Source organism: Streptomyces sp. NPDC012794, assembly GCF_042901085.1.
Classification (GTDB): domain Bacteria; phylum Actinomycetota; class Actinomycetes; order Streptomycetales; family Streptomycetaceae; genus Streptomyces.
Genome location: NZ_JBIBCI010000001.1, coordinates 111,854 through 167,130, shown reverse-complemented (window position 1 = coordinate 167,130; position 55,277 = coordinate 111,854). Strand labels below are relative to the sequence as shown.

The 55,277-nt window shown below is 72.0% G+C and carries 55 protein-coding genes, 1 tRNA gene and 1 riboswitch (2 of these 57 running past the window's edge); of the genes, 22 read left to right on the top strand and 34 right to left on the bottom strand.

What is annotated here, in order from left to right; all coding sequences use genetic code 11:
• The 4 genes in view from ACFY7H_RS00800 to ACFY7H_RS00785 are tightly spaced (at most 15 nt apart) and all read right to left on the bottom strand, a layout consistent with a single transcriptional unit that may run on beyond the window.
• Positions 1–272 carry the 5' portion of a hypothetical protein gene (locus tag ACFY7H_RS00800; protein ID WP_388931106.1) on the bottom strand. 199 nt of this gene lie to the left of the window's left edge, so 272 of the gene's 471 nt are visible here — the first part of the coding sequence; its start codon is at positions 270–272; its stop codon lies off the left edge, out of view.
• A gap of 10 nt (positions 273–282) precedes the next feature.
• On the bottom strand, positions 283–792 hold the full coding sequence (locus tag ACFY7H_RS00795) for a GNAT family N-acetyltransferase (protein WP_388931103.1): 510 nt from the start codon (positions 790–792) through the stop codon (positions 283–285).
• 12 nt (positions 793–804) lie between these two features.
• Positions 805–1,233, bottom strand: coding sequence for a prealbumin-like fold domain-containing protein (locus ACFY7H_RS00790; RefSeq protein ID WP_388932221.1), 429 nt, complete (start codon positions 1,231–1,233; stop codon positions 805–807).
• Positions 1,234–1,248: 15 nt separating this feature from the next.
• Complete coding sequence (locus tag ACFY7H_RS00785; protein ID WP_388931100.1) at positions 1,249–1,734, bottom strand: collagen binding domain-containing protein; 486 nt, start codon at positions 1,732–1,734, stop codon at positions 1,249–1,251.
• Position 1,735: 1 nt separating this feature from the next.
• Here ACFY7H_RS00785 and ACFY7H_RS00780 point away from each other — a divergent pair, with 1 nt between their 5' ends.
• The 8 genes from ACFY7H_RS00780 (at position 1,736) to ACFY7H_RS00745 (ending at position 12,732) form a co-directional block, all read left to right on the top strand.
• Entirely contained in the window at positions 1,736–1,984 is a 249-nt protein-coding gene (locus ACFY7H_RS00780) for a hypothetical protein (protein ID WP_388931098.1), read from the top strand.
• Positions 1,985–2,294: 310 nt separating this feature from the next.
• Positions 2,295–2,726: an NfeD family protein gene (locus ACFY7H_RS00775; RefSeq protein ID WP_388931095.1), complete on the top strand. Its 432-nt coding sequence runs from the start codon at positions 2,295–2,297 to the stop codon at positions 2,724–2,726.
• Between the two features lie 3 nt (positions 2,727–2,729).
• A complete protein-coding gene (locus ACFY7H_RS00770; protein WP_388931092.1) occupies positions 2,730–3,812 on the top strand; it encodes an SPFH domain-containing protein in 1,083 nt (360 codons plus the stop codon).
• 8 nt (positions 3,813–3,820) lie between these two features.
• Positions 3,821–4,132, top strand: a complete 312-nt coding sequence (locus ACFY7H_RS00765) for a transcriptional regulator (protein WP_388931089.1) — start codon at positions 3,821–3,823, stop codon at positions 4,130–4,132.
• Positions 4,133–4,308: 176 nt separating this feature from the next.
• Positions 4,309–4,923: a hypothetical protein gene (locus ACFY7H_RS00760; RefSeq protein WP_388931087.1), complete on the top strand. Its 615-nt coding sequence runs from the start codon at positions 4,309–4,311 to the stop codon at positions 4,921–4,923.
• Between the two features lie 60 nt (positions 4,924–4,983).
• The gene (locus ACFY7H_RS00755; RefSeq protein WP_388931084.1) at positions 4,984–7,044 is read left to right on the top strand and encodes a flotillin family protein; all 2,061 of its coding nucleotides are present in this window, start codon (positions 4,984–4,986) and stop codon (positions 7,042–7,044) included.
• Between the two features lie 97 nt (positions 7,045–7,141).
• On the top strand, positions 7,142–12,010 hold the full coding sequence (locus ACFY7H_RS00750; RefSeq protein WP_388931081.1) for a DNA repair ATPase: 4,869 nt from the start codon (positions 7,142–7,144) through the stop codon (positions 12,008–12,010).
• Between the two features lie 239 nt (positions 12,011–12,249).
• Complete coding sequence (locus ACFY7H_RS00745) at positions 12,250–12,732, top strand: hypothetical protein (RefSeq protein ID WP_388931079.1); 483 nt, start codon at positions 12,250–12,252, stop codon at positions 12,730–12,732.
• A 283-nt stretch (positions 12,733–13,015) separates the two neighbouring features.
• Here the strand turns inward: ACFY7H_RS00745 and ACFY7H_RS00740 are convergent, their stop codons facing one another.
• Both ACFY7H_RS00740 and ACFY7H_RS00735 read right to left on the bottom strand, forming a co-directional pair.
• Positions 13,016–14,980 carry a potassium channel family protein gene (locus ACFY7H_RS00740; RefSeq protein WP_388931076.1) on the bottom strand — a complete coding sequence of 655 codons (1,965 nt, stop codon included), beginning with the start codon at positions 14,978–14,980 and terminating at the stop codon, positions 13,016–13,018.
• Between the two features lie 42 nt (positions 14,981–15,022).
• On the bottom strand, positions 15,023–15,304 hold the full coding sequence (locus tag ACFY7H_RS00735; RefSeq protein WP_388931073.1) for a hypothetical protein: 282 nt from the start codon (positions 15,302–15,304) through the stop codon (positions 15,023–15,025).
• 604 nt (positions 15,305–15,908) lie between these two features.
• On the opposite strand from ACFY7H_RS00735, the gene ACFY7H_RS00730 reads away from it, so the two are divergent.
• From ACFY7H_RS00730 to ACFY7H_RS00720, 3 genes are all read left to right on the top strand, one after another.
• Positions 15,909–17,450 carry an alanine/glycine:cation symporter family protein gene (locus ACFY7H_RS00730; protein WP_388931070.1) on the top strand — a complete coding sequence of 514 codons (1,542 nt, stop codon included), beginning with the start codon at positions 15,909–15,911 and terminating at the stop codon, positions 17,448–17,450.
• Positions 17,451–17,706: 256 nt separating this feature from the next.
• Complete coding sequence (gene nhaA / locus ACFY7H_RS00725; RefSeq protein ID WP_388931067.1) at positions 17,707–19,014, top strand: Na+/H+ antiporter NhaA; 1,308 nt, start codon at positions 17,707–17,709, stop codon at positions 19,012–19,014.
• A 16-nt stretch (positions 19,015–19,030) separates the two neighbouring features.
• The gene (locus ACFY7H_RS00720) at positions 19,031–19,294 is read left to right on the top strand and encodes a hypothetical protein (RefSeq protein ID WP_388931065.1); all 264 of its coding nucleotides are present in this window, start codon (positions 19,031–19,033) and stop codon (positions 19,292–19,294) included.
• Positions 19,295–19,446: 152 nt separating this feature from the next.
• Here the strand turns inward: ACFY7H_RS00720 and ACFY7H_RS00715 are convergent, their stop codons facing one another.
• From ACFY7H_RS00715 to ACFY7H_RS00705, 3 genes are all read right to left on the bottom strand, one after another.
• Positions 19,447–20,511, bottom strand: a complete 1,065-nt coding sequence (locus ACFY7H_RS00715; RefSeq protein ID WP_388931063.1) for a PucR family transcriptional regulator — start codon at positions 20,509–20,511, stop codon at positions 19,447–19,449.
• A gap of 235 nt (positions 20,512–20,746) precedes the next feature.
• Positions 20,747–20,956: a hypothetical protein gene (locus ACFY7H_RS00710; RefSeq protein WP_388931061.1), complete on the bottom strand. Its 210-nt coding sequence runs from the start codon at positions 20,954–20,956 to the stop codon at positions 20,747–20,749.
• Positions 20,957–20,959: 3 nt separating this feature from the next.
• Positions 20,960–21,280 (bottom strand): hypothetical protein, encoded by a 321-nt coding sequence (locus ACFY7H_RS00705; RefSeq protein ID WP_388931058.1) that lies wholly within the window; start codon positions 21,278–21,280, stop codon positions 20,960–20,962.
• A 204-nt stretch (positions 21,281–21,484) separates the two neighbouring features.
• Here ACFY7H_RS00705 and ACFY7H_RS00700 point away from each other — a divergent pair, with 204 nt between their 5' ends.
• The 3 genes from ACFY7H_RS00700 (at position 21,485) to ACFY7H_RS00690 (ending at position 24,042) form a co-directional block, all read left to right on the top strand.
• Positions 21,485–22,738: a cation:proton antiporter gene (locus tag ACFY7H_RS00700; protein WP_388931056.1), complete on the top strand. Its 1,254-nt coding sequence runs from the start codon at positions 21,485–21,487 to the stop codon at positions 22,736–22,738.
• Between the two features lie 105 nt (positions 22,739–22,843).
• Positions 22,844–23,470 carry a hypothetical protein gene (locus ACFY7H_RS00695; RefSeq protein ID WP_388931053.1) on the top strand — a complete coding sequence of 209 codons (627 nt, stop codon included), beginning with the start codon at positions 22,844–22,846 and terminating at the stop codon, positions 23,468–23,470.
• A gap of 275 nt (positions 23,471–23,745) precedes the next feature.
• Positions 23,746–24,042 (top strand): hypothetical protein, encoded by a 297-nt coding sequence (locus ACFY7H_RS00690; RefSeq protein ID WP_388931050.1) that lies wholly within the window; start codon positions 23,746–23,748, stop codon positions 24,040–24,042.
• 349 nt (positions 24,043–24,391) lie between these two features.
• On the opposite strand, the gene ACFY7H_RS00685 is transcribed toward ACFY7H_RS00690, so the two are convergent.
• A tRNA-Pro gene (locus tag ACFY7H_RS00685) sits at positions 24,392–24,465 on the bottom strand.
• 157 nt (positions 24,466–24,622) lie between these two features.
• Between ACFY7H_RS00685 and ACFY7H_RS00680 the strand changes: the two genes are divergently transcribed.
• Complete coding sequence (locus ACFY7H_RS00680; RefSeq protein WP_388931047.1) at positions 24,623–25,324, top strand: transketolase; 702 nt, start codon at positions 24,623–24,625, stop codon at positions 25,322–25,324.
• 12 nt (positions 25,325–25,336) lie between these two features.
• Entirely contained in the window at positions 25,337–26,233 is an 897-nt protein-coding gene (locus ACFY7H_RS00675) for a transketolase family protein (protein WP_388931045.1), read from the top strand.
• A 24-nt stretch (positions 26,234–26,257) separates the two neighbouring features.
• On the opposite strand, the gene ACFY7H_RS00670 is transcribed toward ACFY7H_RS00675, so the two are convergent.
• The 6 genes from ACFY7H_RS00670 to ACFY7H_RS00645 form a co-directional block, all read right to left on the bottom strand.
• Positions 26,258–26,803, bottom strand: a complete 546-nt coding sequence (locus ACFY7H_RS00670; RefSeq protein ID WP_388931042.1) for a GAF domain-containing protein — start codon at positions 26,801–26,803, stop codon at positions 26,258–26,260.
• Positions 26,800–27,420 (bottom strand): ATP/GTP-binding protein, encoded by a 621-nt coding sequence (locus ACFY7H_RS00665; RefSeq protein WP_388931039.1) that lies wholly within the window; start codon positions 27,418–27,420, stop codon positions 26,800–26,802. The genes ACFY7H_RS00670 and ACFY7H_RS00665 overlap by 4 nt, the downstream gene beginning before the upstream one ends.
• Positions 27,398–27,739: a DUF742 domain-containing protein gene (locus ACFY7H_RS00660; RefSeq protein WP_388931036.1), complete on the bottom strand. Its 342-nt coding sequence runs from the start codon at positions 27,737–27,739 to the stop codon at positions 27,398–27,400. Before ACFY7H_RS00660 ends, ACFY7H_RS00665 begins: the two co-directional genes overlap by 23 nt.
• A 92-nt stretch (positions 27,740–27,831) precedes the next feature.
• The gene (locus ACFY7H_RS00655) at positions 27,832–28,263 is read right to left on the bottom strand and encodes a roadblock/LC7 domain-containing protein (protein WP_388932219.1); all 432 of its coding nucleotides are present in this window, start codon (positions 28,261–28,263) and stop codon (positions 27,832–27,834) included.
• Positions 28,264–28,286: 23 nt separating this feature from the next.
• Positions 28,287–30,485, bottom strand: a complete 2,199-nt coding sequence (locus tag ACFY7H_RS00650) for an ATP-binding protein (RefSeq protein WP_388931033.1) — start codon at positions 30,483–30,485, stop codon at positions 28,287–28,289.
• Positions 30,486–31,052: 567 nt separating this feature from the next.
• Entirely contained in the window at positions 31,053–31,427 is a 375-nt protein-coding gene (locus ACFY7H_RS00645) for a hypothetical protein (protein ID WP_388931030.1), read from the bottom strand.
• Positions 31,428–31,543: 116 nt separating this feature from the next.
• Between ACFY7H_RS00645 and ACFY7H_RS00640 the strand changes: the two genes are divergently transcribed.
• Positions 31,544–32,677 carry an amidinotransferase gene (locus tag ACFY7H_RS00640; protein WP_388931028.1) on the top strand — a complete coding sequence of 378 codons (1,134 nt, stop codon included), beginning with the start codon at positions 31,544–31,546 and terminating at the stop codon, positions 32,675–32,677.
• Between the two features lie 62 nt (positions 32,678–32,739).
• On the opposite strand, the gene ACFY7H_RS00635 is transcribed toward ACFY7H_RS00640, so the two are convergent.
• The gene (locus tag ACFY7H_RS00635; RefSeq protein ID WP_388931025.1) at positions 32,740–33,363 is read right to left on the bottom strand and encodes a flavodoxin family protein; all 624 of its coding nucleotides are present in this window, start codon (positions 33,361–33,363) and stop codon (positions 32,740–32,742) included.
• A 55-nt stretch (positions 33,364–33,418) separates the two neighbouring features.
• Here ACFY7H_RS00635 and ACFY7H_RS00630 point away from each other — a divergent pair, with 55 nt between their 5' ends.
• From ACFY7H_RS00630 to ACFY7H_RS00615, 4 genes are all read left to right on the top strand, one after another.
• Positions 33,419–34,333, top strand: coding sequence for an oxygenase MpaB family protein (locus ACFY7H_RS00630; protein WP_388931023.1), 915 nt, complete (start codon positions 33,419–33,421; stop codon positions 34,331–34,333).
• A 136-nt stretch (positions 34,334–34,469) separates the two neighbouring features.
• Positions 34,470–35,330 carry an alpha/beta fold hydrolase gene (locus ACFY7H_RS00625; protein WP_388931021.1) on the top strand — a complete coding sequence of 287 codons (861 nt, stop codon included), beginning with the start codon at positions 34,470–34,472 and terminating at the stop codon, positions 35,328–35,330.
• A gap of 92 nt (positions 35,331–35,422) precedes the next feature.
• Positions 35,423–35,875, top strand: a complete 453-nt coding sequence (locus ACFY7H_RS00620) for a hypothetical protein (protein WP_388931018.1) — start codon at positions 35,423–35,425, stop codon at positions 35,873–35,875.
• The gene (locus tag ACFY7H_RS00615) at positions 35,875–36,177 is read left to right on the top strand and encodes a winged helix-turn-helix domain-containing protein (RefSeq protein ID WP_388931016.1); all 303 of its coding nucleotides are present in this window, start codon (positions 35,875–35,877) and stop codon (positions 36,175–36,177) included. The genes ACFY7H_RS00620 and ACFY7H_RS00615 overlap by 1 nt, the downstream gene beginning before the upstream one ends.
• Positions 36,178–36,192: 15 nt before the next feature.
• Here the strand turns inward: ACFY7H_RS00615 and ACFY7H_RS00610 are convergent, their stop codons facing one another.
• From ACFY7H_RS00610 to ACFY7H_RS00600, 3 genes are all read right to left on the bottom strand, one after another.
• Positions 36,193–37,428 carry an MBL fold metallo-hydrolase gene (locus ACFY7H_RS00610; protein ID WP_388931013.1) on the bottom strand — a complete coding sequence of 412 codons (1,236 nt, stop codon included), beginning with the start codon at positions 37,426–37,428 and terminating at the stop codon, positions 36,193–36,195.
• A 137-nt stretch (positions 37,429–37,565) separates the two neighbouring features.
• Complete coding sequence (locus ACFY7H_RS00605) at positions 37,566–38,351, bottom strand: SGNH/GDSL hydrolase family protein (RefSeq protein ID WP_388931011.1); 786 nt, start codon at positions 38,349–38,351, stop codon at positions 37,566–37,568.
• 163 nt (positions 38,352–38,514) lie between these two features.
• Complete coding sequence (locus ACFY7H_RS00600) at positions 38,515–39,519, bottom strand: peptidoglycan DD-metalloendopeptidase family protein (protein WP_388931009.1); 1,005 nt, start codon at positions 39,517–39,519, stop codon at positions 38,515–38,517.
• A 4-nt stretch (positions 39,520–39,523) separates the two neighbouring features.
• Positions 39,524–39,726: riboswitch (cyclic di-AMP (ydaO/yuaA leader) on the bottom strand.
• 278 nt (positions 39,727–40,004) lie between these two features.
• On the opposite strand from ACFY7H_RS00600, the gene ACFY7H_RS00595 reads away from it, so the two are divergent.
• Positions 40,005–40,823, top strand: a complete 819-nt coding sequence (locus ACFY7H_RS00595; protein ID WP_388931006.1) for a tyrosine-protein phosphatase — start codon at positions 40,005–40,007, stop codon at positions 40,821–40,823.
• Positions 40,824–40,939: 116 nt separating this feature from the next.
• Here the strand turns inward: ACFY7H_RS00595 and ACFY7H_RS00590 are convergent, their stop codons facing one another.
• The 14 genes from ACFY7H_RS00590 to ACFY7H_RS00525 form a co-directional block, all read right to left on the bottom strand.
• Positions 40,940–42,343, bottom strand: coding sequence for an aspartate aminotransferase family protein (locus tag ACFY7H_RS00590; protein WP_388931004.1), 1,404 nt, complete (start codon positions 42,341–42,343; stop codon positions 40,940–40,942).
• The gene (hpnH, locus tag ACFY7H_RS00585; RefSeq protein WP_388931001.1) at positions 42,340–43,371 is read right to left on the bottom strand and encodes an adenosyl-hopene transferase HpnH; all 1,032 of its coding nucleotides are present in this window, start codon (positions 43,369–43,371) and stop codon (positions 42,340–42,342) included. The genes ACFY7H_RS00590 and hpnH overlap by 4 nt, the downstream gene beginning before the upstream one ends.
• A 6-nt stretch (positions 43,372–43,377) precedes the next feature.
• Positions 43,378–44,013 (bottom strand): 1-hydroxy-2-methyl-2-butenyl 4-diphosphate reductase, encoded by a 636-nt coding sequence (locus tag ACFY7H_RS00580; protein WP_388930998.1) that lies wholly within the window; start codon positions 44,011–44,013, stop codon positions 43,378–43,380.
• Positions 44,013–46,049: a squalene--hopene cyclase gene (gene shc, locus ACFY7H_RS00575; protein WP_388930996.1), complete on the bottom strand. Its 2,037-nt coding sequence runs from the start codon at positions 46,047–46,049 to the stop codon at positions 44,013–44,015. Before shc ends, ACFY7H_RS00580 begins: the two co-directional genes overlap by 1 nt.
• Before the next feature lie 115 nt (positions 46,050–46,164).
• Positions 46,165–47,265, bottom strand: coding sequence for a polyprenyl synthetase family protein (locus ACFY7H_RS00570; protein WP_388930993.1), 1,101 nt, complete (start codon positions 47,263–47,265; stop codon positions 46,165–46,167).
• A gap of 47 nt (positions 47,266–47,312) precedes the next feature.
• Positions 47,313–48,692: a hydroxysqualene dehydroxylase HpnE gene (hpnE, locus tag ACFY7H_RS00565; protein ID WP_388930991.1), complete on the bottom strand. Its 1,380-nt coding sequence runs from the start codon at positions 48,690–48,692 to the stop codon at positions 47,313–47,315.
• Positions 48,689–49,036 carry a hypothetical protein gene (locus ACFY7H_RS00560; RefSeq protein WP_388930989.1) on the bottom strand — a complete coding sequence of 116 codons (348 nt, stop codon included), beginning with the start codon at positions 49,034–49,036 and terminating at the stop codon, positions 48,689–48,691. Before ACFY7H_RS00560 ends, hpnE begins: the two co-directional genes overlap by 4 nt.
• Positions 49,036–49,986, bottom strand: coding sequence for a presqualene diphosphate synthase HpnD (gene hpnD / locus ACFY7H_RS00555; RefSeq protein WP_388930986.1), 951 nt, complete (start codon positions 49,984–49,986; stop codon positions 49,036–49,038). The genes ACFY7H_RS00560 and hpnD overlap by 1 nt, the downstream gene beginning before the upstream one ends.
• Positions 49,983–50,876: a squalene synthase HpnC gene (gene hpnC / locus ACFY7H_RS00550; RefSeq protein WP_388932216.1), complete on the bottom strand. Its 894-nt coding sequence runs from the start codon at positions 50,874–50,876 to the stop codon at positions 49,983–49,985. The genes hpnD and hpnC overlap by 4 nt, the downstream gene beginning before the upstream one ends.
• 497 nt (positions 50,877–51,373) lie before the next feature.
• Positions 51,374–52,156 (bottom strand): ABC transporter ATP-binding protein, encoded by a 783-nt coding sequence (locus tag ACFY7H_RS00545; protein WP_388930983.1) that lies wholly within the window; start codon positions 52,154–52,156, stop codon positions 51,374–51,376.
• Entirely contained in the window at positions 52,149–53,078 is a 930-nt protein-coding gene (locus ACFY7H_RS00540; protein WP_388930980.1) for an ABC transporter permease, read from the bottom strand. The genes ACFY7H_RS00545 and ACFY7H_RS00540 overlap by 8 nt, the downstream gene beginning before the upstream one ends.
• A gap of 97 nt (positions 53,079–53,175) precedes the next feature.
• On the bottom strand, positions 53,176–54,048 hold the full coding sequence (locus tag ACFY7H_RS00535) for a glycosyltransferase family 2 protein (RefSeq protein WP_388932214.1): 873 nt from the start codon (positions 54,046–54,048) through the stop codon (positions 53,176–53,178).
• A gap of 8 nt (positions 54,049–54,056) precedes the next feature.
• Complete coding sequence (locus ACFY7H_RS00530; protein ID WP_388930978.1) at positions 54,057–54,836, bottom strand: CDP-alcohol phosphatidyltransferase family protein; 780 nt, start codon at positions 54,834–54,836, stop codon at positions 54,057–54,059.
• Positions 54,814–55,277 carry the 3' portion of an iron-containing alcohol dehydrogenase family protein gene (locus ACFY7H_RS00525; RefSeq protein WP_388930976.1) on the bottom strand. It continues 598 nt past the right edge of the window, so only the last 464 of its 1,062 coding nucleotides appear in the window; its start codon lies off the right edge, out of view; it ends in the stop codon at positions 54,814–54,816. Before ACFY7H_RS00525 ends, ACFY7H_RS00530 begins: the two co-directional genes overlap by 23 nt.

Genomic DNA, 55,277 nt, shown 5'->3' with positions numbered 1-55,277 from the left:
ACATCCGAAGCGGTACTGTTCCAGTCTTCGTCATCGTCCCAAGCCTCGGGACGGCTGTAGGCCGCCCGTTCGGCATCCTGGGCGCAGGCGATGAAGTCCTTGATCGCCTGCATCTGCTCTGCCCGGCGCGCCTCGCTGGTGGCCGCTGCCTGGCGGCGTTCCTCCAGCCGCTCGGCGGAGCGCTGAGTGGCGCGCTGGGACAGCGCCGTCAGGCCGCCGCCGAGGGCGACGCCTGCGAGTGAAAAGATCGATGCCCACACTTCCATCGCCACGCGGCGCCCCCTACGACAAGTCCTTGTGCATCAGCGTGCACATGGTCTCGTACCGGAGCAGTGAGCCGTCCGGCGCCTGTACGTCCCAGGCGTCAGGTCGACGACCGTGGGCCAGGTAGCCCAGTCGCTCGTACAGGGCCCTGGCCCGTGGATTGCTCTCCTCCACCGCGAGCTCGGCCCTGTGCAGGCCGCGTGACCTGATGCGATCCTCCGCGGCCCGGATGAGCATGGTGCCCAGACCACACGACTGCAGGGCCGGGAGTACCGCGAGCTGCCAGAGTGTGCCTACGCTGGCCGTGACCTGGTAGTCGATACCTCCGATCGCCACCGGCACTTCGGCCGGAGTGCACAGCGCCAGATAGTCCACATCCCCCGCTGCCGCGCGCACCAACTCCCGTTCCACCTGCATCAGATGGACGGTCGTGCCGGACCACGCACAAGCCGGCAGGTCAGTGGGCGTCAGGTCACGGACGAGGACTGGCACGACAACCTCGGCCACCCCGGTACGAGGAAGACTCATGCGCCTATCCGATCACCCCAAGGAGCCTACAGACCAGAGGATTTCGCGTGCAGGCCGCTGCCACGTGGTGAAGTTGGTGCTGTCGGCGCCGGTGTGGGCGAGGGAGCCTTCGGGCTTGGCGTCGGGTGTGGTGGGGGTCGAGGTGGCGGTGCCGATGTCCGGGCTGCTGGAGGATGATGCGGTAGCGGTGGGCTTGGCCGTGGCCGTGTAAGTCAGGGCCGCGGTGGTCTCGGCGCCAGGCTTGGCCGTGATCTCCACCGGGGTGGTGTCCAGCCGGTAGCCGTCCGGGGCCTTGGTCTCGGTGGCGGTGTAGGCCCTGCCGGTCTTCTTGCCCACGGGGAGCGGGGCCTTGGCGGTGCCGTCCGGGCCGGTGGTGAGGGTGAAGGCGCCCTTGTCGTCCTTGGCTTGCTTCGGGGCGATGGTGACGATGGCTCCGGCCAGGCCCTTGCCGGTGGCCTAGTCGGTGACCTCGAGGGTGAGGCCTGCGGACTTGTACGGGTCGGTGATCGCCAGGACCTTGCGCTCGCCGGGGGCGACGACGACATCCTGGTCGGGGACGGTGCCCGGCAGCGGGCTGCCGGAGGCCGTCTCCTTGAGGCGTACGACGCCGGGGGCCAGGTCGGAGAAGGTCAGGGTGCCGTCGCCGCCGGTCTTGCCCTCGGCAAGCGTCTTACCTGCGGGGTCGAGCAGCTGGAAGGCAGCTCCGGCGGCGGGCCGGCCTTCGGGGTCCGTCTTGACGATGCGCAGTCCGGCCTTGTCGGCCGGGGCGGGGCCGCCCTGGTCCTTGGTGGCTTCGGCGGACGGTGAGGGTGCTGCCGTGGCGGTAGTGGCCGGGCTGGTCAGGGCGGCGACGGTCAGAGCGAGCGCGGTGAAGAGGAGGGGGCGGTGCTTCCTGAAAGGGTGCTCCGGACGGGATCGCGCGGTGTTCGCGGCGATGCGCACGGTGTCCCCGCCTGCGCCCGAGGTCCACCGCACCAGCCCGGTGTGGCCGAACCAGCTCCTCCACGCCGCCCAGCCCCAGGCCCGAGCCCTGACGGCCTCCTACCCGCACACCCTCATCAGCGTCTGCCCCACCGACGCCCACGCCCCTGCTTACGCGCAGATGGTCCGTTCCGGGCACGCCCGCCGGGTTCTGCGCCGGCATGCCGGTCTCCTCGCCCAGTCCGCCCGCACCCCGGGGCCCGGGTTCTGAGATGTGACAGTAGCGGGCGCCCCGCGGTCAGTGCTGGGGTCAGCATCACTCTTCGCCCTCCTACGCCGCCCGAATCGTTCCGACAGCGACGGATGGCTACGGGCAGCCCCGTCGCTCTACTCGCCGGTAAACGCTGGTGCATCCCCACGCCGACCAACCCCAGACCGTCGCGACTGTTGCGCTTCCCATGGCGCGAAGCACCCACACATGACCGCACGTCGCAGCAGACGGATCCGGTTCCACCTGGTAATAACGGGTAAAAGTATGAAAAGGCCAAATATCTTCGCTCATCGGGAGGAGGGCGCAAGTGATGGACCCTTGGCTCGTCTGGCTGATCACCGCGCTGGTCCTCGGCGCGGCAGAGATCATCACTCTCACCGCCGCACTCGGGTTGCTGGGTGGCGCGGCACTGGTCACCGCCGCATTCGCAGCCGTGGGTCTGCCCCTCCCCTGGCAGTTCCTGGTGTTCGCGGTCGTGGCGACGGTCGGGCTGGTCTTCGTACGCCCTGTCGCCCTCGGTCGCCTGTCCTCACGGACGGAAGAGCGCTTCGGCGTGGATGCCCTACTCGGCGGGGCCGCCTATGTCACGTCGGAGGTGTCGAAGGTGGCCGGGAGAGTCCGTATCGGCGGCGAGGAATGGACGGCGCGCGCCTACGACGAGACGCTGGTGATCCCTCCCGGCACGACCGTCGACGTCATCGAGATCAAGGGCACCACCGCGCTCGTCTACCCCCGGGAGTGAACCATGGAAGTTTCCGCCTTTCTCCTCGTGGGCTTGCTGGTCGCGGTGCTGGCGGTGTTCACCGTGATGCGGGCGGTACGCATCGTCCCCCAGGCCCGGGCGAGGAACGTCGAACGGCTCGGCCGCTACCACCGCACCCTGAAGCCAGGACTCAACGTCGTCATCCCCTACATCGACCGCGTCTATCCCGTGATCGATCTCCGCGAGCAGGTCGTCTCCTTCAAACCGCAGCCGGTCATCACAGAGGACAACCTGGTCGTCGAGATCGACACCGTCCTGTACTTCCAGGTCACCGACCCGCGCGCGGCCGCCTACGAGATCGCCAACTTCCTGCAGGCGGTGGAACAGCTGACCGTGACCACCCTGCGCAACGTCGTCGGGTCCATGGACCTGGAGAAGACCCTGACCTCACGGGACACCATCAACAACCAGCTTCGCGGCGTCCTCGACGAGGCCACCGGCAAGTGGGGACTGCGGGTCAACCGGGTTGAGATCAAGGCCATCGACCCGCCGCAGTCGATCAAGGACGCCATGGAGAAGCAGATGCGGGCCGAGCGGGACAAGCGGGCCGCCATCCTCGGAGCGGAAGGGCAACGCCAGTCGCAGATCCTCACCGCGGAAGGGGACAAGCAGTCCGCCGTCCTCCGCGCGGAAGGCAACCGGACGGCAGAGATCCTTAAGGCGGAGGGCCAGTCACGGGCCATCGACGAGGTGTTCCAGGCGGTCCACCGCAACGACCCCGATCCGAAGCTGCTCGCCTACCAGTACCTCCAGATGCTCCCCGAGATCGCGCAAGGCCCAGGAAACACCTTCTGGGTGATACCGGGCGAGTTCACATCCGCCCTCCAGAACGTCGCCCGCGCCTTCTCCGAAACCCTCCCCCCGTCCGCGGCCACCCGCGAAGCCTCCTCGGACGACTTGGCTGTCCAGGCCGCGAACGACGCGGCGAGAGCGGCGGAGGCCGCCGCGGAGGCACTCGCCGACGCGGCAGAGGCCGACGCCACCGCCGCAGCCCCTCTCAGCCACGCCACCGCAGAGCCCGGCGATCGCCCGCCGGCCGCAGAGCCTCCCGGTCCACCGTCCTAGGTCTGGATGTGCGGTTGGGGGCGACTGCAACTGCCACGCATACGGCTGGGCCATGCTCCGCACGTGGGCGGTATGCGGCCACCGACTCCGCATTGTCGAAACAGGTCCCGCGCCTGGAGGAAGCGGGCTGGGTGACAGTCGAGAAGGGACAGGTCAGCCGCCCGGCGCGGACCTGGCTGCCCCTGACCGAGGCCGGAACCGCCGCATACCGGCGTCACATCGCCGCGCTCACGGCAATCGCGGGCTCCGCACTGATACACGCAGAACGAATGGAACGTCACTGGCATGGACCCTGCACTCGTGCTTCGGCCACGCCATGACAGGGCGCGACATGCGGAATCCCCCATGCCAGTCATCCGCACCTTCCGGTCGGCGTTAAAGAGGCGTAAAGACTGCCGGTGACCGGCAATGTGGGACGGGCCGCCGCCAGGACAGGATGGGCCGAGGCCGGAGGGGCCGACGCACCTGTGCCGGGTGACGGAAGGGAGGGGGACGCGTGGACGAGTTCATCGATACCGCTCTCGGCTTTCCCACTGTGCTGTTCAGCGCGGCCCTGGTCGTCGTCCTCGGCTTCTGGCTGCTCGTGCTGTGTGGGGCCGCGGACCATCAGGACATCGGCTCTGATCTCGACAACGGTGCTCTGGGGCTCGGCGGTGTTCCCGTCACCGTGTCAGCCTCGCTGCTGATCGCCGTGGCCTGGTTCGCGAGTCTGTCCGGGTCGGTGCTTCTTGCCCGTACGGGTTGGCCGGGAGCCGTGGTCCATTTCCTCGGCGCCGTGCTGCTGTGCGCCGCACCGGTCTTGTCGTGGCGCGTGACGCGCGTGCTCGTACGGCCCCTGGCCAAACTCTTCCCCGACGAACCCGGGCCGTCCCGGCTGGACTTCGTGGGCCTGACCTGTGTCATCCGCACGGGGTGGGTGGACGCGGTCTTCGGCCAGGCCGAGGTCGCGGCCGAGGACGGCTCCACGGCGCTCGTCCAGGTCCGCCAGCACGGTAGTGATCCGCTCACGCTCGGCAGTACCGCGTTGCTCTACGCGTACGACGACGCAGGCGAGTTCTTCTGGGTCGGGCCCTTCAGCGCTCTCGATGGGCTGCTCGACCCACGCGGCTGATCCGCCGCTCCTTTCCGCCTCCGGGCTTCTCGGCCTCGACTTCTCACGTGGGGATTCCTCATGGATGCCATCTCATTGGGCCTCGGCACGCTCGTCATCGTCGTTCTCGTCCTGGTGGTCGCCGCACTGCTCGTGGTGACCCGGTTGTTCCGCAAGGTCGAGCAGGGCAAGGCCCTGATCGTCTCCAAGATGCGGAAGGTCGATGTGACCTTCACCGGGCAGGTCGTTCTGCCCGTGCTGCACAAGGCCGAGGTCATGGACATCTCGGTGAAGACCATCGAGATCTCCCGGACCGGCCGCGACGGTCTGATCTGTAAGGACAACATCCGCGCCGACATCCGCATCTCGTTCTTCGTCCGCGTCAACAAGACCGTCGAGGACGTCATCAAGGTCGCCCAGGCCATCGGCACCCAGCGGGCCTCGGACAAGGAGACGCTGCAGGAACTGTTCAACGCCAAGTTCTCCGAGGCGCTCAAGACGGTCGGCAAGCAGCTCGACTTCATCGACCTCTACACGATGCGCGATGAACTGCGCGACCGGATCATCCACATCATCGGCACCGATCTGAACGGCTACAGCCTGGAGGACGCGGCGATCGACTACTTGGAGCAGACCCCGCTCTCCCAGCTGGACGCCGGCAACATCCTCGACGCCCAGGGCATCCGCAAGATCACCGAGCTGACGGCCGTCGAGAGCGTGCGCACCAACGAGTTCCGCCAGCACGAGCAGAAGGAGCTCACCCGGCAGAACGTCGACGCCCGCGAGGCCATCCTGGAGCTGGAGCGCCGTCAGGCCGACGCGGAGATCAAGCAGCGCCGCGAGATCGAGACGGTACGGGCCCGGGAGGAGGCGGAGACCGCGCGTGTGGTGGAGGAGGAGCGGCTGCGGGCGCAGAGTGCCTTCCTGAAGACGGAGGAGCAGCTCGGCGTCCAGCGCGAGAACCAGGCCCGTGAGGTGGCCGTCGCGCAGAAGAACCGCGAGCGGGTCATCGCCATCGAGAACGAGCGGATCGAGAAGGACCGTCTGCTGGAGGTCATCGCGCGGGAGCGTGAGACCGCGCTGACCCGGATCGCCGCCGACAAGGAGGTGGAGACCGAGAAGCGGGACATCGCCGAAGTCGTACGCGAGCGGATCGCGGTGGACCGTACGGTCGCCGAGCAGGAGGAGTCCATCAAGCGGCTGCGGACGGTGGAGGAGGCGGAGCGGACGCGGCAGGCGATCGTCATCGGCGCCGAGGCCGAGGCCCAGGAAAAGCTGGTCAAGGACATCAAGGCCGCGGAGGCCGCCGAGCAGGCGGCCGTGCACCGGGCGGCGGAGGAGCTCACCCTCGCCGAGGCCCGCAACAAGACCGCCGACCTCGACGCCCGGGCCAAGATCCGCCTCGCCGAAGGCATCCAGGCGGAGGCCGCGGCCGAGGGTCTGGCCGCGGTGGCCGTGCGGGAGAAGGAGGCGGACGCCATCGAGAAGGCGGGCCGGGCCGAGGCCGGGGCCATGACGGCGCGGCTCAAGGCAGAGGCGGACGGCGCCCGGGAGATGGCGATGGCCGAGGCGGTGGCCATCGGCGAGAAGCTGAAGGCGGAGGCCGAGGGCCTGACCGAGAAGGCGGCGGCGATGGCCGCCCTCGACGAGGCCTCGCGCGGTCACGAGGAGTACCGGCTGCGTCTGGAGGCCGAGAAGGAGATCCGGCTGGCCGGCCTCGAGATGCGGCGGCGGGTCGCTGAGGCCCAGGCCGCCGTCCTGGCGACGGGGCTGGAGAGCGCCGACATCAGCATCATCGGCGGCGAGTCGGCGTTCTTCGACCGGATCGTGGGGGCGATGTCGATGGGCCGCGCGGTGGACGGCTTCATGGACAACTCGCAGACCGCCCGGAACCTGGCCGGGTCTTGGCTGGACGGCTCCGGCTCCTTCACCGACGACCTGACGAAGGTGCTGGGCTCGGTTTCGAGCGCCGACGTGCAGAACCTGACCGTCTCGGCCCTGCTCATGAAGCTGATGCCGACCGGATCCGGGGAGCTGGACGCACTGATGGCCAAGGCACGGCAGCTGGGACTGGCCGACCTGCCGGTGAGTGGACTCGCCGGGCAGAAGGGCGCCTGCCTGAACGGCGCCGCCGAGAGCTGACCGCCACGGGGGTGCGGTCAAGGGGGGCGGAGCCGCCGAGGAGGGGATGGCGGCTCCGCCCCCGTACCACGGTCTGTACACGAGGGAGCTGGACCACATGACCACGGCGACGACGACGGCGATGGACGCGGGGACGTACGAGGTGCTGCGCGACCGGCTCGCGGCACAGGCTGGAGAGCTGGCCCGGCGCGCCGAGGCGCTCAACACCGCCCGGATCGCCGAGTTCGGCGGGGCCGGTCTCACGCTCGCCGGCTCCGAGCGCCTGCGCACCGAGCACAGCCGCGTGCCCCGCGACATCGTCGCCGTCGGCGAGCTGCTGCTCTTCGGTTACAACGGCTCCACCGGCCAGGGGCCGGAGAAGTCCGTCGGGGACGTCCTCGCGCTCTACGACCGCGATCTCAACCCGCTTCCCGAGGGCGCGGCGCCCGGCCTCCTCGACGACCCCGGCTTCATCCGGGAGTTCGGGGCGCTGCACCGCTACTACCGGGGCGCGCGGCTGCTCGGGCTCCGCCGCGTCGGCGGCAGGCTGCTGGCCGTCTTCCGGACCGGTGAGCAGGCAGAGGACATCCGCGTACTGCGCTGGTCCCTCACCGCGGCCGGCGAGGCACGGTTCCTGGACGCCCAGGGCGAGCGCGACCACGTGTTCCCGCCCGCCCACGACGTCGAGTGGCGGGAGACCACCCGGGACGACCACGTCCTCGGCCGGCACCCGCACACCTCCATCGGGGGGCGGCTCTTCGTCTCGACGGTCGGCGGCGCGCTCACCGTGAAGACCGAGAACGACACGGAGACCGGTGAGGGCATTCACAGCGAGCCGGTCGACGAGCCGCTCCAGTCCCTGGCGGACGCGGAGGTCGCGTACGCCACCGTGGGCACGCTGATCCTGCTGCGGATCCGCCCCTACAAGGAGGAGACCAGGCGCCACCTCGTCTTCAACACCGTCACCAACACTGTCGTCCGCCTCGACGGCATCGGCCGGTCCTGCCGCCGGCTGCCCGACGACCAGGGCATCGTCTTCCCCGGCGGCTACTGCCTCGCCTCCGGCCCGGTGAAGACCTTCGACACGGACACCACGGACCTGGAATTCGAGACGGCCGTCCGCTCCCCCAACGGCGAGGACGTGCTGTTCGCCTTCCACGCCCGCGCCGAGGGACGCCGCCTGCTGCTCTCCTACAACCTGATCCGCAAGGAGGTCGCCGCCCCCATCCCGTGCCACGGCCACGCCCTGTTCGACGACGGCACCCTCGTCGTTCTGCGTGCCGAGGGCGCGGAGCCCGCCCGCATGCACCCGGTGCAGATCTGGCAGACCCCCTACACCTCCGACACCCACCACACCGCCCCGGGCAACGGCCCGCTCGCCCGCATCGGCAACGCCGACCTGGTCCGGGGCATCGCCGACTGCCTCTCCATCGCCCGCCAGGCCACCGAGACCGAAGCCACACCCTCCGGGGCGGTGTACGAGACGCTGCTCGCCGCCTGCGTACGGGCCGCCGACCGGTTCCCCTGGCTGGGCGACGCGGAGAGCGGGGACCTGCAGGGGCCCCTGGAAGGGATCCGGTCCACCACCGCACAGGTGCTGGAGGAGTTCGAGAGCGTCCAGCTCCTCACCCGGCAGGCTGCCGACGCCCTCGCCGAATCCGCTCAGGCGATCGCCCGGCTCGTCCGCCGAATCCGCGGCGAGGCCCCCGCCACCGCCGAGGAGTGGATCGAGCGCATCACGGAGCTGCGCCGCGCACAGGGCCGCCTGGTCACGCTGAAGGAGATGCGGTACGCGGATACCGAGGGCATCGAGGACCTGGCCGGGAAGGTGGAGGGCGACATCGCCTCCGCGGCACAGCGCGCCGTGGCCTTCCTGCGCCGCGAGGACGCCTTCGCCCCCTATCGCGCCGAGGCCGAGCAGCTCACCGCCGACGCCGAGGCCATCACCACCGTCGCCGAGGCCGCCCCCGTGGCGGAGCGGCTGGAGGAGCGGGCCTTCGGCCTCCAGACCCTCGCCGAGATCGTCGCGGGCCTGGACTCCGGTGACGCCACGGTGCGCACCGCCATCCTGGAGCGGATCGCCGAGGTCCTCGGCAGCGTGAACCGCGCCCGCGCAACCCTCGCCGCCCGCCGCCGAGAGCTGCTCGACCGCGAAGGGCGGGCCGAGTTCGCGGCCGAGTTCGCGCTCCTGGGCCAGGCCGTCACCGGCGCCCTGGCCGCTGCCGCCACGCCCGAGGACTGCGAGGCCCAGCTCGCCCGCCTGCTGCTCCAGCTGGAGAACCTGGAATCGCGCTTCGCCGAGCACGACGGCTTCCTCGCCCAGATCGCGGAGAAGCGGACCGAGGTCCACGACGTGTTCTCCTCACGCCAGCAGACCCTCCGGGACGCCCGCGCCCGGCGAGCCGAGGCCCTCGCCGACTCCGCGCGCCGAATGCTGGAGACCGTCACCCGCAGAGCGTCAGCCCTGGACGGCCTTGACGCCGTCAACGCGTACTTCGCCTCCGACCCCATGACCGCCAAGGTCCGCCGTACAGCGGACGAGCTGCGCCAACTCGGTGACTCCGTAAGGGCGGAGGAACTGGAGGGCCGGCTGGCCGCCGCCCGCCAGGAAGCCGGGCGCGCGCTGCGCGACCGTACGGAACTCTTCACAGACGGCGGAGAGACCATCCGCCTGGGCCGGCACCGGTTCGCCGTCACCCGCCAGGCCCCCGAGCTGACGCTCGTCCCGCACCAGGACGGCCTGGCGTTCGCCCTGACCGGCACCGACTACCGCCGTCCGGTCACCGATCCCGAGTTCGTCGCCACCCGGCCCTACTGGGCCCGGACGCTCGTCTCCGAGTCGCCCGAGGTGTACCGCGCCGAGTACCTGGCCGCGCGCCTGCTGGCCGAGCACGGCGCCGACGCGCTCGCCGGCGCCGATCTGGACACACTCGTACGCGAGGCCGCCGCAGCCTCGTACGACGAGGGGTACGAGCGCGGAGTCCACGACCACGACGCCACCGCGATCCTGCGCGTGCTGCTGCGGCTCCACGAGAGCGCCGGGCTGCTGCGCCACCCGCCGCACGAAAGGGCCGCGGCCGCGCTGTACTGGGCCCACGGCACGACCGAGCCGGAGCGTGACTCCTTCACGCGCCGTGCCGTGTCCCTCGCCCGGGCCCGCGACACGTTCGGGCTCGCGCCCGCCATCAGTGGCCTCCAGGAGGAACTGGCGGAAGCAATCAGCGTGTTCACGCCGACCGGCGCTGCCGACCCGGCGCGCGCCGCCCAGTACCTCTTCGAAGAGCTGACGTCGACACCGATCGGATTCGCGGTATCGACCGCCGCCCGCACCCTCCTGGACAAATTCCGGCGCAGCGTGGGTACCTCACCGTACGAAGAGGACCTCAAGCTGCTTCCGGACATGCCGGCACGGCGGCAGCTCGTCGAGGGCTGGCTCACCTCCTACGCGGCCGCATCCGGCGAGGACATCGGTGAAGGAGACATCGCCGAAGCCACCGCCGTCGAACTGTGCCCGGCACTGGAGCGCTACGAGGCCGGCGGCGCCGCCACGGCCACCGTCTCCGGTCTGCTCGGCGCCCACCCGCGGATCAGGGAGCGCTCCCTCGTCCTGCGCCTGGACGAGTTCCTCGCCCGCACCGCCGACTTCGCCGCACACGATGTCCCGGGCTTCCGCGCCTACCAGCGGCAGCGCAGCACCCTCGCCACGGCCAAGCGCATGCGACTGCGGATCGACGACCACCGGCCCCGGGTCATGTCCTCCTTCGTACGCAACCGCCTGGTCGACGAGGTCTACCTCCCCCTCATCGGCGACAACCTCGCCAGACAACTGGGGGCGGCCGGCGACGCCAAGCGCACCGACAGCAGCGGTCTGCTGCTGCTCCTCTCACCACCCGGCTACGGCAAGACGACCCTCGTGGAGTACGTCGCCGAACGCCTCGGCCTGCTCCTCGTCAAGATCGACGGCCCCTCCCTCGGGCACGACACCACCTCGCTCGACCCGGAAGCCGCCCCCAATTCCACCGCTCGCCGCGAACTGGAGAAGATCGCCTTCGCCCTGGAAGCGGGCAACAACGTCATGCTCTACCTGGACGACATCCAGCACACCGCACCGGAACTGCTCCAGAAGTTCATCCCGCTGTGCGACACGACACGCACGCTGAACGGCCACGACCTGCGCGGCAAACGCTTCGCCGTCTGCATGGCCGGCAATCCGTACACCGAGTCCGGGCAGCGCTTCCGCGTCCCCGACATGCTCGCCAACCGCGCCGACGTGTGGAACCTCGGCGACGTCCTGACCGGCAAGGAGGACGCCTTCGCCCTCAGCTTCGTCGAGAACGCCCTCACCTCGAATCCGGCTCTCGCCCCACTGGCCGGACGCGACCGCGCCGACCTGGAGCTCCTCGTACGGCTCGCCGCCGCCGACCCCACCGCCCGCCGCGACCGGCTCACCCACCCGTACCCCCCGGCCGAACTCGACCGCATCCTCGCCGTACTGCGCCACCTCATCGCCGCCCGGGAGACGGTCCTCGCCGTCAACGACGCCTACATCGCCTCCGCCGCCCAGAGCGAGGAAAGCCGCACCGAGCCGACGTTCCAGCTCCAGGGCTCCTACCGCAACATGAACAAGATCGCCGCCCGGATCTCACCGGTCACGAACGACGCCGAGCTGATCGCCATCATCGACGACCACTACACGGCAGAAGCCCAGACGCTCACCACCGGAGCCGAAGCCAACCTCCTCAAGCTGGGCGCCCTCCGTGGCACGCACAGCGCCCAGCAGGCAGCCCGCTGGACCGAGGTCACCACCTCCCACGCCCGCGCCCAGGCCCTCGGCGGCGCCGACGACGACCCGCTCAGCCGAGCGGTCGCCGCCCTCGGCCTGCTCGCCGACCGCGTCGCAGCGGTGGAGAACGCCATCACCCGCGCCACGAACCCAGGCCACCGGCCCGCCTTCCCGGCCGGACGCCATGCGGCCCGGGAGGCTTAGGAGACGACGCGAGAGGCCGGCCGCTCCGTGCTTCGCCGAAGTGGCCGGCCCTTGTGCCCTTCCGAGGGGCTCGCTGCCGACGAGGCGGGTCAGGAGGGGGCCCGTGAGGGCGAGGATCAAGACGGTCCCAGGATCCTTCTCCGCCGGACTAGAACGCCACCACGTCATTGCGACCGTCACCGAGGGCTCCTGCTGACGGCGACGAAACTCTGCACCTCCGACGACACCAGGGGAGACCATTGAGTGAGGAACCCGTGTTCACACGGAGCGAGTGGGGGACGAACCGGTACGTGTACAACCACCGCAACCCGGTTGGTCTCGCGCTCATCATCATCGCGCCGATCGTCGCCGTCGGCGCGATGACCGGCCTCCGGAACAGCTCCCGATGGAGCGAGGCCGAACTACGCACGGCCGTCCATCAGGGGACCGAGAACCTGACCGGGAGCACGCAGTACGTCAGCCCCGACATGCACCTCGGGACCCTGATCAGAGACGCCGTCGAGGACAGCGGCACTGGGCCCGGCCTGGGCCTTGACGTCTCCCGGGACGCCGTCGGGGACGCAATCGGGGACGCCGGCCACGGTTACACGATCTCGAGCGCGGACACCGAAACCGAGTACTGCATTCGCGTCACCATGACCAGGGTCGACCCGAACAGCCGCTTCACGTCAATTCGCCAAGACCACTACCTCACGGCCACCGCAACCCAAGGCGCCTGCTGAGGAGGCCCGTGACGGAGTTGTCCGTCGCCCTCGCTGCCCCGTCGGCCGCCCCCCCGTCAGTGTGAGCATGCGCGTGCCAGCGTCGGAGGTCCTGACCCACCGCGTGTGCCTGCGACCAGGGCAGAACTTCAGGGGGGGCCGGGAATCGCCGGCGCGCGGCTGAGGCCTCAGTCGGCGGCAGCCCAGACGGGACAGGTATCGACGACAACTCGGCTGTCCGTGGCCGAAGCGTCACAGGGTGAGTTCGAGCCGATCGGCAGGACTCGCTCGCCCGCTCCCCCCTTCATCTCGTCCGCCCGCCGGCCTGGGGGTCTGACGGGCGGGAACCGTGCCGGCCGGTCAGCTCGGCCAGGCCTCGGCGGGTGGTGGCGAGGACGACGCGGTCCTGCGCCTGGAGGACGTATCCGGGGTGCAGGTTCCACACCAGCCCGGCGGTCGGAGGGGATTCGTCCGGGGTGGAGGCCAGGTCGGGCCGGCGGTCCTCGGGGGCGGCGGTGTCCAGGGCGATCACCCGCCAGGCGCCCGGCCGGAAGGACTCCGCGATGGTCCGGCCTTCCAGTTGCGGATGCCCGCCCACGTCGAGGGCGGCGAACAGCAGCACCCTGCGCTCCACCGGTATGGCGCCGAGGACCTGGCGGCCCATCATCGCCCCGGCGAACGCCGGGGCGGCCAGGTGCGTGACGCTGCGGCTGCGGGTGAGGGCGGAAGGGTGTGCGGCGCGCAGGGTGCGGTACACCGCGGTGGCGAAGTCGTCCTCGTACAGGCGCATGACGACCCGGAGCTCCGGCTGGACCGCCCGGGCGTGTAGGGCGGCCTCCAGATTGGTCGTGTCGCTGCTGGTGAGTGCGAGCAGGGCGTGCGCGCGGTGGACCCGGGCCGCCTGCGGGACTCCCTCCTCCGTCACGTCGCCGAGGACCACGGGCACGCGGAGCCGTCGGGCGAGAGCCAGTCCGCGTGCCTCGGGGTCCGACTCCACGCACACCACCGGGATGTCCAGCTCCCGCAGCCGGGCGAGCACCCGGGTACCGATCTTGCCGAGGCCCAGGAGCACCACGTGGCCGGACAGCCCGCGCGGCGGCCGGCGCAGCGTCGTCGCCGTCCGGAACTCCCCGAGCCCCTCCAGGGCCGCTGCGACCAGCACCGGCAACAGGAGCAGGCCGACGGTGCCCGCCAGGATCTGGAGCGTCTTGCGCTCGGGGGGCTCCCCCAGCGCCGGGTCGTTGATGGCGAAGATGTCGAGGAGGGTGATGTACGCGGCGTGGAGCGGATGGTCCCCGGTCGTCACCCAGGACGCCACGGCCAGGGCCGCCACGGCTGCCGCGATGCCGGCCAGCGCCCAGCGCAGTCTGCGCGAGAAGAGGGAGCCGACCGGAAGGGCCGCCACCGACAGACGCGCCGCCGGGCCCACCCGCGCCGCGGCCGCGCGGGAAACGGCCTCGAGGGCCACGATCGCCCGGCCCGTCGCGGCGGCCACGGCCCGGTCGTCGGGCAGGAGTTGCGGGCCCCCGTCGCCGCTGGCCTCGGACCCTTCGGCGCCGGCCGGGTCGCCGGCCGTCGCCGACAGCAGCGCCAGCGTGCACAGGCCGGAGTCGGCGACCTGACCCCGGCCGGGCGGGGTGCGCTCCACCGCGCGCAGCAGCAGACCGTCGGCTTGGACGACCTTGCTGGTTCCGGCGACCGCGGAAGCCGCCAGGGCCGGCGCCGCGGTGTCGGCGTCCGACAGGACGGTCGTCGAGGCGTCCAGCTGCCGCAGGTCGAGACCTGGCTCGGCGACCACGGCCGCCTGATCCAGCAGCTCTTCGAGGTGCTGGCCCAGTCGGCGGTTGTACAGCCGGATGACCAGCCGGAGGCGCGGGTTCAGCCGCCTGGCCACGAGAGCGGCCCGGACGTTGGTCTCGTCGTCCTCGTACACCAGCGCCAGGGCGGCGGCCCGGGCCACCCCGGCCGCCGCCAGCACCTCCTCCTCGGGCTCGGCGGCCTCGACGAGGCGGAGGTCCCGCAGGGGTCCGTGCTCCGGGGCGGCCCGTCGGGGCCCGACGACGGGAACCCGCGCGAGCAGCCCCAAGCCCCGTCCCGTCCGTCGGCCAACGGCCGGCTGCGGCTCGCGCGTGGCGGGCACCACCAAGGTCACGGGCTCGCGGTAGACGTCCTGGAGCTCGGCAGCCAGTCGCCGGGCCAGCCCGTCATCCCCGCAGACGACCATCCGGCCTGGAGTGTGCGGGAGTTGGCGTGTCGAAGCATCGATCATCGGACCAGCATGCCGTCCCCGGGAGCCGTGGAGCCGCGCGGGTCAGGCGCCGCCCCCGGCGTGGCGGCCGTGATCGTCGGCGAAGGCCGCGAAGACCTGGCGCGCCGTGCCTCCGGCATGGAGGAAGCGTTCGTCGAGGATGGCGGCCAGGTCGTCCAGCGCCGCCCTCAGCACCGCGGCGGAGAGCCGGACGTCCGGGTGACGGGCGCCGGCCGCCTGGTCCGCCAGGTTCAGGGCCCAGGTGATCTGGCGGGCGAGGGAGGTACGGTCGTCCCCGTCGTGGAAGCAGTGGGGCTCGGCGTACTGCTGGAAGTCGACGGACACCACGGAGACGGCCCCGGCCAGGCCGTCGAGGATGGCCGCGCCCGCGTCGGCGTCGATCTGGTCTGCCGACCTGAGGCCCGCGCCGCAGCAGCCGGCGGCAGGGCAGCCGCCAGAGCGCCGTCATGGCCAGGCGACTGAGGCCGCCGTGGTGCGTGGGGTGCCAGAGGGTGTGTGGAAAAGGTCCCGCAGGACGACCGACACGATGACCGCCCTTCCCCCCTCGCGGTTCCTCAGCCCCCCGCGGGAGCCCTCACGGGCGATCACCCAGCACGCCGTGTTCGCTCAGGAAAACCTCAGATCCGGATAACGATCGCATCACCGACCCCCGGAAGCACACCTCGAGCCTTCCCTGCAGTGATCTGCATCACTAAAGATCCCGTAAAGAGCGTGCTATGAATACGCCACTCCGCTTCGGCACCACCCCTCGCCGGACCACGGACCGCCGGCTCGCACCGGCTTTGCACGGCCAGGGAGGTCACGGTCCGAGTCCGCGGATCGAGACGCCCAGGGTCGCCGATCGGACAACGGCGTTCGCTCCATGCCTGCCCGCAATCACACCGTCGCACCGCACTGCGCCGGTTCTGCGCCATCGAGGTAAAGCCTGATGTCACTCGACACCATCACCACCTCCGTAGACGAAGCCGTCAGCGGATTCTTCGAGCCCATCGCCAAGTGGCTCGGAGACATCGTCTTCTACTCCGTCCCCGTCGGGGGAACCCAGCTGCCGTTGATCGTCGCCTGGCTCGTCGTGGCCGGCCTGGTCTTCTCCGGCTGGTTCGGCCTGGTGCAGATACGCAAGTTCCGCCTCGCGGTGAACGTGGTGCGCGGCAAGTACGACGAGAAGGGTTCGACCGGTGAGGTCAACCACTTCCAGGCCCTGACCGCCGCAGTCTCCGGCACGGTCGGACTGGGCAACATCGCCGGTGTCGCCGTCGCCGTCTCCATCGGCGGGCCCGGTGCGACGTTCTGGATGATCCTCTGCGGTCTCCTGGGCATGGCCACGAAGTTCGTCGAGGTCACGCTCGGTGTGAAGTACCGCGAGGTGCACGCCGACGGCACGGTCTCCGGCGGCCCGATGCACTACCTGCCCAAGGGCCTGGCCGAGCGCTTCGGCGCCCGCGGCAAGACGCTCGGCAAGGTCCTGGCGGTCCTCGCCTCCGCGATGATCCTCTTCTTCGGCCTCTTCGGCGGCAACCTCTTCCAGGTCAACCAGTCCTACGCCCAGCTGGTCTCCGTCACCGGCGGCGAGGGCGGCATGATGGGATCCTCCGCCGGCGCCCTGTTCTTCGGCATCCTGATCGCCGCGATCGTCGGCATCGTGCTCCTCGGCGGCATCCGCTCCATCGCGTCCGTCACCAGCCGGCTCGTCCCGGCGATGGCCGGCATCTACATCGTGGCCTGCCTGGTCGTCATCCTGGTCAACGTTTCCGCGGTCCCGTCCGCGATCTCCTCGATCATCGAGGGCGCCTTCAACCCGCAGGGTGTCGCCGGTGGTGTCCTCGGCGCACTGATCGTCGGCTTCAAGCGGGCCGCCTTCTCCAACGAGGCCGGCCTCGGCTCCGCCCCGATCGCGCACTCCGCGGTCAAGACCAAGCACCCCGCCAGCGAGGGCCTGGTCGCCCTGCTGGAGCCGTTCATCGACACGGTCGTCATCTGCACCATGACCGCGCTGACCATCGTCATCGCCAACCCGGCCAGCTGGGGCGAGGCCCGCAAGGGCGAGTCCATCGGCGGCGTGACCATCACCTCCGACGCCTTCGCCACCGTCCTGCCCTGGTTCCCGTACATCCTGACCATCGCGGTCATGCTGTTCGCCATCTCCACGGTTCTGACCTGGGGCTACTACTGCATGAAGGCCTGGACCCACCTCTTCGGCCGCAGCAAGGGCAGCGAGCTCACCTTCAAGGTCATGTACACCCTGTTCGCGGTGGCCGGCTCCCTGCTCACCCTGCAGACCTTGATCGACATGGCCGACGCGGTGCTCTTCATGCTCGCCGTCATCAACATCATCGGCCTCTACCTGCTCGCCCCCGTCGTCAAGCGCGAGCTCAACTCCTTCCTCGACTTCGTCCGCCGCCGCGACGCCGGCCTGGAAAACGAAGCAGACGAGGACGAAGACCAGGAGCCGGTGAAGACCACCGTCTGACCGTCCCCCCGGCGGCCCGGCTCCTGAGCGGGTCCGTACACACCTCGCGCCTTGGTGTGTACGGACCCGCTCGTTTTCGTGTTTCAGCAGGTGAGAACCCCTCTGGTGGGATCCGGGGATCGCCGTTAGGGTGTAAAGAACGCGTCAATGAACTCGTTTCTTCTCCACGAGTGGCGCGGGGTGTGCCGGGAAGTCTGGTCGGCGAGTAGGGCCTGTGTGCCCATGTCCCGCTGACACCCCCCGGAAGGCCATCCTCATGAGCAGCCCGCGCCCGCGCATCGTGTTCGGCCTCGTCCCCTGGCCCGAACGCCAGGCCATCGCCTCGGCCCTCCGCACGGAAACCGTGGGTGGACTGGTCCTGCTCGCGGCCGCCGTCATCGCGCTGGTCTGGGCCAACACACCGTGGAGCGGTGCGTACGAGGCCATCCGCGACTTCCACTTCGGCATACCCGCGCTGGGCCTGGACCTCTCCGTCGGGCACTGGACCGCCGACGGCCTCCTCGCGGTCTTCTTCCTCGTCGCGGGCATCGAGCTCAAGCGCGAGCTCGTCGTCGGTGAGCTGCGCACCCCTGCCACCGCGGCCCTGCCCGTGATCGCCGCGGTCTGCGGCATGGCCGTGCCCGCCGCTCTGTACGCCGCAACCGCCTGGGCCGGCGGCGGCAGCCTGGACGGCTGGGCCGTGCCCATGGCCACCGACATCGCCTTCGCCCTCGCGGTGCTCGCCGTCATCTCCACGCACCTGCCGGCCGCCCTGCGCGCCTTCCTCCTCACCCTCGCCGTGGTCGACGACCTCGGCGCCATCCTGATCATCGCCATCTTCTTCACCAGTGACCTGAACCTCTGGGCGCTCGGCGGAGCCGTCGCCGGACTCGCCGTCTTCTACCTCCTCCAGCGCCTGCGGGTCCGCGGCTGGTGGTGGTACGTGCCGCTCGGCATCGCGATCTGGGCGCTGATGTACAACGGGGGCGTCCATGCCACCGTCGCCGGCGTCGCCATGGGCCTGATCCTGCGCACCACCCGCGACAAGGGCGAAGAGGTCTCCCCCGCCTCCCGGGTCTCACACCTCATGCACCCCTTCTCCGCAGGGGTCGCGGTCCCGCTCTTCGCCCTCTTCGCCGCCGGCGTCAGCATCTCCGGCCCCGCCCTGGCCGAGGTCTTCACCAGCCCCGAACCGCTCGGCGTCGTCATCGGACTCGTCATCGGCAAGGTCCTCGGCATCTTCGCCGGAACCTACCTCGCCGCCCGCTTCACCAAGGCGGAGCTCAACCCCGACCTCGCCTGGGCCGACGTCCTGGGGCTGTCCGTCCTCGCCGGGATCGGCTTCACCGTCGCCCTGCTCATCGGTGAACTCGCCTTCCCGGGCGCAGCCGCCGGCGAGCACGTCAAGGCAGCCGTCCTCATCGCGTCCGTCACCGCCGCCGCACTCGCGGCCGTACTCCTGCGCCGCCGGAACACCCTCTACCGGCGCCTGTACGAAGAAGAGAACGCCGACGACGACGCCGACGGCATCCCCGACATCTACCAGCGGACCCAGGCCGCGCCGGCCGGGGCGAACGACAACTGATCACCCCGGAGGCGGCATGGCGAACACCCTGCTCAGCATCGCGGTCGTCCTGGCCGCCTGGGTGATCAGGACTGCCGTCGCAGAGCTCCGCGTCCCCGGCGGCGGTCGCGCGCAATGGGCCTTCCTGACCGACCGGCGCGCGCTCGCCACCGGAGCCCTTGCCGCCCTGCTGCTCGGGCTCGTCGGCTGGGCCACCACTGGGCCCGCCGCCGCAGCGTGGGCCGCACTCGCAGGCCTTCTCATCGCCTCCCTCACCGGAACGGACGAGCCGAACGGTTGAAAGGACGAGGAGCACGACGCGGTCCCGGCTGGACTGGCCGGACATGCACACGAGCCGGGCGCAGCCCGCGTACCCGCATGCGGCCAAGCACGGCCTAGTGACAGCGATGCCGCAGGGCCGCGTCTCCGGGTTCATGGGTTCCCCTCCCCCACTTAGCCGGGGGTACCCGGCCAAGGGAGCAGGCGGGCGCCGATCGCGGCGGTCTGCAGTGTGTAGCGGTGCTGCGGGTCGGTCGGGTCGGCTTGGGTGAGCGTGTGGATCCGTTCCAGCCGGTAAGTGAAGGCGCGCACGCTGAGCGAAAGCCGGCGGGCTGCTTCGGTGGCCACGCAGCCGCTGTCGAAGTAGGCGTGGAGGGTGTCGATCAGGGGCTGTGCACCGCCCCTGGCCTGCTGGAGCGGGCCGAGTACGCTCTCGACCAGGTCGGCCATGGCCTGCCGGTCCCGGGTGAGGACGGGGTAGACGAGGAGGTCGGCCGCGTACAGCACCGGACTGTCGAGCTCCAGGCGTGCGGCGAGGTCGAGGGCGTTGAGGGCTTCCTCGTACGAGTGGACCACTCCGCCTGCTCCCTGGTGGGAGCGGCCGATGGCCACCTGCCCTCCGTCGGTGGCTCCGTACGCCTGCTTGGCGAAGTACGCCAGGACGTCGGGCTGGTCCCCGGGAGCCACACAGATCAGCCGGCCGTCCTTCGTCGCGAGGAGGATCCTGCGGTTGCCGAACCTCGCCAGCATGGCTTCCTCGATGCCGCGAGCAACGGGGTATCCGTCGCCGTAGGGCTCCGGGCCGGTGGCGACGGCCACCGCGTGAGCCTGCGACAGGCGCAGCCCGAACCGCTCGGCCCGTTCCACGAGCCGTCCCAGGTCGCTCCCCCCGTAGAGGAGATCGTCGATGAACTCGCGGCGCGCCGCCTCTTCCTGCCGTACTGCCTGCTGCTGGGCACGCTCATAGCCCTCGGCGAACGCGTCCACCGCCTGTTCGACAGCGGCCAGCAGGGGCTTGGCCCCGTCGGTGGGCAACTGCGCCAAGACCTCTCGGGCGACGACCAGATGCTCGCGTATGAGGCCGCGGAGCCCCACGCCTGCCACGGCGGCCCGCTCTCCCTCGGCCCGGCGCGCGTCACGCTCGGCGCGGGTGAGCAGACGTCCCGTGGCACAGGCGTCCCGCAGCATCCGGTCGTACTCCGTCAGTTCCACCGCCGCTGCTCCCGCTCCAGCCACCATTCCCCCTGATCCGGGCGCTCCCATGACGCCTTCTTGACGCGGGGACCAGGGTGTCACGGGAAGAGCGGCCCGGAGTCACCGGGCGGGCTGTACGAGCAGGCCCGCGAGAATCGCTCCGGCCCGGCCCAGAGACCAAGAGGCCGACCAAGGCGCTCTCGCGGCGGTATGGGCGAGAGAGGCAGGTCGCCGTGCCGAGCGACCGCGCGGCACCAACCCAGAGGGCAGTGTCCTGGGGTCAGCGGCGGCCGGCCCGTGAGGCCAGCATGGCCAGACCTGTGACGAGGAAGGCAAGGCCGATGACCAGCACTGGGAACCCCGGGCCCGGCAGTACGTAGAGCAATACGCCGGCCAGCGCGGTGGGGGCGCCCACGGCCACCAGAGCGACCGCGAAACGGAACTCGGTGAGATTGCGCCGTGCCCACGACAGGGGTCTCTTCCCGTGCATCAGTCAGCCTTCCTCTGCCGAACGAAAGCGGCGAGAGACCCGCTCGGCGCGGAAGAAGCATGCTGCGGCCGCGACGATGAAGGCGAAGCCGAGACCAGTGCAGGCGGTGACCACTCCCGAGGGTGCGTCCAGCATGCGCGGGACCGCGTTCAGCGGCATGACGCCGTACACGCACAGAAGGGCCCAGGCGTAGGGCCTCCTCGCGAGCCGCCTCCCCCGAAGTCCACGCGGTGTCCAGCCGTTGAGCACTGCCACAGCCAGGGGCAGCACGAGCAGTGTGCCGACCGCGAGGCCGATGCCGTGGTACAGCGGATTTCCGTTCATGGACACCTCTCTGATGCGTATGCCCACGATAGACGGCCGACATGTGACGCGTTCATGCCAGAGTCCGGCAATGTACGAGCTTCCGGACTGCCGTCAGAGGACCATCAAGACGGCGTAAGGGATACGTAAAGTGACTGGTGGAGTGCCGGGAAGCCTGGTCGGCGAATACGGAACCCATCTCTTCTCGAATCGGGGGCTTCTGCCATGGTGCTCGTCGCTGTCTTCGGTGTGGCGCTGTTGATCGCCGTACTGTTCTCCGGGCTCGCGGCCCGCACCGTGCTCTCAACCTCGTTGCTGTTCCTGGTGGGCGGGGCGCTGGTCAGCGACGGGTTCCTCGGATTGATCCACATCACCGCAGACAGCCCGATCGTGGCGGTCACCGCCGACCTGGCGCTGTTCGCGGTGCTGTTCACCGACGGCATGCACGTCTCGTTCCCGAAGCTGCGGGCGAACTGGAAGAACCCCGCCCGCGCGCTGGGGCTGGGCATGCCGCTGGCCATGGCCGGCATGGCGCTGATCACCCACTACCTCGTCGGGCTGGACTGGACCACGTCCTTCCTGGTCGGCGCCGTGCTGGCGCCGACGGACCCGGTGTTCGCCTCGGCCATCGTGGGGCGCAAGGAAGTACCAGCGAAGCTGCGCCAGCTGCTGAACGTAGAGAGCGGCATCAACGACGGTCTGGCCCTGCCGGTGGTCCTCATCCTCATCGCCGTCGCCGGACCGACCTCCAGCCACATGCAGGCATCCATTCCCAGAATCGGCATGGAGCTCGGCCTCGGACTCGTCTTCGGAATCATGCTCCCCCTGACGGTCGCCGGACTGGTGCGGCTGCGGCTCCTGGGAGCGGAGCCGAAGCTCCAGCCGCTGTTGCCGTTGGCAACGGGGATCATCCTGTACGGGCTGTGCCACCTCACGCACGCCAACCCCTACCTGGCCGCCTTTTCCGCCGGCGCCGTCCTGACCGCCGTATCCCCGGAGGCCAAGACCGTCTTCGAGCCGCTCGGCGAGGCCCTGGCGGAACTGGCGAAGTTCGCCGCACTGCTCGTCTTCGGCGCCCTGCTCACACCGCAGTTGTTCGCCGGCCTGTCGTGGGGCGGCTACGCGGCCGTGGTTCTGGCGATCGCGCTGATCCGCCCGGCCTCGTTGCTGCTGTCGCTGCTGGGGACCCGGCTGGACCGGCGGGAGAAGCTGGTCGCCGCCTGGTTCGGCCCCAAGGGCTTCGCGTCCGTCGTCTACGGCCTGCTGGTACTCCAGGCCGGCATCCCGCAGGGCCAGGAGGCGTACACCCTCATCGCGATCTGCATCGCCTTCTCGATCATCGCCCACAGCAGCACCGACGTCCCCATCGCCCGCCTCTTCCACGTCGACGACCTCGCCGGCATCCCCGCCGCCGGCGTGCCCAAGCCCTCCCACCCGCCGGTCACGACCGCCCAGGAGACGAGCCGTGTCCGCCCGTAAGACGAGTCGCCGCGAGCGCAGCCGGGCCCGCCGACGACGGCGCCTGCACGCCAAAGGTGTGCTGGCGTTCCTCGCGGCCTGGGCGGCATCGCAGCGGCATCCGTCATGTTCGCCCTGCTGCCCGGAACCGTCACGGACGAGCACGCCCACGCATCGGCCCCACCCTGCACCACGCCCCGCGCGCTCCCCGAAGAGGAATGCGTACGGTCTCTGCCGTACACCGTGGTGAAGATCCATATCCAAGGCGGGCGCGGGGCCAGCTACTGGGCCGAGCTCGAGGGCCAGGCCCACGGCAGGAGGCACGTGGATTTCGACAGCGACGAGCCGCTCCTGGGGCGACTACGCGTCGGCGACCAGGTCACCGCGCATGCCTGGCACGGTGACATCACCTCTGTCTCCGGCCGGGGATCGATCCAGACGACCGGCGACAGCCCTCAGGGGGCACCCTTGTACGTCATCGCAGTGGGGCTCATGTGCGCTGCGGTCGGGGGGCTCGGGTTGGCAGCGGCCTGGTGGTGGCTCCGCCGCACCGATGACTGTCTGCCAGGCCACCCCCGCGGCCTGCGGGTGGCGGGGTGGATCTGCACGGGCCTGGCCGTTGACGCGTTCGCCACCTTGTGGCTGCTGCTCTGGCTCGACGGGCCCTACTGGCTGCACCCGGTCATCTGGTGCGCAGCGACCCTGCCCGTGGTCGCGGCCCTCGCTGTCCGGTACCGCAAGCGGAGTGGATAAGTGTTGTGAACAGTCGCGAGACACGTTCCGAGGTCGTCTCACTCTTGGCGTGGTGGTCCGTGGTCACCCTCCTGCTCTGGGCGGTCAGTTCTATGGCCGACCAACCCGCCTCCTTGGCGGCGTGCGCGGCGAGCGCCGCTCTGCTGACCGGCATCGGCGAGGCCGGCGCGTGGCTGCGCAGGCGCTGGTCCGCGGTCCGGCGTACACGGGAGCGCCAAGAACCGTAACGTTCAGGCAGGACACCGCTCTTCCGGTGCCGGGAGCATGAAAGAGCAGTGAGTGAGGAACCCCCGGTAGGCCGCGCCCTCACCGTGATGGCACCGATCGTCACCCTGCACTCGCTCTACAGCAGCCGGCACTGGAACGAGGCCGAACTGCGTACGGCCGTCCACCAAGCCGCCGACGCCCTGAACCCCAAACCGCAGTACACAGCCTCGTCAGCCCTCCCCGCCCTCGGAAGCCGCGTCGCCAGCCAGCGCGATCAGCCGCTCCAGCTCATCGAGACCTGCGGTCTCCACCTGCACAGCATCACCGCCCGCGCCGGTAATCTCCGTGCGGACAAAGCCGTTTAGACCGAGGAGGTGGCTGCTGCGCTCGATGAGGCGCACCGGGCGGCCCACAGCGGCCAGATCACCAGTGCTGATCGCGGAGCGGTTGACTCCGAAAGCAGCCGTTCCAGCCGCTCGGCCACGAGCTTGAGCCCCATCCGCGCGTTACCGAGCAGGCAACCCAGCCAATGGCTGACCGATACACGGCTCTGAGCACCTCATGGTGCTCCGTGCACCTCGTTCGCTGCGCGTCACGGCCGTCACCACAATCTGCCCCGCACTGACCGCCGCGGTCCTCAACTGGTCCCCAAAAACGATCAAGGGGCCGCTTTGGATTGCTCCAAAACGGCCCCTGACCTGCGACTCTTTCGAGTCGGGACGACAGGATTTGAACCTGCGACCCCTTGACCCCCAGTCAAGTGCGCTACCAAGCTGCGCCACGTCCCGATGCCGCTGACCTGGGGTTTCCCCCGGCCCGACCGGCACGAGAACAATACCGCACTTCGGGGGGTGGTCGCGCGCGCCCTTCCGGTGCCGGGCAGGATGGCGTGCGGGGCGAGCCCGGGCTTGACCTCAAGTTTGCTTCAGGTCACATCGTTGCCGCATGACACGGGTATCCGCGGACACCAGGCTCCGCTATGACGATCTGGACCGGCTGATCGCGCTCATGACCGGGGCCGAGAAGCACGGGCCCGCCGCCACCTCCACGCTAGACGTGCTGTGGGTGCTGTACGACCGGGTGCTGCGCGTCGGGCCCGGCAGCGCCCAGGATGCCGGGCGGGACCGGTTCCTGCTGTCCAAGGGGCACGGGCCGATGGCCTACTACGCCGTGCTCGCCGCCAAGGGGTTCTTCCCCGTCGACTGGCTGCCCGGCTTCGGCACGTACGGCTCCCCGCTCGGCCACCACCCCGACCGCACCCTGATCCCCGGCGTGGAGATCGGCAGCGGCTCCCTCGGGCACGGGCTGCCGCTCGCCGTCGGCAGCGCCCTCGGGCTGCGGGCCCAGGGGCTGGACGAGGCCGCCGTGTGGGTGCTGATCGGGGACGCCGAGCTCGACGAGGGCAGCAACCACGAGGCCATCGCCCACGCCGGCTCGGCCGGGCTGGAGGCACTGCACACCGTGGTGATCGACAACGACTCCGCCACCCACGGCTGGCCCGGCGGGATCGCCTCCCGCTTCGAGGCGGCCGGCTGGAGCGCCGTCACCGTGGACGGGCGGGACCACGCGGCGCTGCACGCCGCCTTCACCACACCGCATCCGGGCCGGCCGCACGCGGTCGTCGCCCGCGTCGAGAAGAAGTTCTGAGGGGGAAACGGCATGGACACCATGCGGGAGCGGTTCATCTCGGTCACGTCGCGGCTGCTCGACGAGGATCCCCGGCTGGCACTGGTGCTCGCCGAGATCTCCATGGACGGGTTCCGGCCGGCTCTGGAACGGCACCCGGACCGGGTGATCAACGTCGGGATCCGCGAACAGCTGCTCGTCGGCGTGGGCGGCGGGCTGGCCCTCACGGGGATGCGTCCCGTGCTGCACACCTTCGCCAGCTTCCTCGTCGAGCGGCCGTTCGAGCAGGTCAAGCTGGACTTCGGGCACCAGGGCACGGGCGGGGTCCTGGTCAGTGCCGGTGCCAGCTACGACTGGCCGGCCGGCGGATTCACCCACATGGCACCCGGCGACGTGGCGCTGCTGGACACCCTCGACGGCTGGACCGTCCACGTGCCCGGCCACCCGGACGAGGCCGAGGCGCTGCTGCGGCACGCGTACGCCGCCGGGGACGACCGGGTGTACGTCCGGCTCTCCCAGCAGTCGAACGCCGCGCCGCGCCCCCTCGGCGACCTGAGCTTCCAGACCGTACGGGAGGGCCGCGCGGGCGTGGTGGTCGCCGTCGGCCCGCTCCTCGACAACGTCCTCGCGGCGACCGAGGGCCTCGACGTCACGGTCCTGTACGCGGCCACCGTGCGCCCCTTCGACGGCGCCGCCCTGCGCGCCGCCACCGGGCGGGCCGCGGCCGACGTGGTGCTGGTCGAGCCCTACCTCGCCGGCACCTCGGCGGCGGCCGCGGGGCGGGCCCTGGCCGAGGTCCCGCACCGCGTGCTCGCCCTGGGCGTCGGGCGGGCGGAGCTGCGCCGCTACGGGACCCTCGACGAGCACACCGCCGCCCACGGCCTGGACGCCGGCTCGCTGCGGCAGCGGATCACCGCCTTCCTGCGTTGAGGGCGGCGGGCTTGCGGGGCACCCTCACGCGCGGCGGTCCTCCCGGCCGCGCAGCAGCTCCGCCAGCTCGGCGGCGAGCGCCTTGACCGTCGTGAGGCCCTGCGTCCCCCACCGCCTCGGCACCACGTCCACGGCGCACACCGTGCCGAGGACGAAGCCGCGCCGGTCGGTGAGGGGCGCTCCGAGGTACGAGCGCACCCCGCTCTCGTCGACGACGGCGTTGCCCGCGAAGCGCGCGAAGTCGCGTACGTCCTCCAGCACCAGGGCCCTGCCCCGCACCACCACGTGCGGGCAGTAGCCGTGGTCCCGGGGCAGCACCCGGGCGGGGTAGCCGCTCGCCGCGGCGTCCGGGCCGTGGTGCAGGCCCGCGAAGAACTGCCGTTCCTCGCCGACGAAGTTGACCCCGGCGTAGGGGGCCTCCAGCGTCCGGGCGACCCGGCGCGCGAAGGCGTCGAGTTCCTCGTCTGCCCGCTCGCCCAGGTCCATCTCGCGCAGCCGCACCGCCCGTGCGGGTGCCTCCCGGTCCACCGGGGTGAGCAGCAGGTGGCCGGTCGATTCGTAGTAGGTCATGGTGGTTCCCCCGGATTCGAATGTGGTGGGCGGCCCTGTCGGGCCGTGGACAGCAGGTGGTGGACGAGGGCGGCGAGTGCCCCCGTACCGGAGCGGGTCAGACGGGCGTCGCAGCGTACGACGGGCACGTCCGGGCCCAGCCCCACGGCCTGGCGGACCTCCTCGGACGTGTAGCGGTGGCTGCCGTCGAACTCGTTGACGGCGACGACGAAGCCGATCCCCCGCCGTTCGAAGAAGTCCACGGCGGGGAAGCAGTCGGCGAGGCGGCGGGTGTCGGCGAGGACCACCGCGCCGAGCGCCCCCGCGCACAGCTCCTCCCACAGGAACCAGAAGCGTTCCTGCCCGGGCATGCCGAAGAGGTACAGGACGTGCCGGTCGTCCAGGGTGATGCGCCCGAAGTCCAGCGCGACCGTCGTGGCCGTCTTCGCGGCCGGCCCGTCGAGCGGGTCGGAGCCCTCGCCCAGCCCGCTCAGCAGTTCCTCCGTGCACAGCGGCTCGATCTCGCTCACCGCGCCCACGAAGGTGGTCTTCCCGGCCCCGAACCCGCCCGCGACCAGGATCTTCAAGGTCGGGGGCAGAGCCGGGGCCGCCGTCTCACAGCCGTCGGCGCAGGCCATCGAGCACCGCCCTCAGCAGCGACAGGTCGTCGGCGGCGAACGAGGCGCCGCCGTGGGGGAACCGGGGTGCCTGTGCCATGACGGCCCCGTACTCCATCAGGTCGGACAGCAGCACCTTCACCACCACGGCCGGGAGCCGCAGCTGGCCGGCCACCTCGGCGACCGTCACCGCCGCCGCGCCCGCGCACATGCGCAGGGCGAGGGTGTGCTCGGTGCCGAGCGGCACCCCCGGGCGGACGCCGGTCGCGGTCATCAGGGACAGCAGGTCGAGGGTGACGGAGGGGCGGGTGCGGCCCCCGCTCGCCGTGTACGGGCGCATGACGCGGCCGGCGGAATCGTCCAGCCATGGCGTGTCCCGGGCCGTGGGGAAACCGCCCGCCGGGAATCCGCTGACCCCCCTCGCCCAGGCCCTCATCGCTCCGTGTCGGCGACGGGCCGGCGCGGCGGGGCCGCGAGGTACGGCCGTACGCTCTTGACCAGCATCGCCATCTCGTAGCCCAGTACGCCGGCGTCGGCCTCCCGGTCCGCGAGCACGGCCAGGCAGGTGCCGGAGCCGGCCGCCGAGACGAAGACGAGCGCTGTGTCGAGCTCCACGACCACCTGCCGGACCTCGGCGCCGTCCCCGAAACGGGCTCCGGCGCTGCGTCCCAGGGAGTACAGGCCACAGGCGAGGGCGGCCATGTGGTCGGCGCTGTCGGAGTCCATGCCGTGGACGCAGGTGACGAGTCCGTCGGCGGTGAGCAGGACCGCGCTACGGGTGTACGGCACCCGTTGGACGAGACCGCTGAGCAGCCAGTCGAGATCGGAGAGGCTGACTGTCTTGGTCGCCAGTTCGCCGGCCATGGGGGTGTGCTCCTTGCTGGGGTTCATGCCTGTTCGTCCGACTGGGCGAGGCCGAAGCCCCGCTGGAAGGCCGCCATCAGGCCGGGGTCGTGCAGGGGTTGTTCGGTCGCGTCGGCCCGCCGGGGGGCGGGGGTGTCGCGCAGCTGGGGTGCGAGGTGCTGCTGGGCGTTGCGCCGGGGCAGGGACGGCCGGGCCTCCTCGGGGGCGGAGGTCTGCTGCGGGATGCGGCGCGGCAGGGGGGCGGGGGCCGGCCCCGGCTGCGGTTCCGTCGGCCGTGTGACCGCCGGGTCCCCTCCCGGGCCGGGGCGCTTGACCGGTTCGAGCCCCGTGGGCGGTGCCGGCTCCGGGGCTGCGGGGGCTGCCGGAGCAGCTGGGGCTGCTGCCCAGGCCGCTTCCGGATCCGTGCCGGTGTCCAGCGGCCAGGCCATGTCCGGAGCCGGGCCCGGGCCCCGGGCGGGGTCCGCGTCCAGGAGCCGGGCCGGCTCCAGGGCGCGGGTGGCATCCCAGGGGGCGTGGCCCGGGCTCCGGACGCCGCGCGCCCCCCGCGCCTCGGCCGGGCCCGCCTCCGGGTCGGGGGCGGGGGCCGGGGCGGGGCCCGCGTACGACGCCCGGGCAGGGTCCTGGGCCGGGTCCCCCGCATGGCCCCGGGCCGGGGCCCGGCCACCGTCGGGGGCCTGAGCCGAGGGCGGGTCCGCGTACCGCGACGCCCGAGGCGGCGTGGCGGCCGGGTACGCCGGGCAGGCCGGGTCCGTGGAACGGGCCGGCGCGGCGGACGGGTACGCGGCGCGGGCCGGGTCCGTGTCGGCGGCCGGCGTCCCGGCCGGGCGGGCGGGCGGTCCCGCCGGGTTCCGGGCCGGCTCCACGGCCCGGGCCTCCGGAGCCGGCAGCGGGGACCCTACCGCCGGTGCCGGGGTCTCCCGGCGGACGGCGGACTCCGGGGCGGGGACCGAAACCGGGGCCGGCCAGCAGACGGTGCCCCACGAGGTGGCGCGCGAACCGCCCGCCGCGTCGGCCTCGTTCGCGGGCTCCGCACCCAGCAGGCCCTGGGGCAGCACCAGCACGGCGAGGACCCCGCCGTAGATGTTGGACTTCAGCTCGACGGCGATCCCGTGCCGCCGGGCCAGCGCCGACACCACGAACAGGCCGATCCGGCCGTCGGCCAGCAGGTGCCGGACGCTCACCTGGTCGGGGTCGCGCAGCAGCGTGTTCATCCGGTGCTGCTCCTCCGCCGGCATGCCCAGTCCGCGGTCCTCCACCTCGACCGCGATCCCGGCGGTGACCCGCTCCGCCCGCACCACCACGTCCGTGTCGGGGGCGGAGAACACGGTGGCGTTCTCCACCAGTTCGGCCAGCAGGTGCACCACGTCGGCGACGGCGTGGCCCCGGACGGTACCGCCCGCCGGGGGCACCACCTTGACCCGTGTGTACTGCTCGACCTCGGCGACCGAGGAGCGCAGCACCTCGCTCAGGTCGATGGGCCGGGTCCACTGGCGCCGGGAGGCGGCCCCGCCGAGCACGGCGAGGTTCTCGGCGTGCCGGCGGATCCGGGTGGCGAGGTGGTCGACGTGGAAGAGCTCCTTCAGCAGGTCGGGGTCCTCGACGGTGTCCTCCAGCCCGTCGAGCAGCGAGATCTCACGGTGCACGAGCGACTGGAGCCGGCGGGCGAGGTTGACGAACACCTCCACCTTGCGGTCGCTGTCGGTCGGAGGCGCCGGCAGGGCCAGCCGTACGAGGGTCGCCTGCGCCTGCTCCCTGGCGACCCTCAACTCCTGCGCGAGCAGCCAGAACTCGTCCACTCCGGCCTGGTCGCCCTCCGGCGGGGCGCCGGCCCGGTCCCCGCGCGCGGGGCGGGCCACCGCCTCGCCGCGCTGGAGCCGCTCGCCGGCGGTCCGCAGCTCCTCGCGCCCCCGCACGCTGGAGCGGCGCAGCGCCTCGCAGCGGTCGCGGACGGCCTTGGCGGCACGCTGGGCCCCGAGGAGGGCGGCGGCGAGCGCGCCGGCGGCGAGCAGCGCGCAGCCCGCCAGCACCGGCCACAGCCGGTCGTCCCGTGCACCGGAGCCCCCGCCGAGGTGGAGGGTGAACATGACCGCGGCCGCCCCGCTGAGCCCGGCGGCGAGCGTGGGCAGCACGGCGGCGCGGACCATCTGGGGGCGTATCTGGCGGCCCGGCCCCGTCACGGCGTGTCTCGACGGGGAGTGGCGGGCGGCGCGGAGTCCGGACATCGGCGTCCTCGGTACGTGGGGCCCGGCCCCCAGCGTGTCGCGGGGCCGGTGTTGATCACCGGATACCCACGCTAGACCGCACGGTCCCGCGGAAGTCGCCCAGTTGGGGAACTTCACCGGGATGCTTCCCGCTCCCGACGGAGCGCTCGTACGACAGCCCGAATGCGCCGGTCGCGCGGACATCGGGCCGCGCCGCGCCGCATGGGCGCGGGGAGGTGCGGGCAGGGGCAGGGCCACGGGACGAACCAGGAGGGAGCAGCCATGGAGGGCACGGCGGAACGGGGTAAGGGGCCGAGGAAGGGCCGGGAGGGCCGGGAGGGCCGGGAGGAGCAGGCGCAGGACCATCCCGGTCCCGACCCGGTGCACCCGGAGGCCAGTAAGCCGGTGGCGGGAACGACACCCGAGGACCTGAGGAGGCGGCAGGAGCGGAGGATGCGCGGCGGGCACGGCGGGGACGAGCCGCACGGCGACGAGGGCGGCCGCGGATCAGGGTGACGGCCACCGGTCCGGGTGACGGCCACCGATCGGCGTGACGGCCACGGCCCGGAGCGACGGCCGCCGCGCCGCCTACGGGCCTTCGTCGTACGTACCGGCCTCGATCTCCAGCGCGAGTTCCTGGAGGACCTGCATCGAGGAGATGTCCGTCCGGCCGCTGTCGTGCGCCATCGCCAGGCTGGTGAAGGCGAGGCTGAACCCTGAGACCATCGTGTGCAGGGCCGGGCCCAGCGCCCGGGCCACCAGCGCCGCCACCTCCTGGGGGGAGGCGTCGGCCGGCACCCGGATGGAGGGCAGCATCTCGTTGAGGAGCAGGGTGGCCACTCCGGCCGTGTCCGGCGGCCCGTCGTCGTGCTCCGCGAGGTCTCCCGCCTCGGCGGCCAGGCGGAAGTCCTGGGCGTCGGTGAGGATGCCGATCACCCGCTTGAGTACCTCTGCGCGTTCCATTCCGGGGAGCGTAGTCCCGCGCCCCGCCCCCGCCCAGGTCGCGCGCGGCCGCGCGTGACGGTGACGGGCTCGCTATCGTGGGTCACCGAGCAGCTCGTCGAGCGAAGGCGGTGAGCATGGCGGCAGCCTTTCCGGAACCCTCCGCCGGGTCCACGGCGGTCGAGGGGCCCCTGGTCTCCCCGGTCGGCTCCCACAACGAGTGGGATCCCCTGGAGGAGATCGTCGTCGGGCGGCTCGACGGCGCCACCTTCCCCTCCCGGCATCCGGTCGTGGCCTGCAACATCCCTCCGTGGGCGGCGCGCCTGCAGGGACTGGCGGCCGGCCACAGGTACCCGCGCGTGCTGGTCGAGTCGGCCCGGCGGGAGCTCGAGGAATTCGTCGCCCTCCTCCAGTCGCTGGGGGTCACGGTCACCCGCCCGGACCCGGTGGACCACTCACGGCGGTTCGCCACCCCCGACTGGTCCTCGCGCGGCTTCTGCCACAGCTGCCCCCGGGACAGCCTGCTCGTCGTCGGGGACGAGATCATCGAGACCCCCATGGCCTGGCCGTGCCGGTACTTCGAGTCCCACGCCTACCGCACGGTCCTCAAGGACTACTTCCGGCGCGGCGCCCGGTGGACGGCGGCCCCGAGGCCGCAGCTCACCGAGGCCCTCTACGACGCGGACTACCGCGTCCCCGAGGACGGTGCGCCCATGCGCTACATCCTCACGGAGTTCGAGCCGGTCTTCGACGCCGCCGACTTCGTACGGGCGGGGCGCGACCTGTTCGTGACGCGCAGCAACGTCACCAACCGCATGGGGATCGAATGGCTGCGCCGCCATCTCGGACCGGGCTACCGGATCCACGAGATCGAGAGCCGCTGCCGGACGCCCATGCACATCGACACCACGTTCATGCCGCTCTCGCCCGGCCGGGTGCTGGTCAATCCCGAGTACGTCGACGTGGACCGCCTGCCCGAGGTGCTGCGTTCGTGGGAGGTCCTGGTGGCGCCGGAACCGGAGCCGGTCGACGGGGCCCTGCTCAGGATCACGTCGATGTGCGGCAAGTGGCTCAGCATGAACGTCCTGATGATCGACGAGAAGAGGGTGGTCGTGGAGCGCCGGCAGACCGGCATGCTCAGGGCGCTGGAGGCGTGGGGCTACGAGCCGATCCCGTGCGACCTGCGGCACTACGCGCCGTTCGGGGGCTCGTTCCACTGCGCGACGCTCGATGTCCGCCGCCGCGGCACGCTGGAGTCGTACTTCCCCTGAGGCCGGGGCAGGGGCCGGGGCCGCGCCGCCGCCCCGGCCCCGGGCCTCGCCGGTCAGGAGGCTCAGGAGGCGGGGTACGTGGCGTACTTGAGGCGCCGCGCGAGGTGGGCGGCGTTGGCGGCCAGGGTGGCGGTGGTCGCCGCGGTCTTCTTCGGGGTTTCGCCGAGGTCCTGGTAGTCGGTCCCCTGCATGGCCTCGCCGACCCAGTACGTGACGGCGTTCGCCGGGAGGGTGAAGCCGACGTCGTTCAGCCCCTGGAAGAGGTCGGCGCTGACCTTGTGCGCGCCGTCCTCGTTGCCGACGACGCAGACGCCGGCGACCTTGCCGTAGGTGAGGGGGCGGCCCTCCTCGTCGCTCTCCCCCAGTTCGGCGTCGAGGCGTTCCAAGACGCGCTGGGCGACGCTGGCGGGGTGGCCGAGCCAGATCGGCGTGGAGAGGATCAGGATGTCGGTGCCGAGGATCGTCTCGCGGATCTCGGGCCACGCGTCACCGTCCCCCATGTCGGTCCGCACCCCGGGGCGGACGTCGTGGTCGACGACGCGGATGGTCTTGCCCGTGACGCCGTGGTCCGCGAGGGCGGCCATGGTCTGTTCCGCCAGCAGGTGCGAGCTCGAAGGGGCGGGGGACGGCGTCAGCGTGCACACGAGCGCGACGGCGCGCAGCGGGGTGGTCTCTTTGGCTTCCATGCCGCGCGCTTACCCAGAACGCCGCGACCGACCCGGCCGGGCGCATACTGGCCCCATGACCCGGGCGACGGCCGCCGTCCGGAAGCTGAGGCGGCAAGCGGGCGAGGCGGTGTTCCTGCGCGTCGCCGGGCCCGACGGCGCCCGCAACCGCGAGCGGATCCACGGCACCCCGGGGCCCCGGTGGTTCGAGCCGGGGCGGCCGGTGCGGCAGGTGCACGGGGACGCGTCGATGTTCATCGGCGGTCTGGCGGCCCTGCTGCTCCAGTCTCTGCACCCGCTCGCGATGGCGGCCGTGGCGGCGCACTCGGGGTACCGGGGCGACCCGTGGGGGCGGCTGCAGCGCACCAGCACCTTCCTGGCGGTCACCACCTTCGGTACGGGCGCCGACGCGGCGGCGGCCGTGGAGCGCGTCCGGGAGGTGCACGCGCGGATCCGGGGCCGGACGGCCGACGGGGTGCCGTACCGGGCGGACGACCCGGAGCTGCTGACCTGGGTGCACGTCGCGGAGGCGTACTGCTTCCTGCGGGCCCACCAGCGGTACGGCCGGCACCCCTTGGACCCCTCGGGCCGCGACGGGTACCTGGCCGACATCGCGCGGGTGGCCCGGGCCCTGGGCGCGGAGCGGCCGCCGGAGGACGAGCGGGAGCTGGCGCTGCGGATGGCCGGGTACCGGCCCTCGCTGCGGCCGACGCCGGCTTCGCGGGACACCGCCCGGTTCCTGCTGACCGATCCGCCGCTGCCGGGGGCCGCCCGGCTGCCGTACGCGCTGCTGGCGGCGGCGGCCGTGGAGCTGCTGCCGCCGTGGGCGAGGTCGGCCGTCGCGTCCGCTCCGGTGCCCGTGGTCGCGCGGGTACCCGCCCCGGTGGCCCGGGCCGGCGGTCATGCCGTCACGTGGGCGCTGCGCTGGGTGCTGTACCCGCCCCCGCCGTCGGACCCGTCGGGTCCGTCGGGTCCGGACGAGGTCCGCTGAGGGCTCACGCCCGGGCCGCGCCCGGCAGCAGCCGACCAAGACAAGACGTAACGTCTCGTATTGACCAGTACACCGTGATCCGGCACACTGATCACGCAGGAATCAAGACGCAACGTCTCGTCTCCAAGGAGTGGCCGTGAAGCAGCGAACGATCCCCGTCAGCGCCGAGGTGCAGCTCTGGACACAGGAGCACGGCGACCCCCGGAACCCTGCCCTGCTGCTGGTCATGGGGGCCGGCGCCTCGGGCCTGGGGTGGCCCGACGAGCTGGTCGCGGCGCTCGCACGGCGGTACCGCGTCATCCGCTACGACCACCGCGACACCGGCCGCTCCAGCTGGTCCTTCGACGCGCACCCCTACAGCGTCCTCGACCTGGCCGAGGACATCGTCGTCGTTCTCGACGCCTACGGAGTGGACCGCGCCCACGTGGTCGGCATGTCCATGGGCGGCATGCTGACCCAGCTGCTCATGGCCGACCACCCCGAGCGGGTCATCAGCGCCACCTTGATCGGAACCTGCGCGCTGAGCAGCCGCTCCCCCGACGAGGAGCTGCCGGGCATCGACGCGGAGATCCTGGACATATGGGCGACCCCCCGGGAGGACCGCGGGCTCGAAGCGGAACTCGACCACAGGGTCGAACACTGGCGGGCGCTCAACGGCACCGGTACGCCCTTCGACCCCGAGGAGTTCCGCGCTCTGGAACGCCGGATCATCGAGCACGCGGGCCGGTACGACGCCCCCATGACCCACGGGCGCGCCGACCACTCCGGCATGGACCGCACCGAGCAGCTGGCGCGCAACGAGGTGCCCACGCTGATCACCTCCGCCGACGCCGAACCCGTGTTCCCGCCGGCGCACGCCCGCCACCTCGCCCGGTCGATCGCCGGCTCCCGGCTCGTCGAGATGCCCGGCATGGGCCACGCCCTCCCCCGAGTCCGGCTCCCGCGACTGGCCGAAGCGATCCTCACCCACGCCGCCCAGGCCGACGCGCGGGCATAGGGGCGACGAAGAAGCTTCTTTCCTCTCAGGAAAGCAGCTGCTATTTTCCTGAGAGGAAAGAACACAGCAGCACACGATCAGGGATGCCGCCCATGACTGCCCACGACGCCCAGGCCGCTCTGGACGCCATTCACCACCGCCGACAGCAGACGTTCGACGCCTACCTCCGTCACGCCTACTCCCGCCCCTACCTGATCGCCTCGGCGCTGGGCCTGTTCGCCGTGTGCTCGTCCTTCGACCTGCCGAGCCCCTGGAACACCGCCGCGGTCCTGGCGGGCAACGCCCTGACCCTGGGCGGGCTGTTCGCGCACCAGCGCCGGGCCCCCGTCCGCCGCGGGTCCTCAGGCCCGGAGGCCCTGACCTACGCGGTCTTCGGCGTCCTGCTCCTCGTGTTCTTCTGGGCGGTGGCCATCGCCGCGTACTTCACCGGCCTGCCGGCACGGCACACGTTCGCCGCCGCCGTCACCGCGCTGACGGCCGTGGGCGCCTCGTACGCGCTCCGCCCGGCCCTGGAGGCCATGATCCGCGGGAACGGCCGGGGCTGATGGACCCCGACTTCGACGAGTTCCTGCACGTACCGGCACGGCTCTCGGTCGTCGCACTGCTGGCCCCGGCCGACTGGGTCGAGTTCGGCTTCGTCCGGGACACCGTGGGCACCAGCGACTCGGCCCTGTCCAAGCAGATCACCGCCCTCACCGACGCCGGCTACGTCGAGGTGCGCAAGACGCGCAGCCGCACGGGCCGGAACACCCACCTCCGCCTCACCCCGCACGGGCGGCAGGCGTTCCAGCGGCACGCCTCTGCCCTGGAGAGGATCGTGGCGGCCGCCCGCGACCCCCGGGCATAGCCGCGCCCGGAGCCGTCACCGCTCTTCGGCGAGGTCCAGTTCCTGCGCGCGGGACCCGTCGCCTGCGGTCTCCACCGGCTCGGGGCGACGCCAGGGCCGGGCGATCGGGTGGGAGACCGGACGCCACCACGGCTCCGCCGGCAGCCTGCCGGCGGGCTCGAAGGGCTCGCCGGGACGGGGGACCGCCACCGGCTGGCCCGCCTCCTCGGCGGCGTCGACCGTCCATTCACCCGGCTCGGCCCAGGCGTGGAAGGCCAGGTTGAAGGTGCCCCAGTGGATCGGCAGCAGCACACCGTGCGGCTTGGAGCCTTGCAGGTCGAGGTGGGCCTGGACGCCTTCCTGGGGGGTCATGTGAATGTCCGGCCACCCGCCGGGCAGCGGTACGTAGTCCGTGTGGTCCTCGGGCCAGTGCTCGGAGTAGGCGCCGATCTGGATCATCGTGGCGTCGAACGGCCCGTGCTCGGCGCCGATCTCCTTGAAGCCGGGGAAGTAGCCGGTGTCGCCGCTGTGGAAGATCCGGTGCTCCCCGCCGCTCACGACCCAGGAGGCCCACAGGGTGAACTGCTGGTTGCGCAGGCCGCGTCCGCAGAAGTGCCGGGCGGGGGTGGCGGTGAGCGTGAGCCCGGCGACCTCGGTGGCCTCGTTCCAGTCCAGCTCGCGCATCCGGTCCGCGGAGACGCCCCAGCGCTCGAGGTGCGCGCCGACGCCGAGGGGGACCGCGAAGACCGTGTCCGTGCCGGCCAGGGCCTTGATGGTGGGGAGGTCGAGGTGGTCGTAGTGGTCGTGGGAGATCACGACGACGTCGACGGCGCCCAGCGAGGCCAGGGGCACGGGGACCGGGTGGAGCCGCTTGGGACCGGCGAAGGGGAAGGGGGAGCACCGCTCGCCCCACACCGGGTCGAAGAGCACGCGGCGGCCGTCGATCTCCGCGAGCACACTGGAGTGGCCCATCCAGGTCAGGCGCAGCCCGCTCGCCGGCGGCTTGGCCAGGTCGGCGAGGGTGGTCGGGTGCACGGGGATCGGCGCGCCGGGGCTGCGCCGGACCCGCTGCGCCTTGTCGAAGTAGGTCTTCGCGAACTCCACCATCGACCCGGAGGGCCTGATCCGCGCCCCGACCGGATTCTGGAAGACGCCGTCGGCGAAGTTCGGCGAGCGCAGGATCCGCTCCAGCCGTGCGCCGGAGGGGTCCGCGCCGAAGGTTTCGGGCCGCAGGGCGCGCAGCCGGGGACGCGGGGGAAGGGAGCCGGTCAAGGCGCCTCCTGGGAAGGTGCAGGCAGGGACGGTCGTACGACTACGACCATCCCAACGTCCACCGGCCCCGGAGGATTCCGCCGCGCCGCGCCCGGACCGGTGTCGCGACCGTCACCCGCTCCTCCCCCACGCCCGCGCTACAGCGGCAGCAGGTCCGGGCGCTTGGCCTCGACGTGGTCGCCGGAGGACTCCCCGCGCAGCCGGCGGCCGATCCACGGTACGAGGTGCTCGCGCGCCCACTGGATGTTGTCCCGGGTCACGTCCACCGAACCGCGCGGCGGGACCGGCGGCCAGGGCTGGTCCGGGTCGGTCGGCACCTCGTAGCCGAGGACCTGCGCGGCGCGCAGCGCGACGCGGGTGTGCCCCTCGGGCGAGAGGTGGAGCCGGTCGCCGTCCCAGGCCCGCCGGTCCTGTACGGACTTCAGGGACCAGAGGTCGAGCACGGGGCAGCCGTACCGGTCGGCGATGGCGCGGACGTGCGCGCTGTACGTCGCGACCTTGCCGCGCAGGTGCTTGAGCACCGGCACGCCCCGGGTGTCGAAGCCGGTCGTCACCATCACCAGGCCGACGGAATTCGTGAGGTCGGCCACGGCCGCCTCGAACCGTTCCGCGACGTCGTCCGGGTCGCTGCCGGGGCGGATGATGTCGTTGCCGCCCGCGCAGAAACTGACGAGGTCCGGTGCGAGTTCCTTGGCCCTGGGGACCTGGTCGGCCACGATCTGGTCGAGGAGCTTGCCCCGCACGGCCAGGTTCGCGTAGCGGAAGTCGTGCTCGTCGCGCTGATCGGCCAGGAGCACGGCGAGCCGGTCCGCCCAGCCGAGGTAAGAATCCCCGGGTCCCGGGTCCCCCACGCCCTCGGTGAAGCTGTCCCCGATCGCCGCGTACGAGCCGATGGTCTTCAGTGTCGTCTTCGTCGCTGCCACGGAAAGACATCCTTCACCTTGGCAACCAACCTACGCCAACGTAATAAGGGGTTGACGGGCCGTGATCTATACCACGCAGGGGATAAGGAATAAGTACACGTGGGGCCGGGACCCCCCTCGGGTCCCGGCCCCACGCGCGTCACCGTGCCGACGGCGGGTGCCGTCAGATGCTCACGCCCTTGGAGCGGAGGTAGGCGAGCGGGCTGACGTCCGAGCCGTAGGACGGGCCCGTTCGGATCTCGAAGTGGAGGTGCGGGCCGGTCACGTTGCCGGTCGCGCCGGAGAGGCCGATGGTCTGGCCGCCGGTGACGCTCTGGCCCGCCGAGACGGACAGCGAGGAGAGGTGGGCGTACTGGGAGTACTTGCCGTCGGCGTGCTTGATGACGACCTCGTTGCCGTACGCGCCGCCCCAGCCTGCGGAAACGACGGTGCCCGCGCCGACGGCCTTCACGGTGGTGCCGGTGCGCGCGATGAAGTCGACGCCGGTGTGGTAACCGGAGGACCACATGGCTCCGCTCGCCCGGTACTGGGTGGAGACGCCGCCGGTGACGGGGGCGGTGAACCCGGAGGCGGTGGCGGGCGCGGGGGCCTTCTCGCTCTTGGCGGCGGCGCCGGAGCCCTGGGCGGCCGTGCCGCCGGAGGGGCGGCCCGCCGCGCCGGAGCCCTTGGCCGTGCCCTGCGCGGTGCCCTTCGGGGACGAGGTCCCGCCGGCCTTGCCCTTGGGGGCGACCGGAGCGCCGCTCGAGGATCCCTCGGCCGGCGCCGCAGGGGCCTTCGGGGCGGGGGCCGCACCCTGGCCGCCGCCGAGGGTCAGCTTCAGGCCCGGGTGGATGAGGGACGGGTCGGCGCCGACGGCCTCGCGGTTGTCGGCGTACAGGCGCTCCCAGCCGCCGTCCAGCCGGCGCTCGGCGGCGATCTTGGAGAGGTAGTCGCCCGGCACGACCGTGTAGACGGCGGGTGCGGCGGCGGGTGCCTGCGACGGGAGGGCCTCGGGGGCCTGCGCACTCTGCGCGGGCGCGGCCTCGGCCGGGGCGGCGCCCGGGGCGGCGTGGGCGCCGACGGCCCCCATCAGCGGGAGCGCGAGGGCCGCTCCGCCGGTTCCGGCGACGGCGAGACCACGGGATATCGAACGGGACTTGGGACGGCGGTGCTTACCCTTTGCGGGCATGGCGGATTCCTCTCCGGCGCCTGCGAGGTGAGCTGTCGGGTTCGGACTGGAGATGTCCGGCCGTACGTGCGGAGCACGGGTTCGGCTTCACCCCTAGCTGCGCCGGAATCGCTCCGGAACAGCGGCCTACCTGGTTCCCCCGCTCCTGCCGCGCGCGATGGTCGGGTGCGGTTCCCGGGCGGCGGCAGGATTAGGCGGTCCACCCGGATCGATCGCGAAGGTAATCGAGCGGGGCGCCGGGCAACAAGCCACGAATTTCCTGACGCAATCACAGATATGAAGGTTCAATGGAATTCCGGTCACCCTGCGTCCATTCCGCACCATCAACAACCCCCTCCACAAGGGAATTCGGTTTTCGCGATCAGGCACACACGGTCACCGTATGATCTGGCTCACGGGACCCTGCCCGATCTCGCCTCCACATACGGCAAGTTGCTCCCAACCGGATCAATTCGGACACCACAGGACCACGCGGAGGAGTACACGTGACCCAGCAGATACCCCAGCCCCTTCCGGCCGGACACCAGCCCGGTGCGGAGCTGACCGGAGTGCGCAACTTCCGTGATGTGGGCGGGTTGCCGACCATCGACGGACGGAGGGTCAGGCCGGGACGACTGTTTCGAAGCGGACATCTCGCGCATGCCACCGAAACCGACGCAGAGTTCCTCGGATCGCTGGGACTGCACACCGTCTTCGACTTCCGCAACGAAGCCGACCACGCCCTGGAGGGCCCGGACGTCGAACTGCCGGGCGTGCGCAATGTGAACATTCCGCTCACGGACCCCGCCGACGGCCGCGAGTTCTGGAGGATGGTCCGCGACGGCGAGCTCGACCAGCTCCGCGGCCTCCTGGGGGAGGGCAGGGCGGCCGCCCGCATGAGGGCCTCGTACCGCACGATCATCGAGACCCGCACCGCCGAACAGAGCCGCGTCGTGCACGCGCTCGCGCAGGACAGCGTGCCGGCGCTCATGCACTGCGCCGCCGGCAAGGACCGGGCGGGGCTGTCGGTCGCGGTGACGCTGCTCGCCCTGGGCGTGGAGCGCGAGGCGATCGTGGCGGACTACCTGGAGTCCAGCGCCCCGCACAACCGCTACCGGGTGCGCCGGGGCAGCGACGCGCCCGAGGCCCGCTCCCCCGAGGTGATGGAACTGCTGGCGCCCCTCTTCGACGCCCGCGGGGAGTACCTGCTGGAGGCCTTCACGGCCATCGACGAACGGTGGGGCGGCGTCGACCGCTACCTCGCCGAGGGGCTGGCGCTGGCCCCCGAGACCCTGGAGCGGCTGCGGGACAGGCTCCTGGACTGAGCCGCGGGGACCGGACGGCGGCCGGAGGGGCCGGCCGGGAGGAGTGCGCACGGCGGTCGGAAGGGGTACGGACGGCGGCCGGAGGGGGCGCGGGCGGACCCCCTCCGGCCGGCGCCTCAGCGGTTGCCGACCGCCTGCTTCATTAGGGTCCTGCCGAAGTCCCACATGAGCCCGCCCCCACCGTGCGCCTCGTCCATGACCTCCTGGAAGGCGCCGACGAACCGCTCCACGTCCGCCTCGTCCACGACGAGCGGCGGGATGAGCTTGATGACCTCCAGGTGGTCCCCGGAGACCTGGGTGAGGATCCGGTGCCTGCGCAGCAGAGGCACCACGACCATCTGGGCGAACAGCCCCTTGCGGGCCGCCTGGAGCACCGCCCAGCGGCTGCGCAGGCCCAGGGAGGAGGGCCTGCCGAACTCGATGCCGATCATCAGCCCGCGCCCGCGCACCTCGTGCAGCAGCTCGTACCGGTCCACGAGCGCCGCGAGGCGTCCGCGCAGCAGGTCGCCCATGGCCCGGGCGTTGGCCACCAGCTCCTCGTCCTCCACGACCGACAGCACCGCCAGCCCGGCCGCCATCGCCTGGGCGTTGGAGCCGAAGCTGGCCGAGTGCACCAGCACCCGGTCCATGGACGAGTACACCTTCTGGAAGATCCAGTCCTTGCCCAGGGTCGCGCCGACGGGCACGTAGCCACCGGAGAGGGCCTTGGCCACGCACACCAGGTCCGGTTCCACCCCGGGCTCGTGCTGGTACGCGTAGAAGTCCCCGGTCCGTCCGAGGCCGGTCTGCACCTCGTCGGCGATGAGGAGCGCCTTGTGCCGGTGCAGCAGCTCCTGCGCGGCGAGCAGGAACCCGGGCGGGGCCGCGTGCACCCCCTTGCCCTGGACCGGTTCCACCACGAAGGCGGCCACGTCCCCGCGCGCGAGTTCCCGTTCGAGCGCCGCCAGGTCCCCGAGCGCGATCTTGGTGTCGGGGAGCAGCGGGGCGAATCCCTCGCGGAAGCCTCCTTCGCCGTTGACGGACAGCGAGCCCGTGGTCAGCCCGTGGAAGGCGTGGTCGCAGTAGAGGATCCTGGGCCGTCCGGTGGCGTACCGGGCGAACTTCAGGGCGGTCTCCACCGCCTCCGTGCCGCTGTTGCCGAAGAAGACCCGGTCGAGGTGCGGGCTGTACGAGAGCAGCTTCTCGGCCAGCAGTCCGGGCAGCGGCTGGCAGTCGAAGCGGGTCAGGTCGGCGAGCTGGGCGTCCAGGACGTCGTGCAGGGCCTGGCGCACCACCGGGTGGTGACGGCCGAGGCCCATCACCCCGAACCCGGCCAGCATGTCGAGGTAGTCGTTGCCCTCGGCGTCCCAGAAGTGGGCTCCCTCGGCCCGCTCGTAGACCTTGTCGAAGCCGATGGTGTGCAGCATCCGGGGCAGCTGGTGGTTGAGGTGGCGGGCGTGCAGCTCGTAGCGCTCCCCGCCGCGCTCGGCCAGCAGCGCGGCGAGGTCGAAGCCCCGGCGCCCGTCCTGTCCGGGGGTCATGCCGACGGTTCCCTGTTGCCGCCCACCGTCTCGCGGGCGGCGCGCAGGGACTCCTTCAGGGATCCCATGGTGGCGAGGACGGCGGTGGGCTCGTAGCCGCAGTGCGCCATGCAGTTCGCGCAACGGGGGTCCTTGCCGCGGCCGTACTTGCTCCAGTCGGTGTCCTCGATCAGCTCCCGGTACGTGGGCACGTAGCCGTCGCTCATCAGGTAGCAGGGGCGCTGCCAGCCGAAGAGGGAGTAATTGGGAATGGCCCAGGCGGTGCAGGGGAAATCGGCCTTGCCCTCCAGGAAGTCGAGGAAGAGCGGGGAGTGGTTGAGCCGCCAGCGGCGCCGGTTGCCGCCGGCGAAGGCCTTCCTGAAGAGTTCCCGGGTCTGTTCGACGCCCAGGAAGTGCTCCTGGTCGGGTGCCTTTTCGTAGGCGTAGGCGGGCGAGATCATCATCTCGTCGACCTGGAGGTCGTCATTGAGGAAGTTCAGGACCTCGATGATCGTCTGCGGGGTGTCGGTGTTGAAGAAGGTGGAGTTGGTCGTCACGCGGAATCCGCGGCGCTTCGCCTCCTTGATGGCTGCGACCGCCTCGTCGAAGACGCCTTCCTTGGCTACGGATTCGTCGTGGCGTTCGCGCAGGCCGTCGATGTGGACGGCGAAGGCGAAGTAGGGCGAGGGGGTGAACTTCTCGATCTTCTTCCGGAGCAGGACGGCATTGGTGCAGAGGAACACGTATTTCCGCCGTGCCACCAGCTGGCGCACGATCTCGTGGATCTGCGGGTGCATCAGGGGCTCGCCGCCCGCGATGGAGACCATGGGCGCGCCGGATTCCAGGACGGCCCCGACCGCCTGGGCGACGGGCATGCGCTGCTTGAGCACCCCGGCCGGGTGCTGGATCTTCCCGCAGCCCTCACAGGCGAGGTTGCAGGCGTAGAGCGGCTCCAGCTCGACGATCAGTGGGAACTTCTCGCGCTTGCGGAGCTTCTGTTCGAGAAGATAGGTCCCGACCCTGATGGACTGTCGCAAAGGCATGGCCATCTGGATTCACCTCCTGGGAAGCAGCAACGAACGGTGCCATTCATAAAACGCGGGCAGTACGGCACGTAGGACACGGAAGGCAGATATTCCACCCCGGACCGTGCCGATACGGACGAGCTCGTGCTCCGGAGCGTCCACGACCACCCGGACGGCGGCAACGGGACGGCCCGGTGCCGCGGCGGCCCACAGCGTGGCCGCGGACTCCATGTCGACCGCGACGGCGCCGGTGGCGCGCAGCCGCGCGCGCTCCTGGCCGCGGACGACGTGGTCGGATCCGGTCAGCGCGCCGGTGTGCACGGTCCGGCCCGGAGCGGCGCGGGCCAGTGCCTCGGCGAGGAGGGCGGTGCCGGTGCAGGTGACCACCCCGCGGGGGTCCCGGGTCTCGTCGGCGACGACCAGGTCCCCGGGGTGCATGCCGGGTACCAGCCCGGCGCAGAAGCCGGTGGCGAGGACCGCCGCCCGGCTCATTCCCGGCCGCTCCAGGGCCCGGGCGACGGCCCGCTCGGCCGCGCGGGGGCCCATGCCGGTACGCAGCAGGGCTCCGGCCCCGGGACCGGCGCGGCCCGCGCTGCGCAGGGCCGCCTGCTCGATGCGCAGGGCGCAGGCGACCAGTAGCGGCGGCGCGTCGGCTCGCGCGGGCATCAGGCCTCCCCGGCGGACGGGACGGCCCGCCGGTCCGGGGCGAACGGTTCCCCGTGGAGGTACCGGCCGAGGGCGGTGAGCGGGAACACCTGCCGGTAGAGGTGGTAGTTGATGGAGAAGTCCCAGGGGAAGCCGGTCCCGGTGAAGTGCGGCTCGTCCCAGGTCCCGTCGGGGCGCTGGGTCTCCACCAGGTACGCCAGGCCCCGCCGCACGGCCCGGCCCTCGCGTTCACCGGCCGACAGCAGGGCCATCAGCGCCCAGGCGGTCTGCGAGGCGGTCGAGGCGCCTTTCCCGGCCCAGGAGCGGTCCTGGTAGGAGCGCTGGTCCTCGCCCCAGCCGCCGTCCTCGTTCTGTACGGATTCCAGCCAGCGCACGGCCCGCCGGACGGCGGGGTGCGAGGGCGCGATGCCGGCGGCGGTGAGGGCCGGGACCACCGAGCCGGTCCCGTACACGTAGTTGGTGCCCCAGCGGCCGAACCAGGAGCCGTCCGGCTCCTGTTCGGCGAGCAGCCAGGCGATGCCCCGCCGGGCGCGCGGGTCGGCGGCCCTGCCCTCGGCGGCGAGCATCTCCACCACGTGGGCGGTGACGTCGGCGGAGGGCGGGTCGATGACCTCGCCGAAGTCGCAGAAGGGCAGGCGGTTGGGGAAGGGGCTGGTGTTGTCGGCGTCGAAGGCGCCCCAGGCGCCGTTCCTCGACTGCATCCCGAGGTTCCAGGACACGCCGCGGGCGATGGCGGCCTCGACCCTGGCCGGTTCGGGATGGCCGGGGATGATGCGGCGCAGTGCCAGGACCACTTCGGCCGTATCGTCGATGTCGGGGTAGTTGTCGTTGTGGAACTCGAAGGCCCAGCCGCCGGGTTCGAGTCCGGGCCGGCGCACGGCCCAGTCCCCGGGACGGCGGATCTCCTCGCCCAGCATCCAGTCGGCGGCCTTCACCAGGGCCGGGTGGTCGGCGGGGAGGCCCGCGTCGGCCAGGGCGATGGCCGCGAGGCAGGTGTCCCAGACCGGGGACTGGCAGGCTTCGACCATCCGGGCGCCGTCCTCGCGCCACACCGCGAAGCGGTCGAGGGATTCCAGTCCGGCGCGCATCACCGGGTGCTCCAGGTCGTAGCCGAGCAGGTGCAGGGCGATCACCGAGTACACGGCGGGGGGCTGGATCCCGCCCCAGCAGCCGTCGTTCTCCTGGCGTTCGATGATCCAGCGGGCGGCGGAGTCCATGGCCGCCTTGCGCAGCCGGCGCGGGGCGATCCGCCGGTAGAGGTGCAGGGCCTTGTCCATCCGCTGGAAGGCGCCGTCCCAACTGGCCAGCGGGGCGAGGGGTTTGGCGGGGACGGGGTCGCGCGCGTCGGTGTGCAGCTCGTCGAGCGCGAAGGGGGCGGGGCGGACGGGGCGCAGCGCCGAGACCACGGTGAGCGGGACGATGGTCTGGCGGGCCCAGCAGCCGAAGTCGTAGATGTTCAGCGGCACCCAGGGCGGCAGGAACACCAGCTCGGGCGGCAGCTCCGGCAGGTGGTCCCAGCTCCACCAGCCGAACAGGGCCAGCCAGATGCGGGTGAAGACCCGGGCGGCGGCGATCCCCCCGCGGGCCCGGATCCAGGCCGAGGCGCGGACCATGTGCGGGGCGTCGGGCGGGTCCCCGGCCAGGCGCAGGGCGACGTACGCCTCGATGGTGGCGGAGAGTTCGGGCGGTCCGCCGTGGAAGGTGGCCCAGGTTCCGTCGTCGCGCTGCTCGCCCCGGATGAACAGGGCGGCGGCGTGGGTGACGGCTTCGTCCCGGATGCCGAGGAACTGGCGCAGCAGCAGGTCCTCGGCGTCCATGGTGACGTTGGTCTCCAGGTCGCCCTTCCACCAGCCCGCCGGGTCCTGGCGGGCCAGCAGCTCACCGGTGGCCCGGTCGGCGGCGTCCTGGACGGCCTTCCGCAAGCCGGTGCCGCCGCCGGACGGTGCCGTGGCCACGGCGGCCGGGACCGCCGTGCTGTCGTGTCGCGGATCCGCGTCGCCGGTGATCGCACCGCCGCCGTCGGTCGTCGCTGTCATGGCTTCCCCTTCGAACAGTGCTTGAGCTGTGCCCGGGTCTGCCGTCGGCCGGGGTCCCCTTCAGGAGGGGTCCCCGGCCGGCGACTCGCGATTCATATCCACTTTCCGGCGGAGATCACCTCTTGCGCACGACGACGAAGTCGGCGAGGGCGACGAGCTGCTCGCGCACCCGCTGCGGCATGTCCACGTCGTCCAGGGCCCGAATGGCGATGGTGTGCTGGCGGCGCGCCTCGTCGGCGGTCCACTGGCGGCCGCCGGCGGCCTCGATGAGGGCGGCGCGGTGGGCGAACTCCTCCTCGGAGAAGTTCTCGAAGTCGTTGCTCTTGGCGTCGGCCGCGAGCAGCCGCGCGAGTTCCTCGCACGCGGGTCCGCCCGCGGCGAGGGCCGCGACGACGGGCAGGGACTTCTTGCGCTGGCGCAGGTCGCTCCAGGTCTGCTTGCCCGTGGACTCCGGGTCGCCCCAGATGCCGAGGAGGTCGTCGACGGCCTGGAAGGCGAGACCGAGGTGGTAGCCGTACTCCTCCAGCTTGTCGGCCGTGCGGTCGTCGGCGCCGCCGAGCACGGCGCCGATCGACACCGAGCACGCGAGCAGGGCTCCGGTCTTGTTCCCCTCCATCTCGAGGCATTCCTGAACGCTGACGCGCTCGCGGTGCTCGTACGAGATGTCCTGCGCCTGGCCGTCGATGAGCTTGCGGCTGGCGGTGGTCAGGCGGCGGGTCGCCCGGCCGGCCTCGACGGTGCCCAGCTCCAGCAGCACCTCGTTGGCGAGGGCGAACAGGGCGTCGCCGACCAGGATGGCAAGGGCGGGGCCGTGTACCTTCCACACCGTGTCGCGGTGGCGGCGCTGTTCGTCGCCGTCCATCAGGTCGTCGTGCAGCAGCGAGAAGTTGTGGACGAGCTCCACGGCGACGGCGCCGGGGACGCCGACCTCGGCGGCGGCGCCCGCCGCCTCGGCGGACAGCAGCGCGAGGGCGGGGCGCACCGCCTTGCCGCTGTCGCCGTCGGCCGGGTTGCCCTGGGCGTCGATCCAGCCGAAGTGGTAGGCGGCGACGGTGTCCATGGGTGCGGCGAGCCGGCTCACCGCCGCGCGGAGCGCGGGCGTCGACAGCGTGCGGCCGCGTTCGAGGAGGGCCAGGGTGTCGGACTTCTCCACTCCCCCGCCGGCTCCGCCCGTGCCGGCATCCGTGTTCTCGACAGCCGGGTTCCCCGGGTTCAATGGCTCTCCTCTGGTTCCTGTACGTGCTGTGCTGGTGGTCGTGGTGCTCATACCGCCTCCTGCAAGGGGTGTCCGCGGGGGCGGCCGAGAGCGGCCAGCGCGGCGTGGGCCGCGCCGAGGCCGCTGCGGACGGCGCTCTCCATGGTCGCGGGCCAGCCGGTGGCGGTCCACGCACCGGCGAGATAGAGCCCCGGCGTGTCGGTGCGGGGGCCCGGGCGCAGCCGGCCGACGCCGGGGGTGGGGGCGAAGGTGGCGGTCCGCTCACGGGTGACGAAGAAGTCCCGTACCTTCGCGCCCCGCGCGGCCGGCAGCAGCCGCTCCAGCTCGGGCAGGTACTTGGTGCGCAGGGCCGATACGGGCTCGTCGATGTCGTCCTGGGCGGCCGACTGGGACAGGGCCAGGTACTGTCCTCCGTCGGTGAGTCCGGAGGCGTCGGTGCGGTCGAAGACCCACTGGACGGGGGTGCCCAGCGCCGCGAAGAAGGGCTGCTTGAGCACCTTGCGGTCGTAGACGACGTGGACGTTGAGGATGGGGGCGGTGCCGATGTCGAGGAGCTTGTCGGGGTCGGCCAGCGCTCCGGCGGGCAGCAGGGCGTGCGCCTCGCGCTGCGGGACGGCGAGTACGACGGTGCCCGCGTCGAGGGACTCGCCCTCCGTGTCGACCCGCCAGGCGCCGTCCCCGGTACGGGTGACCGCGGTGACCCTGGTGCGCAGTTCGGTGCGTACGCCGGCGGCGTCGAGGGCCTTGCGGGCGAGGGTGTCGTGGAGGTCGCCGAGCGGGACGCGGGCCCAGCCGATGTCGGCGGCGCCGTTCTCGGAGAGCAGGCCGGTCTTGAAGACCATGGCGGCCAGGCCCAGCGAGCACTGCCCGGCGGTGGCGTTGAGGGTGGCGATGCCGACGAGGTCCCACAGGGCGTCGACGGTGCGCGGGGACTGCCCGTACCGGGCGAGCCAGGTGCCGAAGTCGAGGCCGTCGAGCGCGGGGTCGGCGGGGTCGAGGCGGCGCAGCGCGAGGGCGGCGCGGCCGACGCCGGCCCGCTCGGCGAGCGAGAGGTGCGGGTAGCCGGCCAGTGAGGCGGCCAGGTGCAGGGGCACCGGCAGCGCGCTGCGGCGGAGCCGTCCGAGCCGGGGTCCGCGGGGGTGCGCCACGTCGAGGACGGGCACGTCGAGCCGGTCCTGGAGCGGGGCGAGGTCCGTGCCGTCGACGCGGTCGAGGAACCACCGGTAGGCGGTGCAGCAGCGCAGGTAGACGTGCTGGCCGTTGTCGACGGTCAGGTCGCCCCGCTTGAAGGAGAAGGCGAGGCCGCCGAGCCGCGGACGTCCTTCGAGGAGGGTGACCCGCAGTCCCGAGTCGGCGAGTTCGAGCGCGGCGGTGACGCCGGCGAGCCCGCCGCCGATGACGACGGCGTGCTGGTCGCTGCCGCTCATGACGCCTCCTGGGTGGTGCTCCGGCCCTCCGGGCCGAGGGGTGCGGCGCTCCGGTCGGAGCGCGTCCGGACGGGCCGGGCCGTTCGGCGGGCGGTGCGCCCGCCGCCGGCGCCCGGGGTGAGGGACGCGTGCCGGCCCGGCCGGGTTGCCCGGGTGGCGCCGGCGGCCGGGACGGTGCCGCCCGGGCGCGTGGCCCGCGCCGCACGGCTCCGGCCGAGAGCAAACGGCACGGCGGCGGACGGCACGGCGGCGCGGCGGTGACGGGCGCCGGCCGGTCCGGCGAGGGCGGCACGGACCCCGTCGTCCGCGCGGGCTGCCGGGCGCGGGAGGTCCGTGGGCGGCATCAGGCCCGCCTCCGGGTGCTCTGGCGCGAGACGGTGCGGGCGTCGAGGCCGGACAGGCCGCGTACGGCCACGTACGCCTTCTCGTGCGGCGGCAGCGAGACGCGTCCGCGCAGCACCGCCTCCGGTTCGCGCTCGATGCGGTCCAGGAGGCGCCGGTAGATGCCCGCCATGGCGGCCACGCAGGCGCCGCTGCGCCGGTCGAGCATCGGCAGCAGCCGGTAGCCCTCGACGAACAGGGCGCGGGCGCGGCGGACTTCGTGGTGCACGAGCCCTGCGAAGTCGGAGCCGGCGGGGGCGCGGCCGCCCTGGAACCCGTCGGAGCAGCCGAACTTGGCGAGGTCCTCGGCGGGCAGGTAGGTGCGCCCGTTGCCGGCGTCCTCGCGCACGTCGCGCAGGATGTTGGTGAGCTGGAGGGCCAGGCCCAGGGTGTCGGCGTACTCGTCGGCGCGGCCGGCCGGGCCGACCGCGCCGAACACGCCGAGCGAGAGCCGCCCGATGGCCCCGGCCACGCAGCGGCAGTAGGTCTTGAGGTCGTCCCAGGTCTCGTACTCCTCGCCGCGGACGTCCATCAGGACGCCGTCGATGAGTTCGTCGAGGCCGCCGAGGGGGATCGGGAAGCGGCGCGCGGCGTGGGCGAGGGCGACGGCGACCGGGTCGGTGTCGTCCTCGTCGATCTCCTCGGCCCGGATCCGGCCGAGGAGGGCGCGGGTCTCCTCCAGCCGGGCGAGCTTGGCGTCGGGCGCCAGGGTGCCGTCGCCGATGTCGTCGACGCGCCGGGAGAAGGCGTACAGCGCGGACATCGCCTGCCGCTTGTCGGCGGGCAGCAGCCGGATGCCGTACGCGAAGTTGCGCGCCTGGGTACCGGTGACGGCCTCGCAGTAGCTGTAGGCCGCGAGGACCTGGGCGGACGGTGCTGACGCGTGTGTGGGGCCCTCCACGATCGGGCTCACCTCTTTCTCGGCGCTGTACGCATGACGGCGGCCACCTCGCGGAGCAGGAGGCTCCGGGTGGGCTTGGGCGGACCGGGCAGCACGTCGAAGCCGGCGGCGGAGATGGCTCGCAGGGCGGCGCGCCCCCCTCCCACGAATCCCGCGAGCAACAGCCGTAGCCTGCCGTGGACGCTGCCCACGAGCGGGGTTCCTTCGTCCAGGAGCCCGCGCGTGCGTTCGGCCTCGAAGGCGATCAGGGAGCGGACGGACGCCCCGGCGGAGGCGGCCCCCAGATCGGCCTCGCTCACGTGGAAGCGGCGCATGTCCTCGGCCGGGAGGTAGATCCGGTCGCGGCCGAGGTCCTCGGTGACGTCCTGGAGGTGCTCCGCGATCTGCAGGGCGGTGCACACCGCGTCGGAGCGGCGGATCCGCTCGGGGGTGCTGGTGCCGGTGAGGGCGAGCACGAGGCGGCCGACGGTGTTGGCCGACAGCTCGCAGTACTCCAGGAGTTCGCCGTACGTCGCGTAGCGGGCCACCCGCTGGTCCCGGCGGTTGGCCTCGATGAGCCCGAGGAAGGGTTCGGGGGTGAGGCGGTGGTCGCGCACGACCGGCCGCAGGGCCAGCAGCAGGGGGTGGCGCGGGGGGCCGTCGGTGCCGCCGAAGACGCGCAGCAGGTCGGCCTCGAAGGCGTCGAGCATCGCGAGCCGGTCGTCGGCCGCGGCGGCGTCGAGGCCGAGGAGGACGGCGTCGCGGCCGCCGGGGGCGAGGTCGCCGTCACCGATGTCGTCGACGAGGCGGGCGTACCCGTAGACCGCCATGAGGCCCTCGCGCCAGGCGCGCGGGAGGAAGGCGGGGGCGACGGGGAAGTTCTCCGCCGCGGCCTTGCCGAGGGTGGCCCTGGTGTGGAGCAGGTCGGGGGTGCCTTCGCCGGCCGGCGGCGCGGGACGGATGCCGTGCCCGGGGGTCACCGCCCGCCACCCGCGGCGGGGACGGCCGTTGTGCCTGGGGGCCGGAGAATTCCCGTAGCCATTGCCGTCACGTCTCCCGTTCTACACTGCCGACCCAAGTCATCCTATTTCGGACACGCCGCCGGGCCTTGCCCGGGGGTATCCCCACGGAGCCGGCTGCGGGGAATCGTCCCCTCTTGGCGCGATTGAGAACTGGTCCAGCTTACGCTGTACAACGCCGCGCGGGCCTATCGGGTGTTCCCCGCGCCCCGGAATGTCGGCCCCGGACCACGGAATCTCCCGCTCCGGCGTTCGCGGTCTCCGGACGCTCCGCCGCGCCGGCCGTTCTCCCGCACCCGCCGGCCGTTCTCCCCACCGCCGGCCGAGCCGGACCACGGCGAGGCCCCCGCCGCGGTGAGCGGCAGGGGCCTCGCGGTCCGGAGCGGCGGTGGACCCCCGGGTCAGTGGCCGCTGGCCTTCTCGTACGCCGAGACCACTTCCTCGGTGGGCCCGTCCATCAGGAGCTCGCCCTTCTCCAGCCACAGCACCCGGTCGCAGGTGTCGCGGATGGACTTGTTGTTGTGGCTCACCAGGAAGACCGTGCCGGCCTTCTCCCGCAGTTCGCGGATGCGGTTCTCCGAGCGCACCTGGAAGCTGCGGTCACCGGTGGCCAGCGCCTCGTCGATCATCAGGACGTCGTGGTCCTTGGCCGCCGCGATGGAGAAGCGCAGCCGCGCGGCCATGCCCGAGGAGTAGGTGCGCATCGGCAGGGAGATGAAGTCGCCCTTGTCGTTGATCCCCGAGAAGTCGACGATGTCCTGGTAGCGCTCCTTGATCTGCTCGCGGCTCATGCCCATCGCGAGACCGCCGAGGACCACGTTGCGCTCACCGGTGAGGTCGTTCATCAGGGCGGCGTTCACGCCCAGCAGCGAGGGCTGGCCATCGGTGTAGACCTTGCCGGACTCGCAGGGCAGCAGACCCGCGATGGCGCGCAGCAGGGTCGACTTGCCGGAGCCGTTGGAGCCGATGAGGCCGATGGCCTCGCCCCGGTACGCCGTGAAGGAGACGCCCCGTACGGCGTGGACCCGGCGGACGCCCGGGGCGTCGCCCTTGCCCCGGCGCAGGATCTTGCTCAGCGCGGCGGTGGCACTGCCCTTGCCGGAGCTGCCCGTGTTGACGCGGTACACGATGTGGACCTCGTCCGCGATGACGGTGGGGACGCGCCCCTGGGTGTTGTCAGCCACGGCCGTAACGCTCCTCAGCCTTCCAGAAGTACACGAAGCCGCCGAGGCCGATCAGCACGGCCCAGCCGGCCGCGAAGGCCCACACGTGCGGCGGGAGGTTCTCCCGGCCGTATCCGTCGATCAGCGCGAAGCGGATCAGGTCCATGTAGATCGCGGCGGGGTTCCACTGGAGCACGTCGGCGATCCAGGCCGGCCTGTCCTTCAGCATCTCGTTGATCGAGAACATCACGCCGGACGCGTACATCCACGTACGGGTGAGGAAGGGCATCAGCTGCGCCAGGTCGGGGGTCTTGGACCCCATCCGCGCGAAGACCAGCGCGAGCCCGGTGTTGAAGACGAACTGCAGGACCAGCGCCGGGATCACCAGCAGCCACGACAGCCGCGGGTAGTTCCCGAAGGCGACGGTGACGACGAGCACCACGATCATCGAGTACATGAGCTGCTGGAGCTGCTGCATCGAGAAGGAGATCGGCAGGGAGGCGCGCGGGAAGTGCAGCGCCCGGACCAGGCCGAGGTTGGAGGGGATCGCCCGGACGCCCGCCATCAGCGAGTTCTGGGTGAAGGTGAAGACGAAGATGCCCACCACCAGGAAGGGGATGTAGACCCCCTTCTCCATGCCGCGGCCCGCGTTCAGGATGAGGCCGAAGATCAGGTAGTAGACCAGCGCGTTGAGCAGCGGGGTCGCCACCTGCCAGAGCTGGCCGAGCTTGGCCTGGCTGTATTGCGCCACCAGCTTGGCCCGGGAGAAGGCCATGATGAAGTGGCGCCGCCCCCAGAGCTGCCGCACGTATCCGCCCAGGCTGGGCCGCGCGCCACTGACGGACAGGCCGTACTTCCTGGCGAGCTCCTCGGGACTGAGCCCCGCGTCGTCGGACGGCGGCTTGCTCGTGGCGAGGGCGCCGTCGTGGGTTGTGTCACTCACAAGTTGAAACTTTCCGTCTTCAAGATGCGGCAGGAGGGACGTCGGGGGCTGGAGCGCCGGACCCGTGATGAGGCCCATGGTCCCAGACCCGAGCTTGTCAGATCACGGGCGGCCGGCCCAGCCGCGTCAGCCGCCAGACCGTGCGCCACCTCATCGGACGCCGGGGGCCGCAGGGTGTGGTCCAGCCCTCCTTGAACCCGCCGAACCAGGCCTTGAGCGCGGGCCCCGAGGGCCTGCGCACGAGCGTCAGCGCGAGCCAGACGCCCAGGTAGACCGGGACCAGCGGGGCGGGCAGGTTCCGACGGGCGAGCCACACCCGGTTACGGGCCACCATACGGTGGTACACCGCGTGCCGGGAGGGAGCGGTCGTCGGGTGCAGCAGCACCATGTCCGCCCGGTAGTCGATCAGCCACCCGGCGTCGAGCGCCCGCCAGGCGAGGTCGGTCTCCTCGTGGGCGTAGAAGAACTCCCCGGGCAGCGTACCGACCTGCTCGAACACCTTGGTGCGGACGGCGTTGGCGCCGCCCAGGAAGGTGGTCACGCGGGAGGAGCGCATCGGGTCCGAGGCGCGCAGCCGGGGCACGTGGCGCCGCTGGGTGGTGCCGGTCTCCGGGTCGGCGATGCGGAAGCTGACGATGCCCAGCCGCGGGTCCTCGGCGAAGGCCTGCCGGCACAGCTCGGCGGTGTCGGTGCGTTCCAGCAGCCCGTCGTCGTCGAGGAAGAGCAGGGCGTCGACCTCGCCGCCGCCGGGCCCGAACGCCTCGATGCCGACGTTGCGGCCGCCGGGGATCCCCAGGTTCTCGGGGAGGGAGACGGTGCGCACGCCCTCCGGGAGCCCGGTGACCTCGACGCCCTGGCCGACGACGACCACCTCGACGGGGTCGCCCTCCTGCCGGGCGACCGAGTCGAGGAGCGCCTTCAGCTCGTCGGGGCGGTTGCCCATGGTGATGATCACGGCGCCCAGCCGCATCGGGGCCGTCACTTGAGCCTGCTGGAGGCCAGGACCGACACCAGGTGCAGCAGGGTCTGCAGCAGGGCGATGCCGGCCAGTACGGCGACGCCGAGCCGGGAGAAGAACAGGTCGCCCCGGACCTGGTCGGCGACGGCCAGGACCAGGATCAGCAGCGAGGCCTCGATGCCGAGGATCAGCCGGTGGAACTTGAGCGCGGCGGCGGCCCGGCGGGCGAGCGCCATGCCGGACGAGCGCGGCTCGGCGGCGGACTCCTGGACCACGGGCTTCCCGGCCTGGTGCCGGGCGACGCCGACCAGGTCGGTCTCGGCCTTGATCAGGATCGCGCCGAGGGCGGCGAGGGTGCCGAGGAAGGCCCAGAGCCAGTCGGTCCGCCCGCTGCCCCACAGGTCGGCGGCGCGCAGGCCGAAGCCGACGAGGACGGCCGCGTCGCACAGGTAGGCGCCGACCCGGTCCAGGTAGACACCGGAGAGCGAGTACTGCTTCTTCCAGCGGGCGACCTCGCCGTCGACGCAGTCGAGCAACAGGTACAGCTGGACCGCGACCACGCCGAGGGCGGCGCCGAGCACGCCCGGCACCAGCAGGGCCGGGGCGGCGAGGACACCGGCGAGGGTCATCACGTAGGTCAGCTGGTTGGGCGTGACCTTGGTGGTGACCAGCAGGCGGGTGATGCGCAGGGAGATCTCGCGCATGTACAGGCGACCGCCCCAGTGCTCGCCACTGCGCCGGTCCTTGACGCCCGGCGGGTGAACGACGGGCCGGAGTTCAGCTACGGATGGTCTGGGCATAGTCGGCGTAAGCGTCCCTGATCTCGGCTGCGGACAGGTTGAGGTGCTCCAGGATGGTGAAGCGTCCCGGGCGGGTCTGGGGGGCGTACTCGACCGCCGCGACGAACTCGTCCACGCTGAACCCGATCTCCTCGGGCAGCACGGGCAGGCCGTGGCGGCGCAGGACCTCCGTGAACAGGCCGGACTGCTCGGCGGCCCCGCGCAGGTGCATGGCGAAGGCGGCGCCGATGCCGACCTGCTCGCCGTGGAGCGCGGAGCGCCCGGGGTGGAGCAGGTCGAAGGCGTGGCTGATCTCGTGGCAGGCCCCGGAGGAGGGGCGGCTGTCCCCGCTGATCGACATGGCGATGCCGGAGAGGACGAGGGCCTCGGAGAGCACGGTGAGGAACTCGTCGTCGCCGCATCCGCCGGGATGGCGCAGCACCGACTCGCCCGCGGTACGGG

Coding starts and splice junctions, on each gene's coding strand:
- hpnE (WP_388930991.1), bottom strand. CDS start 48,692: ATGAGCGGCAGCGACCAGCACGCCGTCGTCATCGGCGGCGGGCTCGCC.
- ACFY7H_RS00660 (WP_388931036.1), bottom strand. CDS start 27,739: ATGCGCCCGTACACGGCGAGCGGGGGCCGCACCCGCCCCTCCGTCACC.
- ACFY7H_RS00775 (WP_388931095.1), top strand. CDS start 2,295: ATGGACCCTTGGCTCGTCTGGCTGATCACCGCGCTGGTCCTCGGCGCG.
- ACFY7H_RS00795 (WP_388931103.1), bottom strand. CDS start 792: ATGAGTCTTCCTCGTACCGGGGTGGCCGAGGTTGTCGTGCCAGTCCTC.
- ACFY7H_RS00680 (WP_388931047.1), top strand. CDS start 24,623: ATGACACGGGTATCCGCGGACACCAGGCTCCGCTATGACGATCTGGAC.
- ACFY7H_RS00615 (WP_388931016.1), top strand. CDS start 35,875: ATGGACCCCGACTTCGACGAGTTCCTGCACGTACCGGCACGGCTCTCG.
- ACFY7H_RS00630 (WP_388931023.1), top strand. CDS start 33,419: ATGACCCGGGCGACGGCCGCCGTCCGGAAGCTGAGGCGGCAAGCGGGC.
- ACFY7H_RS00755 (WP_388931084.1), top strand. CDS start 4,984: ATGGATGCCATCTCATTGGGCCTCGGCACGCTCGTCATCGTCGTTCTC.
- shc (WP_388930996.1), bottom strand. CDS start 46,049: ATGACAGCGACGACCGACGGCGGCGGTGCGATCACCGGCGACGCGGAT.
- ACFY7H_RS00770 (WP_388931092.1), top strand. CDS start 2,730: ATGGAAGTTTCCGCCTTTCTCCTCGTGGGCTTGCTGGTCGCGGTGCTG.
- ACFY7H_RS00535 (WP_388932214.1), bottom strand. CDS start 54,048: ATGCGGCTGGGCGCCGTGATCATCACCATGGGCAACCGCCCCGACGAG.
- ACFY7H_RS00730 (WP_388931070.1), top strand. CDS start 15,909: ATGTCACTCGACACCATCACCACCTCCGTAGACGAAGCCGTCAGCGGA.
- ACFY7H_RS00645 (WP_388931030.1), bottom strand. CDS start 31,427: ATGGAACGCGCAGAGGTACTCAAGCGGGTGATCGGCATCCTCACCGAC.
- ACFY7H_RS00705 (WP_388931058.1), bottom strand. CDS start 21,280: ATGAACGGAAATCCGCTGTACCACGGCATCGGCCTCGCGGTCGGCACA.
- ACFY7H_RS00720 (WP_388931065.1), top strand. CDS start 19,031: ATGGCGAACACCCTGCTCAGCATCGCGGTCGTCCTGGCCGCCTGGGTG.
- ACFY7H_RS00590 (WP_388931004.1), bottom strand. CDS start 42,343: ATGACCCCCGGACAGGACGGGCGCCGGGGCTTCGACCTCGCCGCGCTG.
- ACFY7H_RS00640 (WP_388931028.1), top strand. CDS start 31,544: ATGGCGGCAGCCTTTCCGGAACCCTCCGCCGGGTCCACGGCGGTCGAG.
- ACFY7H_RS00710 (WP_388931061.1), bottom strand. CDS start 20,956: ATGCACGGGAAGAGACCCCTGTCGTGGGCACGGCGCAATCTCACCGAG.
- ACFY7H_RS00530 (WP_388930978.1), bottom strand. CDS start 54,836: ATGCCCAGACCATCCGTAGCTGAACTCCGGCCCGTCGTTCACCCGCCG.
- nhaA (WP_388931067.1), top strand. CDS start 17,707: ATGAGCAGCCCGCGCCCGCGCATCGTGTTCGGCCTCGTCCCCTGGCCC.
- ACFY7H_RS00600 (WP_388931009.1), bottom strand. CDS start 39,519: ATGCCCGCAAAGGGTAAGCACCGCCGTCCCAAGTCCCGTTCGATATCC.
- ACFY7H_RS00655 (WP_388932219.1), bottom strand. CDS start 28,263: ATGGCCGGCGAACTGGCGACCAAGACAGTCAGCCTCTCCGATCTCGAC.
- ACFY7H_RS00750 (WP_388931081.1), top strand. CDS start 7,142: ATGACCACGGCGACGACGACGGCGATGGACGCGGGGACGTACGAGGTG.
- ACFY7H_RS00620 (WP_388931018.1), top strand. CDS start 35,423: ATGACTGCCCACGACGCCCAGGCCGCTCTGGACGCCATTCACCACCGC.
- ACFY7H_RS00560 (WP_388930989.1), bottom strand. CDS start 49,036: ATGCCGCCCACGGACCTCCCGCGCCCGGCAGCCCGCGCGGACGACGGG.
- ACFY7H_RS00580 (WP_388930998.1), bottom strand. CDS start 44,013: ATGCCCGCGCGAGCCGACGCGCCGCCGCTACTGGTCGCCTGCGCCCTG.
- ACFY7H_RS00665 (WP_388931039.1), bottom strand. CDS start 27,420: ATGGCCTGCGCCGACGGCTGTGAGACGGCGGCCCCGGCTCTGCCCCCG.
- ACFY7H_RS00700 (WP_388931056.1), top strand. CDS start 21,485: ATGGTGCTCGTCGCTGTCTTCGGTGTGGCGCTGTTGATCGCCGTACTG.
- ACFY7H_RS00695 (WP_388931053.1), top strand. CDS start 22,844: ATGTTCGCCCTGCTGCCCGGAACCGTCACGGACGAGCACGCCCACGCA.
- ACFY7H_RS00675 (WP_388931045.1), top strand. CDS start 25,337: ATGGACACCATGCGGGAGCGGTTCATCTCGGTCACGTCGCGGCTGCTC.
- hpnH (WP_388931001.1), bottom strand. CDS start 43,371: ATGGCCATGCCTTTGCGACAGTCCATCAGGGTCGGGACCTATCTTCTC.
- ACFY7H_RS00670 (WP_388931042.1), bottom strand. CDS start 26,803: ATGACCTACTACGAATCGACCGGCCACCTGCTGCTCACCCCGGTGGAC.
- ACFY7H_RS00650 (WP_388931033.1), bottom strand. CDS start 30,485: ATGTCCGGACTCCGCGCCGCCCGCCACTCCCCGTCGAGACACGCCGTG.
- ACFY7H_RS00635 (WP_388931025.1), bottom strand. CDS start 33,363: ATGGAAGCCAAAGAGACCACCCCGCTGCGCGCCGTCGCGCTCGTGTGC.
- ACFY7H_RS00740 (WP_388931076.1), bottom strand. CDS start 14,980: ATGATCGATGCTTCGACACGCCAACTCCCGCACACTCCAGGCCGGATG.
- ACFY7H_RS00715 (WP_388931063.1), bottom strand. CDS start 20,511: ATGGTGGCTGGAGCGGGAGCAGCGGCGGTGGAACTGACGGAGTACGAC.